The organism is Polyangium fumosum, from assembly GCF_005144585.1.
Lineage (GTDB): Bacteria > Myxococcota_A > Polyangia > Polyangiales > Polyangiaceae > Polyangium > Polyangium fumosum.
The window spans coordinates 1-57,671 of sequence record NZ_SSMQ01000074.1 but is presented as its reverse complement, the minus strand read 5'-3'; the positions used below and the strand labels follow the sequence as shown (position 1 = coordinate 57,671).

At 69.1% G+C, this 57,671-nt stretch carries 40 protein-coding genes (1 of these 40 running past the window's edge); 20 read left to right on the top strand and 20 right to left on the bottom strand.

The annotated features are described in order from the left end of the window. Both E8A74_RS42670 and E8A74_RS42665 read left to right on the top strand, forming a co-directional pair. Nucleotides 1–1,920, top strand: the 3' portion of a protein-coding gene (locus E8A74_RS42670; RefSeq protein WP_170229798.1) for a hypothetical protein. It extends 1,536 nt beyond the left edge of the window; the window shows 1,920 of its 3,456 coding nt (coding positions 1,537–3,456); its start codon lies beyond the left edge, outside the window; the stop codon is at nucleotides 1,918–1,920. After that, nucleotides 1,917–2,717: an alpha/beta hydrolase gene (locus tag E8A74_RS42665; protein WP_136934890.1), complete on the top strand. Its 801-nt coding sequence runs from the start codon at nucleotides 1,917–1,919 to the stop codon at nucleotides 2,715–2,717. The genes E8A74_RS42670 and E8A74_RS42665 overlap by 4 nt, the downstream gene beginning before the upstream one ends. Before the next feature lie 4 nt (nucleotides 2,718–2,721). Here E8A74_RS42665 and E8A74_RS55745 read toward each other — a convergent pair whose 3' ends face one another. After that, complete coding sequence (locus E8A74_RS55745; protein WP_136934889.1) at nucleotides 2,722–6,720, bottom strand: M36 family metallopeptidase; 3,999 nt, start codon at nucleotides 6,718–6,720, stop codon at nucleotides 2,722–2,724. A 268-nt stretch (nucleotides 6,721–6,988) separates the two neighbouring features. Between E8A74_RS55745 and E8A74_RS42655 the strand changes: the two genes are divergently transcribed. The 4 genes from E8A74_RS42655 (at nucleotide 6,989) to E8A74_RS42645 (ending at nucleotide 13,380) form a co-directional block, all read left to right on the top strand. After that, nucleotides 6,989–8,077 carry a phosphodiester glycosidase family protein gene (locus tag E8A74_RS42655; protein WP_136934888.1) on the top strand — a complete coding sequence of 363 codons (1,089 nt, stop codon included), beginning with the start codon at nucleotides 6,989–6,991 and terminating at the stop codon, nucleotides 8,075–8,077. A gap of 296 nt (nucleotides 8,078–8,373) precedes the next feature. After that, nucleotides 8,374–11,364: a DVUA0089 family protein gene (locus tag E8A74_RS42650; RefSeq protein WP_170229797.1), complete on the top strand. Its 2,991-nt coding sequence runs from the start codon at nucleotides 8,374–8,376 to the stop codon at nucleotides 11,362–11,364. A 151-nt stretch (nucleotides 11,365–11,515) separates the two neighbouring features. Then, the gene (locus tag E8A74_RS53365; RefSeq protein WP_170229796.1) at nucleotides 11,516–12,757 is read left to right on the top strand and encodes a hypothetical protein; all 1,242 of its coding nucleotides are present in this window, start codon (nucleotides 11,516–11,518) and stop codon (nucleotides 12,755–12,757) included. Beyond that, a complete protein-coding gene (locus E8A74_RS42645; protein WP_170229795.1) occupies nucleotides 12,754–13,380 on the top strand; it encodes an ABC transporter ATP-binding protein in 627 nt (208 codons plus the stop codon). Before E8A74_RS53365 ends, E8A74_RS42645 begins: the two co-directional genes overlap by 4 nt. On the opposite strand, the gene E8A74_RS42640 is transcribed toward E8A74_RS42645, so the two are convergent. From E8A74_RS42640 to E8A74_RS42625, 4 genes are all read right to left on the bottom strand, one after another. After that, nucleotides 13,381–14,778 carry an RtcB family protein gene (locus tag E8A74_RS42640; protein WP_269749935.1) on the bottom strand — a complete coding sequence of 466 codons (1,398 nt, stop codon included), beginning with the start codon at nucleotides 14,776–14,778 and terminating at the stop codon, nucleotides 13,381–13,383. A 49-nt stretch (nucleotides 14,779–14,827) separates the two neighbouring features. After that, nucleotides 14,828–15,259, bottom strand: a complete 432-nt coding sequence (locus E8A74_RS42635; protein WP_136934884.1) for an archease — start codon at nucleotides 15,257–15,259, stop codon at nucleotides 14,828–14,830. A gap of 31 nt (nucleotides 15,260–15,290) precedes the next feature. After that, the gene (locus tag E8A74_RS42630; protein WP_136934883.1) at nucleotides 15,291–16,592 is read right to left on the bottom strand and encodes a tellurite resistance TerB family protein; all 1,302 of its coding nucleotides are present in this window, start codon (nucleotides 16,590–16,592) and stop codon (nucleotides 15,291–15,293) included. A gap of 724 nt (nucleotides 16,593–17,316) precedes the next feature. Further along, nucleotides 17,317–19,371: a DUF4139 domain-containing protein gene (locus tag E8A74_RS42625; RefSeq protein ID WP_136934882.1), complete on the bottom strand. Its 2,055-nt coding sequence runs from the start codon at nucleotides 19,369–19,371 to the stop codon at nucleotides 17,317–17,319. A 98-nt stretch (nucleotides 19,372–19,469) separates the two neighbouring features. Between E8A74_RS42625 and E8A74_RS42620 the strand changes: the two genes are divergently transcribed. Further along, a complete protein-coding gene (locus E8A74_RS42620; protein WP_170229794.1) occupies nucleotides 19,470–20,051 on the top strand; it encodes a Mut7-C RNAse domain-containing protein in 582 nt (193 codons plus the stop codon). A gap of 10 nt (nucleotides 20,052–20,061) precedes the next feature. Here E8A74_RS42620 and E8A74_RS42615 read toward each other — a convergent pair whose 3' ends face one another. Further along, a complete protein-coding gene (locus E8A74_RS42615; RefSeq protein ID WP_136934880.1) occupies nucleotides 20,062–20,628 on the bottom strand; it encodes a BP74-related protein in 567 nt (188 codons plus the stop codon). A gap of 188 nt (nucleotides 20,629–20,816) precedes the next feature. Between E8A74_RS42615 and E8A74_RS42610 the strand changes: the two genes are divergently transcribed. The 3 genes from E8A74_RS42610 to E8A74_RS42600 all read left to right on the top strand — a co-directional run bounded on the left by E8A74_RS42610 (nucleotide 20,817) and on the right by E8A74_RS42600 (nucleotide 24,542). Continuing rightward, nucleotides 20,817–21,599, top strand: coding sequence for a peptidoglycan-binding protein (locus E8A74_RS42610; RefSeq protein WP_136934879.1), 783 nt, complete (start codon nucleotides 20,817–20,819; stop codon nucleotides 21,597–21,599). A gap of 63 nt (nucleotides 21,600–21,662) precedes the next feature. After that, a complete protein-coding gene (locus E8A74_RS42605) occupies nucleotides 21,663–23,297 on the top strand; it encodes a hypothetical protein (protein ID WP_136934878.1) in 1,635 nt (544 codons plus the stop codon). Nucleotides 23,298–23,600: 303 nt separating this feature from the next. Further along, nucleotides 23,601–24,542: a hypothetical protein gene (locus E8A74_RS42600; RefSeq protein WP_136934877.1), complete on the top strand. Its 942-nt coding sequence runs from the start codon at nucleotides 23,601–23,603 to the stop codon at nucleotides 24,540–24,542. Between the two features lie 25 nt (nucleotides 24,543–24,567). Here the strand turns inward: E8A74_RS42600 and E8A74_RS42595 are convergent, their stop codons facing one another. From E8A74_RS42595 to E8A74_RS42580, 4 genes are all read right to left on the bottom strand, one after another. Then, complete coding sequence (locus E8A74_RS42595; RefSeq protein WP_136934876.1) at nucleotides 24,568–25,554, bottom strand: hypothetical protein; 987 nt, start codon at nucleotides 25,552–25,554, stop codon at nucleotides 24,568–24,570. Nucleotides 25,555–25,677: 123 nt separating this feature from the next. Then, a complete protein-coding gene (locus tag E8A74_RS42590; protein WP_136934875.1) occupies nucleotides 25,678–26,268 on the bottom strand; it encodes a hypothetical protein in 591 nt (196 codons plus the stop codon). Between the two features lie 382 nt (nucleotides 26,269–26,650). Continuing rightward, on the bottom strand, nucleotides 26,651–27,919 hold the full coding sequence (locus E8A74_RS42585; RefSeq protein ID WP_136934874.1) for an acetyl-CoA acetyltransferase: 1,269 nt from the start codon (nucleotides 27,917–27,919) through the stop codon (nucleotides 26,651–26,653). 44 nt (nucleotides 27,920–27,963) lie between these two features. Next, on the bottom strand, nucleotides 27,964–29,451 hold the full coding sequence (locus E8A74_RS42580) for a multicopper oxidase family protein (RefSeq protein WP_136934873.1): 1,488 nt from the start codon (nucleotides 29,449–29,451) through the stop codon (nucleotides 27,964–27,966). Nucleotides 29,452–29,667: 216 nt separating this feature from the next. On the opposite strand from E8A74_RS42580, the gene E8A74_RS42570 reads away from it, so the two are divergent. The 3 genes from E8A74_RS42570 to E8A74_RS42560 are packed head-to-tail and all read left to right on the top strand — an operon-like array spanning nucleotide 29,668 to nucleotide 34,346. After that, the gene (locus E8A74_RS42570) at nucleotides 29,668–31,425 is read left to right on the top strand and encodes a MopE-related protein (RefSeq protein WP_170229793.1); all 1,758 of its coding nucleotides are present in this window, start codon (nucleotides 29,668–29,670) and stop codon (nucleotides 31,423–31,425) included. 30 nt (nucleotides 31,426–31,455) lie between these two features. After that, a complete protein-coding gene (locus E8A74_RS42565; protein ID WP_136934871.1) occupies nucleotides 31,456–33,285 on the top strand; it encodes a hypothetical protein in 1,830 nt (609 codons plus the stop codon). Next, the gene (locus E8A74_RS42560; protein ID WP_136934870.1) at nucleotides 33,282–34,346 is read left to right on the top strand and encodes a multiheme c-type cytochrome; all 1,065 of its coding nucleotides are present in this window, start codon (nucleotides 33,282–33,284) and stop codon (nucleotides 34,344–34,346) included. Before E8A74_RS42565 ends, E8A74_RS42560 begins: the two co-directional genes overlap by 4 nt. 3 nt (nucleotides 34,347–34,349) lie before the next feature. Here the strand turns inward: E8A74_RS42560 and E8A74_RS42555 are convergent, their stop codons facing one another. Further along, entirely contained in the window at nucleotides 34,350–35,783 is a 1,434-nt protein-coding gene (locus E8A74_RS42555; protein WP_211365580.1) for a carotenoid oxygenase family protein, read from the bottom strand. Between the two features lie 160 nt (nucleotides 35,784–35,943). On the opposite strand from E8A74_RS42555, the gene E8A74_RS42550 reads away from it, so the two are divergent. From E8A74_RS42550 to E8A74_RS42540, 3 genes are read left to right on the top strand one after another with little or no spacing between them, the layout of a single operon-like run. Beyond that, entirely contained in the window at nucleotides 35,944–37,263 is a 1,320-nt protein-coding gene (locus E8A74_RS42550; protein WP_136934869.1) for an AAA family ATPase, read from the top strand. A 14-nt stretch (nucleotides 37,264–37,277) separates the two neighbouring features. Continuing rightward, entirely contained in the window at nucleotides 37,278–38,483 is a 1,206-nt protein-coding gene (locus E8A74_RS42545) for a vWA domain-containing protein (protein ID WP_136934868.1), read from the top strand. A gap of 9 nt (nucleotides 38,484–38,492) precedes the next feature. Then, nucleotides 38,493–39,473: a hypothetical protein gene (locus E8A74_RS42540; RefSeq protein ID WP_136934867.1), complete on the top strand. Its 981-nt coding sequence runs from the start codon at nucleotides 38,493–38,495 to the stop codon at nucleotides 39,471–39,473. Nucleotides 39,474–39,540: 67 nt separating this feature from the next. Here E8A74_RS42540 and E8A74_RS42535 read toward each other — a convergent pair whose 3' ends face one another. The 7 genes from E8A74_RS42535 to E8A74_RS42505 form a co-directional block, all read right to left on the bottom strand. Further along, complete coding sequence (locus E8A74_RS42535) at nucleotides 39,541–39,819, bottom strand: DUF5985 family protein (RefSeq protein WP_211365579.1); 279 nt, start codon at nucleotides 39,817–39,819, stop codon at nucleotides 39,541–39,543. Nucleotides 39,820–39,835: 16 nt separating this feature from the next. Next, on the bottom strand, nucleotides 39,836–40,099 hold the full coding sequence (locus tag E8A74_RS42530) for a DUF5985 family protein (protein WP_136934866.1): 264 nt from the start codon (nucleotides 40,097–40,099) through the stop codon (nucleotides 39,836–39,838). A gap of 8 nt (nucleotides 40,100–40,107) precedes the next feature. After that, on the bottom strand, nucleotides 40,108–40,545 hold the full coding sequence (locus tag E8A74_RS42525) for a hypothetical protein (RefSeq protein ID WP_136934865.1): 438 nt from the start codon (nucleotides 40,543–40,545) through the stop codon (nucleotides 40,108–40,110). Between the two features lie 22 nt (nucleotides 40,546–40,567). After that, the gene (locus E8A74_RS42520) at nucleotides 40,568–42,667 is read right to left on the bottom strand and encodes a hybrid sensor histidine kinase/response regulator (protein WP_136934864.1); all 2,100 of its coding nucleotides are present in this window, start codon (nucleotides 42,665–42,667) and stop codon (nucleotides 40,568–40,570) included. A gap of 31 nt (nucleotides 42,668–42,698) precedes the next feature. Beyond that, nucleotides 42,699–49,133 (bottom strand): HAMP domain-containing protein, encoded by a 6,435-nt coding sequence (locus E8A74_RS42515; protein ID WP_136934863.1) that lies wholly within the window; start codon nucleotides 49,131–49,133, stop codon nucleotides 42,699–42,701. Nucleotides 49,134–49,346: 213 nt separating this feature from the next. Further along, on the bottom strand, nucleotides 49,347–50,018 hold the full coding sequence (locus E8A74_RS42510; protein ID WP_269749934.1) for an NAD(P)H-binding protein: 672 nt from the start codon (nucleotides 50,016–50,018) through the stop codon (nucleotides 49,347–49,349). Further along, nucleotides 50,015–51,250 (bottom strand): HEAT repeat domain-containing protein, encoded by a 1,236-nt coding sequence (locus E8A74_RS42505; protein ID WP_170229791.1) that lies wholly within the window; start codon nucleotides 51,248–51,250, stop codon nucleotides 50,015–50,017. The genes E8A74_RS42510 and E8A74_RS42505 overlap by 4 nt, the downstream gene beginning before the upstream one ends. A 165-nt stretch (nucleotides 51,251–51,415) precedes the next feature. Here E8A74_RS42505 and E8A74_RS42500 point away from each other — a divergent pair, with 165 nt between their 5' ends. After that, entirely contained in the window at nucleotides 51,416–52,534 is a 1,119-nt protein-coding gene (locus E8A74_RS42500) for a hypothetical protein (RefSeq protein WP_170229790.1), read from the top strand. On the opposite strand, the gene E8A74_RS42495 is transcribed toward E8A74_RS42500, so the two are convergent. Both E8A74_RS42495 and E8A74_RS55210 read right to left on the bottom strand, forming a co-directional pair. After that, nucleotides 52,531–52,725: a hypothetical protein gene (locus tag E8A74_RS42495; RefSeq protein ID WP_136934859.1), complete on the bottom strand. Its 195-nt coding sequence runs from the start codon at nucleotides 52,723–52,725 to the stop codon at nucleotides 52,531–52,533. The two genes, E8A74_RS42500 and E8A74_RS42495, sit on opposite strands and share 4 nt — an antisense overlap. 33 nt (nucleotides 52,726–52,758) lie before the next feature. Then, nucleotides 52,759–53,370 carry a Spy/CpxP family protein refolding chaperone gene (locus E8A74_RS55210; RefSeq protein WP_232379991.1) on the bottom strand — a complete coding sequence of 204 codons (612 nt, stop codon included), beginning with the start codon at nucleotides 53,368–53,370 and terminating at the stop codon, nucleotides 52,759–52,761. 161 nt (nucleotides 53,371–53,531) lie between these two features. Between E8A74_RS55210 and E8A74_RS42485 the strand changes: the two genes are divergently transcribed. The 3 genes from E8A74_RS42485 (at nucleotide 53,532) to E8A74_RS42475 (ending at nucleotide 57,259) form a co-directional block, all read left to right on the top strand. Further along, on the top strand, nucleotides 53,532–54,770 hold the full coding sequence (locus tag E8A74_RS42485) for a LysM peptidoglycan-binding domain-containing protein (protein WP_136934857.1): 1,239 nt from the start codon (nucleotides 53,532–53,534) through the stop codon (nucleotides 54,768–54,770). Between the two features lie 4 nt (nucleotides 54,771–54,774). After that, complete coding sequence (locus E8A74_RS42480; RefSeq protein ID WP_136934856.1) at nucleotides 54,775–55,464, top strand: hypothetical protein; 690 nt, start codon at nucleotides 54,775–54,777, stop codon at nucleotides 55,462–55,464. Between the two features lie 79 nt (nucleotides 55,465–55,543). Next, complete coding sequence (locus E8A74_RS42475; RefSeq protein ID WP_136934855.1) at nucleotides 55,544–57,259, top strand: M61 metallopeptidase family protein; 1,716 nt, start codon at nucleotides 55,544–55,546, stop codon at nucleotides 57,257–57,259. The last annotated feature ends 412 nt before the right edge of the window (nucleotides 57,260–57,671 follow it).

The following is a 57,671-nucleotide window of genomic DNA, read 5'->3' as shown; positions in this document are numbered from 1 at the left end:
GATCGCGCGCTCGACGTCGCGCTCGACGGCGTCTACCGGCGCGGCGAGGTGTACCTGCGCGCCCTGCAGAAGGTGTCGAGCGTGTTCTTCGGCACGAAGCTCGGTCGGCTCGTCACGCTCTTCGTGATCCTGCCGGCCGGCGGCGCGTTCGTGGTGCTGGAGGGCCTGCAGCACATGGTCGGGCCGGCCGCGAAGGCGCTCGGCTTCGTGCCGCCGCACCTCGTGAGCACGCCGTCCCTGCTCGTGACGACCGCCGTGATCTTCGGGCTCATCCACAGCGAGGCCCTGCGCGCGGGGGTGATGCGGCTCCTGTCGATGCTCGGCCACGCGCTCGCCGCCGTCTTCGTGCGCCTGCCGCGGTGGGTCCTCTCCCTCGGGCCGATCCGGCGCGTGCTGGAGAGCGGCCTCGCGCGGGCGCTCGCGCGGTACGTGCTGATGCCGCTCGTGGTCGCGGCGATCCTCTACATGGCCACGCCGCTGCGCGACGTGCCTGGCGTGATCGGGCCCCTCGGCGCGGCCGGCGTGTTCGTCGCGGCGAGCGTCCTGCTCAACACACGCGCGGGCCTCGTCGCGCAGGAGGTCGTGTTCGATCAGATCGCGCTCGGCTGGGAGGCGCTCAAGGGGCGCGCGCTGCCGGGGCTCTTGCGGCTCGTGATGGGCATCTTCCGCGCGATGCTGGAGCTCTCGGAGCGCACGCTCTACCGGGTCGACGAATTCCTGCGCTTCCGGGAGGGCGACAAGCGCGCCACGATCCCGCTGAAGGCCGCGCTCGGGCTCGTGTGGTTCTTGGTGGCGTACGTGATCCGGCTCTACATCACGCTGCTGATCGAGCCCGAGATCAACCCGGTGAAGCACTTCCCGGTGGTCACGGTCGCGCAGAAGATGCTGATCCAGCAGCTCGCGGAGATGCTGACGGTCATGAACCACGCGCTCGCCCCGCTCGGCCCGGTGATCGGCGGGACGATCGCGGCGACCACGGTCTTCCTCTTCCCGAGCGTGTTCGGCTTCCTCGTGTGGGAGTTCAAGGAGAACTTCCGCCTCTACCGCGAGAACCGCGCGAAGAACCTGGGGCCCGTGCCGATCGGCCACCAGGGCGAGACCGTGGGCACGCTGATGCGGCCCGGCTTTCACTCGGGCACGTTGCCCAAGCTGTACGGAAAACTGAGGCGCGCCGCGCGCCGCGCCGATCTCGACGAGTCCCGCGGCATCGAGCACGGCCACGGCTCGTTGCGCGGCCTGCAGGAGCAGCTCGACGATCTGCGCGAGACCGTGCGGCGCGCCGTCGATCGCGAGGTGAGCGGCCTGCTCGCCGCCTGCCCCCGCTTCCGCGCAGGCGCCATCACCGTGCAGAGCGTCGAGCTCGGATCGAACCGGCTGCGCCTCGAGCTCGCGTGCGACGCGCTCTCCAAGGCGAAGGCCGTGATCGCGTTCGAGGAGCAGAGCGGGCTCGTCGTGGCGAGCGTGACCGAGCCGGGCTTCGTCGACGCGCTCGACGGCGCGGATCGGATCCTGTTCGAGAACGCGATCGCCGGATTTTACCGCATGGCCGGCGTGGATCTCGTGCGCGAGCAGATCCGCGCCGCGCTCGGCGACGACGTGCCGTACGACATCGCCGACGAGGGCCTCGTGCTCTGGCCGGGCGAAGGCTACCGGACCGAGGTGATCTACCCGCTCGACGCCGCCTTCAGCGGGCCGATCGTGCCTCCGACGGTGCGCGGCGATCGCCCGGCGACACCCCCGAAGCCGCTCGATCTACGAAAAATCCTGTTCCGGGATCAGCACATCCCCTGGGCCGAATGGGCCCTGTCGTGGCGCGAGGAGGTCGCGGGCGAGGCGCCGCGGCGCGTGCTCTTCGGCGCGTCGATCCTGCCGCCGCCGCGGCTCGAACGGGAGCGGGCCGCGCGCCTGGCCTCGGCATGATCCACGCCACGGGCCGCGTCCTCCTCGCGCTCGTGTGGCTCGCGCCCGCGTGCGGCCGAGACACGCCGCCGGAGCCCCCGCCGAGCAGCGCGGCCCCGCGGACCGAGGCGAAGCCCGCATCCGGGCCGCCCGAAGCCGCCGGGATCCGCTACCTCGAACGCGTGACGGGAGGCGCCGCCGCGACCGAACGGCTGCCGCTCGTGGTGGCGATCCACGGGCTCGGCGATCGTCCGGAGTCGTTCGTTCGGCTCTTCGATCGGATCGAAGGCCGCATGCGGGTCGTCGTTCCGTACGGGACCTCGCCCTACAGCGACGGCTTCTCGTGGTTCCCGCTCGCGCGGCGCGACCCGGCAAAACTCGCGGAGGGCACGTCGCTCGCGGCCGACGGGCTCGCGGCGATGCTGGAGGAGCTCGAACGAACACGGCCGACACGCGGCCGGCCGATCGTGACGGGGTTTTCCCAGGGAGGCATGCTGAGCTTCACGCTCGTGGTCAAACACCCCGAGCGCGTCGGCGAAGCGCTCCCCCTCGCCGGCTTGCTCGCGCCGCCGCTCTACCCGAGCGCGTGGCCCATGGGGAAAGTCGCCCCGCCCGTCCACGCGTTCCACGGCGACGCGGACACGATGGTGCCGCACGCCGGCGCGACCGAGACCGTACGCGCGCTCGTCGCGGTGGGCTTCTCGGCGGAGCTCACCACCTACCCCGGCGTGGGGCACACGGTGAGCGCATCGATGCGGGGGGACTGGCAGAAGGCGCTGGAGGCAGCGGCGCAGAGGGCCGCCGCCTCCAGCCCGTGACGGGTCAGTTGCGGTTCCGGCGACGCAGCCGCGCGAACACCGCGCCGAGCAGGCCGAGGGCCGCCGCCGCAGGCAGGGCCGGGCTCTTCTGCTCGTCTCCCACGACCGCGCAGCCGCAACCACCGTCGTCGACGATGATCGGACCGGCGCCCGTGTTCCCTCCGACGCCCGCGCTGCTGTCACCGCTCCCCGTGCCCGGCAGAACGGTCACCTTCACGAGGTCGCTCGCCAGGCCCTTGCCGTCGGAGACGGTGAGCTGGAACGTGAGCGACGTCTCGGCCTGAACGTCCGGCGCGACGAACGTCGGCTTCGGCCCGTCGCCGTCCACGAGCGCGACCTCGGGCCCTTCCGACTGCGTCCACTTGAACGTGAGCTTGTCGCCCTCCGGATCGCTGCTCTTCGAACCATCGAGCTCGACCTGATCCCCGCCCGACACCACGAGGTCCGGGCCGGCGTTCGCCACGGGCAGGCCCACGCAGCTCGTGCTGTCCTCCACGATCGACGCGAACGGCTTGTTCACCGCGCCCTGCACGTCGATGTCGTCGATCTCCCAGCCGTGCGCGCCCGCCGCCGGATCGGTGCCGATGCGGAAGCGCAGCTTGAACGACTTGCCGGCGAGCGAGGTGCCAAAGTTCAGCGTCATCGTGTTGAAGCCCGGCCACGCCGCGTTCCGGTTCGTGAAGCCTTGCCGGTTGCCGAGCGGGTTGTCGGAGATGTCCGTGATCGTGCCGGTGTAGGGCACGTTCACGAACTGGCTCGCGTCCTGCCAGCTCTGCCCGCCGTTCGTCGAGATCTCGAGGACCGCGCCGTCGTAGTTGACGTTCCCGCCCCCCTGCGGGGACGGGCCCACCTCGAACTCGTGGCGGTGCTTCATCGTGATCGTGAGCGGCCCCGGGCCCGCGACGATCGGCGGCGACTCGAACGAGGTGTCGCTCATGCTGCCGAGGTCCACGCCGTGGAAGACGTGGTTCGGCGGGCCGTTCTGGATGCGGCTCCAGACCCGATCGGCGCCGTCGCCCGACTTCGTCCACGTCTCGATGTCGCTCTCGGCGCTCTCGATCGTGGCCGATTCCGGCACGTTGTCGTAGTTGATGTACGGCACCTCGACGAGCGTCGACTTGGGCTCGCACGTCTGCGCGCTCGTCACGGCGATGTCGAGCTTCACCGAGCTGATGCCGGCGACCGAGCCGTCGAGGGCCACGTCGATCGTGGCCTTCGCCTTCCCGAAGGGCGGGACCGTGCCGAACTGCACCTGCGTGCCCTTCGGGAACGAGATGCCCGCCTGCTGCGCCGTCACGCTCGCGACCGCGTCCGTGAGCGGCGCGACGCCCGTGTTCTGGAGCTCGATCGTCACGCGGCCCGTCTCCTGGGCGTCGAGGCGCCCGTCGGCGTCGCAGGACTGGACGGCGTCGTCGAGCCCGCTCGCGAGATCGGAGACCGAGGCCTTGACCTCGAAGCTCTCGACCACGCCCACGTTGTCGCCGGAGTCGCGCTCCGGCGAGACCGCGCACGAGCCCGCGCCGCGCTTGGCGAAGGCCTTGGCGAGGACCTCCATGTCCTTCAGGTCGACCGAGGATGCGGCCATGAGGATCGCGTCGCGCTGCTCGAGGTACGTCGCGTCCGGCGGGACCATCTTCAGCGACGTGACGATGTAGTCGGCCATGCGCCGGCGAGCCCCTTCGAAGTCGTAGGGGGCGCCCGGCTCCTGGCTGCGCTTGAGGAGCGCGATCGTCGCCTCGAACATCATCGTCGCCCACACCTCGCCGGCGTTGTGCACCTCGGAGTTCGGCGCGGGGACCACGGCCATCGGGTGGCTCGGCAGCGCCTCGTTGTCCGCGATGTGCCGGTAGGTCAGGCCGTTCTTCGTCATGTCGGTCGAGTACGGGACACGCCGGATGCCGTAGTAGCCGCTGTCGCCGAGCGACGCCGTGGCGTAGACGCTCATGCCGAAGACGCCGTCGAGGTCGTCGCCCTCGCGCAGGGCCATGTGGAGCGCGACCGTGTCGCCCCAGCCCTCGCCCATGCCGCCGCACATGTTGGAGCCGCAGTAGGCGAGCCGGTTGTGCAGGTAGTGGCCCCACTCGTGCGCGACGATGTGGTTGTCGATCGTCCCGTCGCGCTCGACGCCCTCGGCCGCCCGTACCATCGTGGCCGTCACATCGCTGCCCATCATGGCCAGCTTGATCGCCGCGGCCGACGCGAGCGTGGTGGACAGGACCGGGATCGTCACCGCCCCGTTCGGCTGCCCGTTCGGCATGTACGGCGGGGCCGGCTCGTTGATGTTGTTCGCGAGGATCATGCCGATCGCGCCTGCGGCCTGCGCGTTCACGGCCTTCTGCTTGAACGTGCAGGAGCCGCGATCGATGAGGACGATCTTTCCGGCCACGTTGTTCTTGATGGCCTGGCAGCCATCACCAAACGTGCCGGGCGTCTCGTTCGTCGTGGCCGTGGACTCGTCGTTGACGAGCGAGACGGCGCCGGTCGTGTTGAACGTCTGCTGCCCGAACTCGGCCACGTCGGTGCTGTGGTTCTTGCCGCCGGGGTTCGTCGTGAGGCTCCGCGCGCTCGCGCCCGACCAGAGGTACATCTGCATGATCGGCGACGCGCCGTCCGCAGGCGTCTGCATGTTCGCGTTGTTGCGGCTCTGGTTGTTGAACGCGTCGTCCTGCGCCTCGGCGCGGAGCGCATCACCCTCCTCGCCGCCGCGGCCGTAGTTGCTCTTCTGCGCGTTGCCAGCGGCCTCGTCGAAGCCCGAGTCGTACCAGTAATCGTGCAGCCAGTTCGTCACGTAGAAGAGCTGCGTGGCGGCGGCCATGATCTGGTTCGGGTTCGCCGTCGGCGCGAGGTTCACGTCGTACGTCCGATCGAACACGCCGGGCGCCGTCACGCTCGGGCGCGTGTCGCCATTGTTGAAGCCGTCCGGCTGGTTGTGGTCGGCGTATGCGTCGACGTTGTTGCCCGACGTCGAGATCGCCCCGGAGGGCAGCCACGGATCGAAGGTGCCCTGGGGGTTCTTGTTGAATCCATCCATCGACACCAGCACCGGCGCGATGAAGTCGGGCTGGGAGCCGTCGGGGACGCCCGTCGGGTGCGGCGTGTAATCGGCCTGCGGGCCGTCGAGGGGGCGTTTGTCGCCGTTCGCGTCGGCCCATACCCTGTAATTGAAGACCGCGTCGTGAGAAAGGTTCTGCCGAGAGAGGACACGCCCGTCGTCGGCCGCGATCACGTAGGCATAAAGGCCCGCGTCTTTCTGGCCCACCTCGCGCGGGCGGATTTCGAGGTAGTACGCGGGAACGAGGCGATCCGGCAGCGGGAAATACACCTTTTTCACGCGCGCAGGGCCGGCAAACTCGTGCCCCTGCGCGGGCAGGAGATCAAAGGTCTGGTAACGGCCTTTTTCCCCGCGCGGGACGAGGTTCGCCGCGGCGAGGTCGGTCCCGTGGAAATCCCGGAACGCGCTGGCGAGGGCGCCCTGGGGGGTCACGACGAAGGTGCGCGGGACCCGCTTGTTCCCCGCAAACCCGGCCGGGTGGAGGTTGTTCGCGGCCGCCACGAGGCGGTGGCTCCGATCGAGCATGACGTTCGCGCCGCCGCGGAAGACCTCGACGCCGTCGATCTCCTGGCCGAGGCGCACGACGACGCCGCCCGCGCCGCGATCGTGAATTTCACGCACCACCGTGGCCTGGATGGCGGCTTCGGGGACCTTCAGCATCTCGGCCGCGGAGACGAGCGCCCTGCGCGCGGCCAGGTCGGGCTTCGTGGAAGCCACGAGCGCCTGCGCGCCGGCCTGATCCCGCGCGGCCCAAAAGAACGTGGGAGCCCCCGAGTGCGGATGCACCGAGGTGACGTGTCCGCCGATGGGGGACCGCGAGACGCGCGGTGCGCCGGCGGGCGTCGGCTGCGCACGATAATAAGCATCGAAGTTCGGCAGCTCCTTCGCATGCGCGAAGGAAGCCCCGACCAGCGCCGTGAGCATGGTGAGACAACGAACGGAGCGCTTCATCGAATCCTCCACCAACGGAGACGCTCTCGCCCCTCGAAAGGGAAGTGGGCAAGAGACGGGCAAGGGCTAGGCGTACTCGGTTATCGCGAAAGAGGGAAGCACATTTGCGCGGAACGTTATGGCCTCTCCGAGGGCCGCCGCGCGCCTCCACACGTATTCGGACGATGATGCAAGATTCCGTCGACCGCGGCTTGGAAATTCCCACCGCGCTGCTTTTCTTTCGCAGTTCAGGTGCCAGGCGCGCGACTTGTGCTAATGGCGGCCGGGCATGGTACGTCGGTTCTTCCCGTGGTTCCTTTCGATCCTCGCCTGCGGGTGCGGCGGGACGCCCCCTCCCCTCGATCCTGCGGCGCCGCCGCCGCGATCCACGGCGATCCCCGCGGCGCCGCCCGTCATGGCGCCGCCGCCGAAGCCTGCGGAACCGAGCCCTCCGGAGACCGCTGCTGCACCAAAGGTTCCTGCTCCCACGAATTCGGGTCCTCCTTTTCCACCCCCCGCGTTCCCGCCGCCCCACGCACGCACCGCCAAACCCGGCGACGGGGTCTTCACGCGGATCGAGGAGGGCGCCGCGCGCGGGACCGGCGCGCTCGCGCGCGCCACGGTCCACCCCCACCGGATCAAACCCCACCCCTCCGTCGTCCTCGTGGCGATCGATCTACGCCGGGTCGATCTGCGCCTCGTCGCAGGCACGGAAGAGCCCACGTCCACGGGGGTGTCAAAAGATCGACGTCCCGGCCTCGTCCCCGCGGCGGATCTGCCTTCGTTGATTGCGGTGTTCAATGGCGGGTTCATGGCGAAGCACGGCCAATGGGGGATGATGGTCGACGGCGACGTTTTTCTGGCGCCGCGGGAGGACGGCTGCACGGTGGCGCTTCTCGGGGACGGGTCCGTGCGCGTCGCGAGCTTCCCGGCGCTCGCGCCCTTGACCGCGGAGATCCGGTCCTACCGGCAGACGCCGCCCTGCCTGATCGAGGGCGGCGCGCTGCACCCGCGGCTTTCGGCCGAGGACACGGCGCGGCTCTGGGGCGCGGCCGAGGGCGGCGATCGCGAGATTCGCCGCACGGCGATCGGCCTGCACGAGGACGGCACGACGCTGCTCTTCGCGATCGGCGAGTGGGTATGGGCGCGTGACCTCGCGGCGGCGATGAAATCGGCCGGCGCCGCGTCCGCCGCGGAGCTCGACATCAACTGGTCGTATACACGGTTCCTCCTGTACGACCATTCGACCCCGCCCGCGGTCGTCTCGACGCTCATCGAAAAGGTCGAATACACGAAGACCGGATATGTATCGAAGCCCGCACCTCGGGACTTCTTCTACCTGAAGAAGAAACAATCTGGCGCCCCCGCGCGGCCTTGATCCGACGCGCGTGTTCCCCCACCAAGACCGCGGGGTTGCGTAGGGCAGACCGCAGAGTCGACGCGAAGCGGGAGCATGCGCCCGAAGGCGAGGCCGGCCATAGCCCCGAAAACGCCTGTCCGAGGGTGCTTCCGGGCCGATCTACCCCTTGACCGGGTTTTTCGCCTGTGGTGAGGTCTCGGGTTGGCAAACCGGAAAGGCCGGCGTCCCCGGGGGCTGCGGGCCGTGTGGTCCCTCGCGCCGGCATGGCGCCGATCGGGAGAAAGGGCATGTCGCCCATGAGTCGATGGAGAAGCTTGGGAATCAAGAGGTACGCCGCGGCGACCTTCGCGCTCCTCGCGGCGTGCATGAGCGCCTCCGCGGGCTGCGAGATTATCTCGCGGCCTGATCGCTCGGACATCAACCAGTCCACCGGCGGTGCGGGTGGGACGGGTGGGACGGGCGGCATGGGCGCGTGCACGACGCCCGAGGATTGCCCCGGCGCCGACACCGCCTGCCGGACGCGCACCTGCACGGCGGGCGTCTGCGGCGAAGAGCTCGCCCCCATGGGCACCCCGAGCGACGCGCAGACGGCCGGTGACTGCGCCCGGGAAATTTGCGACGGCCAAGGGAAGCTCACGCTCGAGAACGACGACACCGACGTCCTCGACGATCAGAACGATTGCACCGAGGACGTCTGCAATGCGGGGCAACCTGGGAACAATCCGCTCGCGGCCGGCGCCGCCTGCGCCTCGAACGAGGGCAAGCTCTGCGACGGCGCGGGCACGTGCGTGGAGTGCCTCGCGCCCGCCGACTGCCCTGAAAACGTCTGCGCGAACAACATGTGCGTCCCCGCCGAGTGCGGCGACACCGTGAAGAACGGCGCCGAGACGGACGTCGACTGCGGCGGCGGCACCTGCGCCCCCTGCGCCGACGGCCTCGTCTGCGCGGCGGCCTCCGATTGCCAGAGCAGCGTGTGCGACGCCGGTGTCTGCCAGGCGCCCACGTGCACGGATACCGTCGAGAATGGCGAGGAGACGGACGTCGATTGCGGCGGCGCGACGTGCAACGCCTGCGGCCCCGGCCTCGGCTGCGCGCAGGACAGCGACTGCGTGGGCGACTCCTGCTCGGGCTCGATTTGCCTCCCGACCTGCACGGACGAGGTCACGAACCGCAACGAGACGGACGTCGACTGCGGCGGCCCGAACTGCTCGCCCTGCGCCGCCGGCCTCATTTGCGCGGTGAACTCGGATTGCGCGAGCACGGTCTGCACGGCGGGCATCTGCCAGCCCTCGAACTGCACCGACCAGGTCCAGAACGGGACCGAGACCGCCGTCGACTGCGGCGGCGCGGATTGCAGCCCCTGCGGCGACGGCCTCGCCTGCAATCAGCCGACCGATTGCCAGAGCGGCATCTGCACGGGCAACCTCTGCCAGGTGCCGACGTGCACGGATACCGTGAAAAACGGCGCCGAGACGGACGTAGATTGCGGCGGCGGCACCTGCACGACCTGCGACCTCGGCAAGGCGTGCCTCGCGAACGGCGACTGCACGAGCAACATCTGCGCGGGGAACGTCTGCGTCCTCTCGCTCTGCGGCGACGGCATCCTCACGGGCGCCGAGACCTGCGACGACGGCAACGCCGTGGCCGACGACGGCTGCGACGCCGCGTGCGCGCTCGAGGTGGGCTGGCTCTGCGCGGGCACGCCGAACACCTGCACCCCGATCTGCGGCGACGGCCTCCTGAAGGGCGCCGAGACCTGCGACGACGGCAACACGAACCCCGGCGACGGCTGCAACGCCACCTGCAAGGCCGAGCTCGGGTACGTGTGCACCGGCCAGCCGAGCGCCTGCAAGACGGTCTGCGGCGACGGCATCCCGGCCGGCGCCGAGGCGTGCGACGACGGCAACATGAACGACGACGATGCCTGCCTCCCGGGCTGCATCGTGGCGACCTGCGGCGACGGCTACGTGAACGTGGCGACCGAGACCTGCGACGACGGGAACCACACGCCCGGGGACGGCTGCAACGCCACCTGCCAATCCGAGCCGTTCTACGTGTGCTTCGGCACGCCGAGCACCTGCGTCCTCGTCGAGACCGAGCCGAACGCCGCGTGCGCGAGCGCGAGCGGCCCGCTCAAGCCGCCCTTCGCGATCACCGGCAAGATCAGCCCCGCCGGCGACCAGGACTACTACGCGTTCACCGTGCCCGCGGTCGCGGACGTGAGGATCGAGACCTTCGTCCCGTCGGTGGGCACCTGCACGACGGGCAACGACACGGTCATCGAGCTCCGGGCGGCGAACTGCACGACGATCATCATGACGGACGACGACGACGGCCTCAATAGCTGCTCCCTGATCGATCCGACGACGACGACCGACACGGCGGCGCGCAAGCTCGCCCCGGGCACGTACTACGTCCGCGTGGAGGAATATCAAAACAACGCGGCCATCAGCGCCTACCAGCTCCAGGTGACGTTCACCGCGCTCTGCGGCAACGGCGTGATCACGGGCAGCGAGACGTGCGACGACGGCAACACGAACAGCGGCGACGGCTGCTCGTCGAGTTGTGTCATCGAGCAGGGCTACAAGTGCACGGGCACGCCCAGCGTCTGCACGCTGAGCTGCGGCAACGGCGTCGTCGACGGCGTCGACGCGTGCGACGACGGCAACACGGTCGGCGGCGACGGCTGCTCGCCGACCTGCGCCGTGGAGTCCGGGTACAAGTGCACCGGCAGCCCGAGCGTGTGCGTCGCCTTCGAGACGCTCTGCAACGACGGCATCGACAACAACAGCAACGGGTTCATCGACGCCGCGGATCCCAACTGCACGCTGCCGGCCTACTTCCCCGCGTGCGCCGCCGGGCAGAGGCTGCACGTCTACCGGTCGATCGACACCCCGCTCAGCATCCCGGACAACAACACCACGGGCGTCACGAGCATCATCAACGTCGGCGCCACGGGGACGATCGCGCGCGCGGCGATCCTGGTCAACATGGACCACGACTTCATGGCGGACGTGGACCTCTCGTTGATCTCGCCAGGCAACACCACGTTCGACGTGACGAGCGACAACGGCAGCAGCAACGACGACCTCATCAACACGGTCTTCGACTCGACCTGCCCCAACTTGATCACGAACACGAGCTTCACGGCGCCGTACACCGGGTGCTTCGCCCCCGAGGCCTCCTTCGCGTCGCTCGTCGGGACGTCCATGCAGGGCAACTGGAAGCTCAACGCCGTGGACGACGCGGGCGCCATCACCGGCCCGCTCCAGAACTGGGCCCTGATCCTCTGCACGAACCCCTGATCCCACCTCGCCAAGCCGGCCGCGCTCTCCGCGCGGCCGGCGCTCTCCCCCTCGGCATCCTCGGACGAACGGACTCCCGGAGCCTCCGCGCTTCTCCCGCCCGGAGCTCCCCGGTATCCTGCCCCCACGCGCACACGGAAGGGGCGTGCGAATGCGACACCTCGCTCTCGCGAAGATCCTCGTCGTCCTCTCGATGCGCGCGGCCTATCCCCTCGCCGCTCCGCTCCTGCTCGGCATCTTCCTCGTCGCCACCGTCCTCTTCGGGCCGAACGGGATGAGCCCGCCCGAGGCGCTCGCCGTCATGCGCGCCTCCCCCACGCTGATGACCGTCCTCTGGGCCGGGTGGCTCATGCTCGGCCTGCCCGCCGCGCGCGCGGCGCTCGTTCCTTCGTCAGCGACGTATCTCCGATGGTTGCCCGCGCCGCGCCTCGTGTTTCACCTCGCGGGCGGCGTATGCGCGCTCGTCGTCGAGGCGCCGTGGATGCTCCTGTTCGGGCGCGGCGAGGGCCTCCTCTCGGCCTCCACGGCCGGGCTCGCGGCCCTCGCGGGGCACGCGCTCGCCGCCACGCGGCCGTGGGGCGCGCAGGAGGCGCTGGCGGCGGCCGGCGTGGGCCTCGCCGTCTTTGGACACCTCCCGCCGCTCGCGTTCGGGGCGGCCCTCGTCGCGGCGTGCCTGGCCGTCCCGGCCGCTTTCCGCCGCGCGCCCGAGGTGTCGTCCGGGGCGGCCCGCGGGTTTTGGGGCCGATCCCCGCTGGGCGCGCTCGCCTCGACGTACCTGCTCGGCGTCCTGCGCGGCGAACCTGCCGTCCTCGGGCGCGCGCTCGCGCTCGCGGCGCTCGCCGGGCTCATCCTCCCGCTCGCCGCCCGCGGGCACGATCTCGATGCGGACACGTCGATCGGCGCGCTCGCCCTCGGCCTCGCGGCGGTCGCCCTCGCGCCGGGCCTCTCGGGGGCCGTGGCGGCGGTCGTGCGGGCGGAGCGCGCGGCCTCCTGGCTCTGCGACGCGACGGGGACGGCGCCGCGCACCCGCGCGCTCGCCGCGGCGCTCGCGGGTGGCCTCCTCGGGGCCACGAGCGGCCTCGTCCTCGCGACCGTCGGGGCCCTCGGCCTGCATGCGCCGCTCGCGCTCGCGGCGCGCCTCGTCGTGCTCGCGGTCGCCTCCGGGTTCGCCACGGGCGCGGTCCTCGTCGGCGGCGCGCGCGAGGCCGAGGCCTCTCCGCGGCGCGGCGATCGCGGCATGATCGAGGCGCTCGTGTGGGCTGCCTTCGGCGCTGCCATGGCGTCGCTCGCCGGGGAGCTCTCGCTCGGGATGGTCCTCGGTGTCGGAATCGTGCGGATCGGCACGGCCACGCGCCGGGCCGAGGTGCTACGCAGGATCCGAGGTGCGGCGTGACGCTCTCGATCGTGGACCTGGACAAGCGGCTCGGCGGGCGGCTCGTGCTCGACGCGGCGGGCCTCTCGGCTGCGCGGGGCGAGGTCGTGGCGATCTTCGGCGACAATGGCGCGGGCAAGTCCACGCTCTTGCGCATCCTCGCCGGCGTGCTCGACGCGGATCGGGGCCACGCGACCCTCGACGGCGCCTCGATCCTCGGCCCGCGCGCCGCTGCCCGCGCGCGCGTCGGCTACGTGCCCGAGGCCGCCGACGCGCCGGCCCACCTCTCGCCGCGCGAGCTCTCTGCGCTCGTCGCTGCGCTGAAGCGCGTCCCGCCCCCGGACGAAGCGCTCCTCGACCGGCTCGGCCTCCGCGCGTACTGGGATCGTCCTTTCGGCGGCCTCTCCCTCGGCCAGCGGCGCAGGAGCTGCCTGTGCGCGGCGATCCTCGGCGACGTGCGCTTGCTCTTGCTCGACGAGCCGACGAACGGCCTCGACGCGGCCGGCGTCCGCGAGCTCGCGGGGCTCGTGACCGAGCGACGCGCGGCGGGCACGACGGTCCTCGTCGCGACGCACGATCCCGGGTTTGCCGAGGCGATCGGCGCGACGCGGGTCCGGCTCTCGGCCGGCAAGCTCGAGACCTGATTACCCTTTCACCACGCCGAGCGGCCGCAGCCGGGCGACCTTTCGGGCGATGCCCGCCGCGGCCACGACGTCGACCACCCGATCGACGTCCTTGTAGGCGGCGGGCGCCTCCTCGGCGAGCTCGGCGTTCGACGCGCAACGAATGACGATGCCGCGCCCCTCCAGCTCCTTGCGCAGCGCCTGCCCCGTCACCTTTTTCTTGGCGGCGGTGCGGCTCATTTGCCGCCCGGCGCCGTGGCAGGTGCTCCCGAACGAGGCCTCGCTCCCGTGTTCGGTCCCGACACACACGAACGACGAGGTCCCCATGCTGCCAGGAATGAACACGGGCTGCCCGATATCCCGATACGCCGCGGGCACGTCCCGGCTCCCCGGCCCAAAGGCGCGCGTCGCGCCCTTGCGATGCACGCACACCTTCTTTCCCTCGTACTTCTCGATCTTCGCCGTGTTGTGCCCGACGTCGTAGATCAACCGCAAAAAGCCGTCCCGCTCCCCGAACATCCGCCGGAACACGTCCCGCACGAGGTGCGCGATGAGCTGCCGGTTCGCGAACCCGAAATTCGCGGCGGCGCACATGGCCGCAAAATATTGTTGTCCCTCGGGCGACGAGAGCGGCGCGCAGGCGAGCTGCCGGTCCGGCACGTGAATGCCATACCGTTGCATCACGCCGTCCATCAGGCGCACGTGGTCCGTGCACACCTGATGGCCGAGCCCGCGCGATCCCGAATGCACGAGCACCGCCACGCGCCCGACCACGAGCCCGAGCCGCCCGGCCGCCCCCTCGTCGAACACCTCGTCGACGACCTGCACTTCGAGGAAATGGTTGCCGCTCCCCAGCGTGCCGAGCTGATCGGCGCCGCGTTGCCTCGCGCGCTCCGACACCGCCGACGCGTCCGCGCCTTCGAGCGCGCCACCCGATTCGATGGCCTCGAGGTCGGACGCCGTCCCCACCTCGTGCTCCCGGACGAGCGCGCCGGCGCCGCCTTCGAGGATCCTGTCGAGCTTCTTGCCCGCGAACGACCACCGCCCCCCGCGCCCGGCGCCCGAGGGCACGCTGCGCGAGAGCTCGTGCACGAGGCCCTCGACCCGCGCGGCGATGGCCTTGTGTTCGAGGTTCGAGACGAGCAGCCTCACGCCGCAGTTGATGTCGAACCCGATCCCGCCGGGCGAAATCACGCCGTCGGGCAGGGCCGTCGCGGCCACGCCGCCGACGGGAAACCCATACCCCTCGTGCATGTCGGGCATTCCGCAGGCGGCGCCCACGATGCCGGGGAGCGTGGTCACGTTCACGAGCTGCTCGACGGAATGGTCCGCGAGCAAGCCGGGCAAGGTCTCCGGGCTCGCGAAGATCCGCGCCGGCACGCGCATGTCGCTGCGATAGGAGGTCGGAATTTCGTACACGGAGGGAGCGACCTCGACGAAGGGCGGCGGCGGCCTTGTCGATGCGGGTTCAGATGTCGAGGACGACGTGGACCGAGTAGCCATGCGAATCCTCCGTGATGTGGACGTCGTGCAGGGTGGCCGCCTTGACGAGGGGCCGGAGGTCGGGGACGAGCGCGCCGCGCACCCGGGCCACGAGGTGATCGGCGGCGAGCTCGTCGAAATGGAAATCGACATAGACCCGCGCGTCCACCTCGGTCCGGAAGACGAGCTCGTTCATCCAGTCGACGAGCAACGCCTCGCGGTCGACCGAATGCAGCGAGACGGAGACAGGCTCGCCGGAGGCCTCGGGCAGCGGCGCCCCCTCCCCGACGGCGAGCTCGGCGAGGGCGCGGCCTGCCTCGGCGAAGAGCTCGGGCAGCGTGGGCGCGAAGAGGCCGAGCCGAAGCTCGGCCGTGTGGTCCTCGAAGGTGTGGCGTGGGCCATGCGGGCCGGACGTCATGCGGGGGAATATCGTCGCCGGGGGGCGGACGTCACGGGAGGGGCGGAAGGCCGAGGCCCGCATGCAAGCGGGCGACGTCCTCGGGGCGCAGGCCGAGCATGGAGGGCAGGCCTTTGAGGTAGGCGCGCTCGGCCTCGGATTCGGTGCCCGCGGAGAGGAGCGAGACCACGTAAAACTGCTCGGCCATCTGGGGTGATCGGATCTGCCCGATGAGCGCAAAGGGTGGCTGCGGGGCTTCGAGCTCGCGGTTGAGCGCGTCGCGATCCTCGGGCCCGAGGCCGGCACGCGCGAGGCGGTCGAGGATACGCGCGCGCTCCTCGGGATCGATCTGGCCGTCGATGAAGGCGGCGGTGATCATGGCGCGCACGAGGAGCAAGGCGTCGGCCTGGGCGTCGGCTGCGGGAGCGGGAGCGGGAGCGGGAGCGGCTGCGGGAGCGGGAGCGGGAGCGGGAGCGGCTGCGGGCGCGGGAGCGGCGACCGGGTTTGGCGGAGCTCCCCATTGCGCAGGCGGCGCGGCCGGAGCCGGCGGCGCTATGTTCGGCGGAGCGCCCCATTGCGCCGTCGGCGTCGTGCTCGGCTGCGCGTTCCATTGCGAAGGTGCAGGCGGCGCAGGCGGCGCCGCGTGGGGCGGCGCCCCCCATTGCGCCGTCGGCGTCGTGTTCGGCTGCGCGTTCCATTGCGCGGGCGGCTGCGCCGCTTGCGCCGGCGGCGGAGGCCCGCCCCAGCCCGCTTGCGGCCCCGGGTTCGGCGGCGCTCCCCACGGCTGCGCCGGCTGCGGCGGGCCGCCCTGCGGGCCCCCCCAGGGCGCGTGTCCCTGCGCAGGCGCCGCAGGCGCGCTCGTCCCCCACGTCGACGGATCCTTGTGATAAACCGGCACCCCGAAATTCGTCGCGCCGCCCCCCTGCGGCGCACCCGGCGGAATCGGCCCGGACGAAGACCCCATCAATTGCCCCAAAAACCCCTGCTGCTGCTGCGCAGGCGCCCCCGGCATCATCCCCGGCGCCCCCGGCATCCCGTGCATCCCCGGCGCCCCCGGCATCCCGTGCATCCCCGGCGCCCCCGGCATCCCGTGCATCCCCGGCGCCCCCGGCATTCCCGGCGCCGCCGGCTGCTTGAAGTGCTGATACGCCATGTAGGCGAGCCCGCCCGCCGCCGCGACCCCCGCGGCGCCTGCGAGCAGCGTCCCCGCGCCGATACCGCTCTCGTCGTCGCGACGCTCGTACTCCTCGTCGCGGTAACGCCGACGACGGCTGGAATCGCGGAAGCTCCCGCCTTCGACTCCATCCGAGACCAGCGCGCCCAGGATCCTCTGCGCATCAAACATGGACCGCATGTTCGCCAGAAGGCGCCCCGCTTTCAAGACCGGCAGGCCTCCCCACCCCGAGGTCGCAATCCATGCGCGGCGTCGTACATCCGGCCCGAAGGGCCAACGACCCCGGAGCGCAAAGCCTTGACAGGAGCCGCTCCATCGACTGCCCTCGGGGCGGGCTTCAACCCGCCTCCACCTCCTCGCAATGCGCCCGGATCCGCGGCCCGACCGATTCCCCTTTGCCGGAACGCCCCTCGCCTCTGCGCCGAGCTCGATTCCGCGCTCCTGGACCACGCGCGGAGCCGTCTCCCAGATCGTTCCCCTTTGTCGGAACGCCCTCCGCCTCGTTTCCGGGACCCTTCCCCTTTTTCGGAGCGCCGCGCGACGGTGCCCCGAGGTCCTTCCCACATCGTGCAACGCGCTGGGATTCGCTTCCGGGGACGTTCCCGATTCCGGGAACACGTCCCGCCGCGGGGTGGGGCTCGTTCCGACGAAGCGGAACGAGCGTTTCGCCGTTGTCGCGTGCATTGTCCCTCCCGCCAAGCGCGTCCCCACGTCCCGCGCCCCCGTTGCACGGACCGGGCGCCCCCCCGGCTCCTTCATCGACCTGTTTGAAAACCTGCGTACCGCGCAGGTTTTCAACCCTGGGTCCAGCGCCTCGCTGGTCCGGGGTGGAGGGGGCGGACAGCCCCCTCCTGGGGCCTGGGGCGACGCCCCAGCGAGGCGCCCCCAGGCCCCGACATCTCCCTCAGATCGACAGGTTCGCGATGTAGTCCGCGAGTTCTTCCCGTGCGACCCGCACGGCGGCGTCGGCTGTCTCGATGGCCCGATCGAGCTCGCCGATCCGATCCTCGGTGGATGCGAGTGCTGCCAGGTACCGCGTGTGTAGATCGCTGCCTTGGGGTGACGACGCGAGGTTTCGCCGCAGCCGATCCTGATCCGACACCAGCGCCTGCCGCTCGGTCCGCAGGAGCGCGAGCGCTTGCTCCCGCGACGCGAGCGTCTGCTGGAGCGCGGCCACGTGCTCGAGGGCGGCCCGCACCTCGGCAGATATCTCCGTCGACGCGAGCAACACGCCGAGCTCTTGCGCCGTGATCGATCCGATCACGATGCTCTGCTCGATCGGCCGCTCCAGCACCACCTCCAGGTCCACCGTTTGTCCTGCGGGAACCTCCCGCCGGATCCGCACGTGCGTGTCCGTCGTCCCGATCACGCCTTCCGTCGGCGCTTTCAGGGTGAAACCCTGGATGCGCGGGTGCTCCACGACGAGGACACGCGCCTCGTCGGCTGCGCCCTTGATCTTGTACGTCGTCGTCCGCCGCTCTGCGCGATACACCTCCAGCACGCCCCGCGCGATCTTCGCGCCTGTCACGACTTGCGCGAACTTCTCCTCGCGGTTCACGCGCACGTCGAGATCGACGGCGTAGCTCACGAGCCGATCTTCCCCGGCGGGGAGCGCGCCGAGCCGCGCGTCGCCGACAAACGACGGCGGCTCGTTTGCCTGTGTGTTCTCGTAGATCGACAGGATTCCGGGCGGCAGGCCTGTCTCGGTGTCGTTCGTGAGTCGCACCGACGCGAGCGGGTTCCGTGCGTCGACGTCGTAGCGATACCAGGACACCCGCTCGACGGGGAGCGACTCGCTCACGATCGGCACGAGCAGCGATTGGCCGCGCGGCAGGTCCACGGGATCCGGGAAGTGGAAGACCACCTGCGTTGCGCCTTCCGAGGGCTCGGCGATTGGCGACGGCTCCGGCATGGGCGCCTCTCCGGCCGGCTGCGCGTTGAACATCAAGGCGTCCGCGGCGGATGGCACGGCCATGAAGCCACGACGCATCATGACGCGCCCGCCCCCTGCGCCGTCGGCTTCCTCGGCGACCTCGGCCTCTGGCACGGCCCCTACGTCGACCGGCGGCAGCCTGCGCCCGAGCACCTCCACCGGCACCTCCGGTCGATTCACGAAATACGAGTCGTAGACCGCTTGCCGCAACGTCACGGGGTTGCCCGACGCCACCGACAGCTCCACGCGCTTCCAATCTTGCCCGCTCATGTTCTCCAGCAGGGCCCACCCTTCGAGCTTCGCCTCGCCCGAGGTCTTGGGCACCACGAGCCGATACGTCGCCTTCCACAGCGGCGCTGCGACCACGTAGCCCACGCGCACCGTCCGCTCGCCCTGCCCGTGCACGTCGATCGTGATCGTGCGCTGATCTGCCGCGGCGTAGGCCGCGATCGCGGCCAGCGCCTGCTCCACCTGGGCGCGCAGCCGCGTGTCCACGATCTCGATCGCGTCCGCCTCTTCGAGCACGACCTGCCGCATGCCCGTCGGCGTCAGCAGCGACAGCCTGTTGCGCACGATGGTGCCTTGCCCCTCGCCGAGCGAGACCTTCTCCTCCGTCACGGCGACGAGCCGCCCCTCCATCGTCGTGGCGTGCGCCGACACGCGCAGCATCTGACCGCGCAGCGCGCGGAGCAGCGACGCCGTGGAGGACAGGTCCTCCTGGGAGAACGGCAGATCCCGGAAGATCTCGGAGAGCGGCGCGCGCCCCGGCAGGCTCGCTTGTCCGAGCCGACCTTGGGGATCCATCGCGAGCAGGCTCTTCAGCACGTCGCTCACCTGATCGAGCCGCACGTCGAACGTGAGCTCGGCGTCCCCCGACACCTGCGCCTCGTGCTCGAAGTACCCGACGCCGCCCGTCGAGAGCATCACGCGCCTCAGCGCGAGCTCCTCGGCCGACGCCGAGCCCGTGACGAACGACGTGGTGATGAGCCCGAGCGCCCACGCGGCCCCGATCCTCGATGTTCTCATGTGCCCCTCCCCTTTCGCGCCTCTCGGGCTCCGCCTGGCTCGCCCGCGCGGAGCCCGGAGGCCCGCGCCGAGGCGGCAGGCCGCCCGACTGCGCTGCCATGTTCGTCGAGCCCGGGGCGGGGCACGTCAATGCGCCCGCGCCCGCCTCCCCGTTTTCCGTGACCTTTCGCTCGGCCCGGCGCGGCATACAATCCAGCCTCGTGGAGCCGCGGTTCTTTTGCGACGCGATGCTGGGCGGGCTCGCGCGGTGGCTGCGCGCCGCGGGCTACGACGCCGCGTTCGAACAAGGCATCGACGACGCCGTCCTCGTCGCGCGGGCCGGGGAGAGCGGGCGTGTCCTCTTGAGCTCCGATGGAGGCATCTTCGAGCGCACGCCTGTCCGCGAAGGGCGCGTGCGCTCGCTCTTCGTCCCGCGCGCGCTGGGGTTGTCCGGGGAGCTTCGGTTCGTCCTCGGCGCGTTCTCGCTCCCGCTCTTGCCGCCGCGGTGCATGACCTGCGGCGGCGCGCTCCGCGAGCTCACGAAGGACGAGGCGCGCGCCGAGGCGCCGCCGAAGACGCTTTCGAGGGTCGAGACGTTTTACCGCTGCGAGGGCTGCGGCAAGTTGCTCTGGAGGGGCTCGCACTGGGAGCGCATCGCGCGCGTGCTCGCCGAGGCGGAGGTGGCCGCGCGCGTGCGCTGATGCGGCGTGATCAAGGCGTGCCCGGACGCTCCTCCACGTTCGTGACCTTCGCGCTCCACGGGCAGTATTGTTTCACCTGCTCGATCCACTCGGCCGTGTGCTCCTCGACGTACTCGGGCGTCCCGTCGCAGAGCTCGATCGTGGAGTCCGCGAAGGCGACCTTCTCGGGATCCACGTGGAAGGTCCACTTCGGATCGCAGTCCTGCCCGTCGAGGACCACCTCGAAGTTCGGGATGCGGCTCGTGCCCATCTCCTTGAGCAGCTTCGCCTCCTCGATGAAGGCCTGGTTCGTGATCCAGACCGTGAACGGCTGATCGACGACGTCGAACGTCACGAGCGCGCCGCCCGTCCGATCCTCGCAAAGCGCGCTGCCGCCGCCCGCGCCGCCCTGCCCGCCTTCGCCGCCTTGACCACCGGCGCCGCCTTGACCGCCTTGCCCACCGCCGCCGCCCTGCCCTCCTTCGCCGCCTTGACCTCCCTCCCCACCTTCGCCCCCCGCGCCGCAGTCGGCGTCGCAGGTTTGCCCCTTGTCGCAGGCCTGGAGGAACGCAGTCGTCGCCACAAGTGAAAGAACCATTGCAAGTGAGTGAATCCGTTTCATGCCCACCCCTTCCAGCACGCCGCATGCCAGCGGAAAAATCGATTCAGGCCAGACCCACGCCGCGCTGCGTCTGGCCCTGGTGACGTGCCTGGCACAACGTGGGCCGGAACGGCAGCATCTCGACGTCTTGCCGCATGGGCGGGTGTTTCGTTTAGAATGCGCTCATGCACCCCACGCTTCGGCTCTCGGCAGGTTACGCCGACAAATCCCCGCACCTGCGGGACGAGGTGAAGATCCTCCAACGCGCGCTCGCGGGCTGGGGGTTCGACGTGAAGCCCGATGGACAGTTCGGCCCCGGCACCGAGCGGGCCGTGCGCACCTTTCAACGCCGCCAGGGGTTGGTCCCGGACGACGGCATCGTGGGGCCGAGGACGTGGGAGGTCCTGCTGCAGAAGAAGGCCACGCCCGTCGGCACCTCCGTGCGCGACACGCCCATCGTCACGGGCAGCGAGTGCTTCCCGTTCAGCAAGCTCCCGACCGTGAACTGGACGAGCGCGCCGCGCTCGTTCGGCTCACGAAGGAGCGGCGGCACGCGCGCGCATGCGGGCTGCGACCTCTACGCCTCGCTCGGGACGTGGGTCCACGCGATCGCCGACGGCGAGGTGAGCCTCGGGCCGTATCCGTTTTACTGCGAGACGTACGCGCTCGAGGTGAACCACGGATCGTTCGTCATCCGGTACGGCGAGATCCAGCGGTTCACGACCGTGAAGCAAGGCGACAAGGTCAAGGCCGGCGACCGCATCGCCAAGGTCGGTCACCTCGTCGGCATCAAGGTGCCGAGCGACATGCTCCACCTCGAGATGTACAAGGGCAACCTCTCCGGCCCGCTCACGCAGCGCTCGGGCGGGGCGAAGACAGAGAGCGGCGCGTCGTACCAGCGCCGCGCGGACCTCATGGATCCCACCTCGCACCTCCAGCGCTGGGCTGGCAATTTGCCGCACGATTGACGCCGGCGCGCGGGGCGGACGCGCCGCTTGCCAAGTGCGGCGGATTCGCTGTACCAAATTTCCATGCGCCCGCTCCGCCCGTCGTTCGCCCTCCTCGCCGCGTCGCTCCTCGCCCCCACGCTCGCCGGCTGCGGAGGGGAGGAATCGCCGCCTGCGACCCCCGCGCGCACCCCGATCGCCGACGATCAAGGCAAAGCGACGAACCTCTCGTGCCCCGGGGCGGCCGGATGTGAAAAGGCCGAGGGGGCTCTGCGCGTCGGCGCCTCCGCGCAGAAGATCACGCCCACGATCGAGACCTGGACGGACACCGACCCGAATGGCCAGTGGGACGAGGGCGAGGCGTTCGAGGACCAGAACGGCAATGGGAAATGGGACGGCGTCTGGCTCGCGGGCTTCGGCAATGGCCGCGCCGCGACGGGCGTGCACGACGACGTCTGGGCGCGCGCGGTCGTCGTCGAGCAGGGCGACGTCTCCGTGGGCATGGTCTCGCTCGACCTCGTCGGCTATTTCCAGCAATACGTGCTCGACATCCGCAGGGCCGCCGCGGCGGAGGGGCTCGATTTCGATCACATCCTCGTCGCCTCCACGCACGTGCACGAGGCGCGCGACACGATGGGCATGTGGGGCCGCGACCCGAGCCACACGGGCATCGATCCGGCCTACATGGACTTCATCGTCAAGCAAGCCGTCCTCGCGCTGAAGGAGGCGAAGGCGGGCCAGAAGAAGGCCAGCCTCGTGGTCGCGCAGGCCGAGGCGCCGGAGCTCGTGAACGACACGCGCAGGCCCTTCGTCATCGATCAGAACATCACCACGCTCCAGTTCCGGGACGAGAGCGACGCCGTCCTCACGAACGTGGTGTTCTGGGGCAACCACCCCGAGGCGCTCGGATCGGACAACACGCTCCTCACCTCGGACTATCCGCATTTCCTCCGCGAGACGATGGAGGCGAAATGGCCGGGGGCGCCTGCGGTCTTCTTCAATGGCCCGCTCGGCGGCCTCACGACGACGATCGGGATCGTCGGCTGCCCGGATTTCTCCGGCATGGAGACGTGCAAGCAGGGGACGTGGGAGCGCGCGGAGTACGTCGGCAAGGGCGCGGCGGAAGCGGCGATCGCGGCGCTCGAAGGCGCGAAGACGACGAAGGACGCGGCGCCCTCGCTCGCGGTGCACCGCCGGGCGTTCCTGATGCCGGCGACGAACACCTCGCTCGCGATCGCGGTCCTCTCCGAGCTCATGCCGCGCGACGTCTACTGGTCCGACGGCAAGCGCGTGTCGGAGGAGGAGCGGCCGACCCTCGGCGTCGGCCTCTTGCTGAACGGCGACGTGGTCATCGCGACCGAGGTGAACGGCATTCACATCGGCCCGGTGGCGATCGCGACGGTGCCCGGCGAGCTCTACACCGAGCTCTGGCTCCAGAAGCCGGACGGCAGCTCGTACATCGAAAAGCCCGAGGGCGCCGATTACCCGGACGCGGTCCCCGAGACGCCGATCCAGGCGGTGTTGCCGAAGGACGCGATCAAGGTGATGGTGAACAACGCGAACGACGCGATAGGCTACATCATCCCGCTGCCGCAATGGGATGTGCTGCCGCCGTACGATTACGGCGACAACGACAACGAATACGGCGAGGAGAACTCGTCGGGCTACCAGGCAGGGCCGACGATCACGAGCGAATTCGGCAAGATGTACGCGAAGTGAACGGGGGCTCCAGGGCTCCCGCTCGGGAGCGGCTTTCGCGTTGACATTCGTCCTGTCGTGCAGGGCACACGCCTTGACGAATGCACGCGTTCAATGTGAAGACGAGTTATGCACCTCGCTCACGCCCTATACATCTCCGCCGCCGCATGTCTGCTCCTTACCGCTGGATGCGCTCCAGAACCGCGGGAATACTCCGCCGGGGGCGCAGGAGGCAGCGGCGGCACGGGCGGCGCGGGTGGCGCGGGCGGCGCGCCGGCTTCGTCGTCGTCATCTGCGGGCGGCGGCGCCTCGTCGAGCAGCGGCATGCAATGCACCGACGACGGGGAATGCGCCCCCGGGTATTGCGGCGGCGGCGCGTGTGTATTGCCCGAGCTCTTTGCCTCGGGGCAGAACTATCCGAGCTCACTCGTGCTCACGGCGGACGAGGTCCTTTGGACCAACAACACGGGCGGGGACATCATGCGCCAATCCAAGGCCGGCTCCGTGCCCACGCCTTTCGTGAAGGGGCAAAAGGGTCCGAGTGAGCTCGTCGAGCGGGACGGTGTCCTCTTCTGGTGCAACACCGACGGCAACTCGATCTCCACGGCCAAGCTCGGGGATCCGGCCGGCGGCTTCGGGCAAAAGATCGTCGACGTCAACTCGCCGATACGATTGGCCACCGATGGGGCGACACTCTTCATCGCCACCACCCAGATCTTGCTCCGCGCGCCCGTCACGGGAGGAGCGGTCTCGGATCTCGTGACCGACCAGGAGTGGTACGGCAACATTTCGCAAGCGGCAGGCATCACGCATCACGAGGGGATGGTGTATTTCAGCGAGTATCTCGGCGGGCGCGCCGCGCGCGTGCCTGCGGCAGGCGGCGTTCCGCACGTCCTCGCGCCTGGCCCTGGCATGCTCGGGCAAATCGCCGTCGACAAGAGCGGCGTTTCTTGGGTGAGCATCGAGGCGAGCGCCACGAAGGTCTGGGTCTCCGACCACGCGGGCTCCGGCGCGACGAGCATCTTTCAAGGTGGAAAGGTCACGGCGTTCTCCCTTCCGAAGATCGTCACCGACGACGAGGCCATTTATTTCAGCATGGATACGGTGGACACCGGCGGCTCGGCGCTCCGGCGCAAGACGAAGGCAGGCGCCGACGTCGCGCGTGTGCTCGCGAGCGGGCAAGAAGCGGTCGTGGACATCGCGGTGGACGCGACGCACCTTTATTGGATTTCAGGGTCGTCCATCCTGCGGGTCGCGCTCCCCTGATCGGCGGACCTTCCGAACCAACCGCCTACGGCTCCCGTCCCAGGATCGCGTCGACGGTCGCGACGTCGATCTGGGGGTTGAAGCTCGCTCGTGTCACGGTGTCGGGACGTAGAACCACGAAATCGGGGTGATCGGCGCGCGAATTCCCGGTCCACGCGCCTCCGCGCACGACGAGGCGCCGCCCTTCCCACACGCCGTAGAGGTCGTAGGTGTACTCGCGTGTCGTCACCTCCGTACCCACGTAATCATACGTCTTCACGTCGGGGGTCGCCACGAACAGGACGGTACGGACGTGCACGACGTCGCGCGCCCTCGTGTCACGCGTGATCTTCGTGATGGCCTTGTACACCGGCAGGTTCCAGACCTCGTGCCCGGCGTCCCTGTCGATGATGAACGGGCGCCGTTTCATGAAGAGCTCGGCGACGAGGGCCCGATGGAACGTGTGCGGCAAGATGTCCGCGTAATTGTCGTTCCACGCGCCGTCGTTGCGATCGCCGAGGGTGGGCGTGTCGGTCACGGCCTCGTACGTCTTGAGAAGGAGCGCCTTCAAGTCACCCACTTTGAAGCGCAGGGAACCGTGGACCATCGGTTTGTTCGGCTCGGGCTCCATGATCGAGGCGAGCGCCCACGCGAAGCATAGACCCGACCATGAATCGGCCCGCGCGTCGTACAGCTTGTTGCGCTCGTAGGCCGCCGCGTTCGTCGTCTTGTGCTGGATCGTGCTGCTGTAGAGGTCGTACTTCTGGAGAGGCGAGAGCTCTCCGTTCGTCTCCGTGAAGAGGAAATCGTCCACGGTCGGGAACCACCACGAGGACCAGGGCTTGCTCGTCGCTTCTGCGGAGAACTCGCCCTCCGATATCACAAGGTTTTTCCGGGTGCTGCCCCGTCTCTCGGTGACTTCCTCCACGGAAATCTCGACATCGTCGTCTTCTTCCGGTGCGTCATCCCCGCACCCAGCGACCGTAGCGAACAACATCAGCAAGAGGGCAGCAGGATGGACACGAGACGCCATGGTGGAACTCCTCCGTGCAAACGAACGATTTGTCGCGTTTTGGACTCCAACGGCTATCGACGGAAAGCGCCGGAAAGGCCGACCGCCGAGGCGGCCCGCCTTCCCGGCGTGAGACGGCTCCTTCTACTGCTGCGGCGTCTGCTTCGCCTCGCGGCAGGTGTTGACGACGTTGCCGGTCTCCTTCGTGTCCACGAAGGCCCACGCTCCCTGGGCGTCCTTCAGCTTGGCATCGCACAGCTCGGCGACGCTGCTGAACGACAAGAGCTCCTTGCAATCGTGGACGGTGACGTCACGCTTGAACGTGGTTTCCATTTCGGTGTACTCGCGACAAGGCGCCTGGACCACCATGGTCTTCGAGTGCTCTTTGTTGCCCGTGTCGCTGACGCAGGCCTTTTCGCAGCTCAGCTCCGCGTAGGTCGAGCTGCTCACCCCGAGATCGATCGGGACGAGGAACTCCCTCTGCTTCCATGTGAGATCCGTGCGCGTACACGAAATGCTGAACCACTTCGGCCCCCTCTGCCAGCCCATGGATTGCGGGTTTCCGCAGCTATTTTGGAGCTCCTCGAAACCGTACTGCCTGGCACACGTGGCTTCGGGCTCGATGGGCCGAAGGCTCTCCTGCCCGCCCGCAGCCTCCGAGGTCTTCACGTCGACGAATGCGAGAGAACCGAACGAGGCGACAGACAGACCGATGGCGAAAATGCGCTTCAACATGGCTTCCTCCAGTTTGCGTAGAGAAGACGCCCTCCCTTCGAGAGCCATCCCCACGCACTGCGCCCGCAATGCAATCGTTCTGCCGCGGGCAAACCAGGACGAAGATCCCGCCTCGGCAGGCGCTCCTCCGGCCAGGCCAGGGTTTCCTTCGCCTCAAGCGCTATCGTCGGGGCGCAAATTGCTCCGTGGGTAGGCCGCGCGCAGGCGCCTTCGGCGTCCCGGGCATATCGGCGCGCCGCGGACGCCCTTCCCCCCGGCTCGCCCCAGAGAACCCGGCAAATCGAACGAGAGCTCGACCCGACGGAATGCGCAGGCGTCCGTCAGGCGCGCGCTTCCGCCGCGTTCGCGCGTTGCCCTCGGGTCCCCCCCGATGACGATCGAATCACGCCCGCCCGATGACGAGCACCACCGCCGTCGTCGCGCTCCCGCCGATGTTCAGCGTCGCCACGCGTTTCGCGCCCGGCACCTGATTTTCTCCCGCCGCGCCCGTCACCTGCTTTTGCGCGTCGAGCAGCATGCGCACGCCCGTCGCGCCCACGGGGTGGCCAATGCCCATGAGCCCGCCGCCAGGGTTCACCGGAAGCTTCCCGCCGCGGAGGACCGTGCCGTCCTCGATGGCCCGGAACGGCTCGCCCGGCGGCGCGATGCCGAAGTGATCGATCCCCATGTAATGCGAGATCGTGAAGCAATCGTGGGCCTCGACGGCGGAGAGCGCGCTCGGCCCCTCGATCCTCGCCCGCGAGAACGCGTCGAGCACCGCGCCGCGCACGTGCGGGAACACGTACGGCTCCCCCCGGCTCGCCTCGAGTTTGTCCTTCATGCCCATACGCGCTGTCCGATGCCCGTACCCCTCGATGCGCGCGACGCTCTCGATCGGGACGCCGCGCCGCCGCGCCCACGCGGCCGCGTAGTCCGCCGACGCGAGCACCACGCAGGCGGCGCCGTCGGTCACGGGGCTCGCGTCGTAGCGGCGCGTGCGGCCGGCGATCACCGGGTTTTCCTTGTCGTCCTCGGCGAACGCGCCTTCGGAGAGCGTCCAGGTGCGGGTCTGCGCGTTCGGGTTCCTCCGCGCATTCTCGTAGTTGTTCCGCGCCAGCGCCGCGAGGTGCTCGCGCCGGAGCCCATAACGCCGATCGTATTCCTCGGCCACGTGGCTGAAGAGCTCCGGCCAGGGATACGCGACGCCGGCCGTCTCGCGCGGCACCCACGCGGCCGCGCCGAGCTTCTGCTGCGATTCGAAGCCCGACTGCGCGCGCATGAGCTCCACGCCGAGGACGAGCGCGACGTCATAACGCCCGGCTTGCAGATCGGCCATCGCCGCGAGCACCGCCACGCCACCCGAGGCGCAGGCGGCCTCGTGCCGCGTGATGGGGATTCCTGCGAGGTCCGGATGCGCCTCGGCGAGCAGCCCGCCGAGGTGGCTCTGGCCCGTGTAAAGCTCGGGGATGAAGCTGCCCACGTGCCCCACCTCGACCTCGCGGGCCTCGGCGCCCGTGGCTTCGAGCGCGCGCGTCGCCGCCTCGCCGACGAGGTCGAACAGGCCCTTGCCTTCCCGCGTGATGTTTCTGGCGAAATCGGTCTGGTGGCCGCCGAGGACGAAGACCGGGGGGAGCGCGCGATCACGCGGCGCGAGGCGGGGGGAAGCCGTCATGGTGCGACGACTCTACGGCGCGCGTGACCCCGGCGGCAAGGGCGTCAATGTCCGTGCCCGGCGGCCTGCGTGCCGACCTGGACATCGGCCATCATCCCGTTCTCGCTGTGCTCCGAGATGTGGCAGTGCACCATCCAGCGCCCGTGGTTCTCGAAGTACGAGAGAATCGTGGCGGTCTCGTTGCCGCGGACCTCCACGGTGTCGCGCAGCCCGGGCTCGAAGACCGGTTTTCCGCCGCGCTCGAGGATCTGAAAGAACTGGCCGTGGATGTGGAACGGGTGTCGCGGGCTCACGTTGCTCGACAACGTGATCTTCACGGGTACGTTCGGCTCGAACGTCTCGAGCAGCACGTGCTCGTGCCCCTCCCCCACATACGACGGCACGCCATTGATGGTGAATTGCACCTGCCCGTCCACGACCCCGCCCGAGAGCTTCCATTCGTGCCCCGCCGCCTCCACGGACGTCGCGGGCAACGAGACCTTCGGGTACACGGGCTCCGGCGTCACGGTCTCGCCTTCGATCGTCCCGCGCGCGAGCACGAAGGGCGCCTCGACCACGTTGTCGTTTTCGTCGAGCACGAGGACGAGCGCCTCCAGCACGACCTCGGTGGCGTCCGCCTGCGGGCGCACCTCGAAATCGTACCGTTGTCCCGGCGCGATCTCCACGCGCTCCAGCGCAAAGGCCTCGGGCAAGAGCCCGCCGTCGGTGGAAATGACACGCGCGTCCGCGCCCCGGATCCGGAGCCCGTACGAGAGCGCGTTCGTCGCGAGCACGAAGCGCCACCGCTCGATGGCCCCGCGCGGAATCGTGAACGTCACGGGCCCGTCGCCGTCCTCGCCGTTGATGACCCTGCCATTGGAGAGGAGACGATTGCCCACGCGCCCTCCGCCGATGTCGGGTCCGCTCGTCTGGAAGGCCGAGATCTGGTTGTTCGTGGTCCGGAGCCGGATGTCGTCGCCGACGAAGATTCGCTCGGCCGAGAACACGGGGAAATCACGCTCGTGGACGACGAGGGCGCCGTAGAGGCCGTATTCGAGCTGCTGGATCTGGTGGTAATGCGTGTGATACCAGAACGTGCCGGCGTCGGGGACGACGAAATCGTACGTAAACGACGCGCCCGGCTGCACCGGAGTCTGGATCACGGGGGATCCGTCCATTTGATCGGAGATGCGGAGCCCGTGCCAGTGGATGACCGTCTCCTCGGCGAGATCGTTCCTGAAATGGATGATGACCCGATCGCCGACCCGCGCGTGGAGCAGCGGCCCCGGGAATTGATCATTGTAATTGAAGAGCTGTGTGGCCTGGCCCGGGAGGAGTTGCACGGCGTGGGGCCGCGCGACGAGGTCGACCTCCACGATGTGGGGGTCGGGGTTCAGGTCCGGCATGGGCGTGAGCCCCGATACCTCGGGAAGCGGCGGCAATTCGGGGTGTACGACCTCTCCGACGGTCGTGCTCGGCGCGGGGGGCGCCTCGCTCCCGCAGCCCATGAGGAACCCGACAAGGGCAAACGCGCCCATCGTGTAGCGATTCATGGGACATGAAGCTACCAGTCCCCGCCGAACATGAAAATGAAAATCGTTCTCATCTTTGGGCAGTGTAAACCGTTGTGCAAGTCACATCATGCGCGGTGGGGGAGGCCCGCCCGCAGCACGCGCCCTTGGCGCCTTTGCCTCGCGCGACCGTCCTCGTGACCGCGCAAGGCCCGGCTTCCTCTTGACGTTCCGCGCGTGCTCGTGTCCCGTCGGGCCATGCGCACTTCGCTCGTTCTTCCGCTCTGGTTTGGTGTCGTGGTTCTCGGCTGTGGTGACGCCGGCGAGATCGGGGAGACCAGCGCAACCGGCTCCGGCGCGAGCACCGTCGGATCCGGAGGCAATGGCGGCATGGGCGGCGCGATCGTGGGATCCGGCGGAATGGGCGGCAACGGGGGAATGGGCGGCAACGGGGGAATGGGCGGCGCTGGCGGCAACGGTGGCAATGGCGGGAGCGGAAACGGCGGCGGAGGCGGTGCCGGCGGCGGAAGCGGGAGCGGGAGCGGCGGCGGGAGCGGGAGCGGCGGCGCGGGCGGCAGCGGTGGTATCGGCGGCAATGGCGGCGCGGGCGGCAGCGGCGGTGTCGGGGGCGTCGGCGGAATGGGCGGCAATGGCGGCGGCGGCAGCGGCGGCATGGGCGGCAATGGCGGCATGGGCGGCGCCCCTCCGTTCTGCATGCCCGGCTCCATCGAGACCTGCTACACGGGCCCGTGCGGCACACAAAACATCGGCGCTTGCAAGCCCGGTACGATCACCTGCAATCCGGATGGAACGGCCTATGGCCCCTGCACCGGCGAAGTGACCCCGGTCCCCGAGGTCTGCGCGACAGCCGCCGACGACGATTGCGACGGACAAACCAACGAAGAAGGCGCTGATTGCGTCTGCGCCCCCGGCTCGTCCGAGCCCTGCTACACCGGCCCCATGGGAACCGCCGGCCTCGGCATCTGCATGGCGGGCACGCAGGTCTGCAACGACCTCGGCACGGCCTACGGCCCCTGCACCGGCGAAGTCACGCCCGTGGCCGAGACCTGCGCCACCGCGGAGGACGACGATTGCGACGGACAAACCAACGAGGAAGGCGCCGGTTGCGTCTGCCCTCCGAACGCCGTCCTCCCCTGTTATACCGGGCCGGTGGGCACGCTCGGCGTCGGACTCTGCAAGGCCGGAACGGCGATGTGCAACGCGCTCGGCACCGCGCTCGGGGACTGCATGGGACAAACCCTCCCGGCCACCGAGACGTGCGCCACGCCCGGCGACGACGATTGCGACGGCCAGACCAACGAGGGCTGCGTCTGCGCCCCGGGCAGCACGCAGAGCTGCTACACCGGCCCCGCGGGCACGTCGGGCGTCGGCGCCTGCAAGGCCGGCACGCGGGCCTGCAATGCACAGGGGACGGGATACGGGGCCTGCACCGGCGAGATCCATCCGCAACCCGAGAGCTGCATGACGGCCGCCGATGACGATTGCGACGGGCAAACCAACGAAGGGTGCGCCGCTCAGACCTGCGCGGTCTACCAGGAGAACTTCGACGACGGCAACGCGAGCCCCCTCACCGCAGGCGTGTACAAAGTCGACTGGTGCGACGATTACATCCCGCTCGCCTCGAACACGCCTGCCTGCATGACGGGCCGCACCCTCCGCACGAACGAATCCACGATCGATCCCACGATTTGGGTCTACAAGGGCGACGCGAGCTGCACCTCCGTGCGATTGAATTACACCTATTACCAGTACGACCTCGCGAACGTGAATGTCTCCTACCAGCAGAGCAACGATACGATCGAATCCTGCGAGAAATCGGGCCTCTTCACCAGCGTCACGGGCCATAACACGCTCAAGGCGTGCGCGGCGCAGACGCAGATCACGATCCCGTTCGGCAGCTCGAAGGGCGTGTACATCCGCTTCGACCACGGCACGGGCCAGAACGCGCTCTGGCTCGACAACCTCTCCCTGGAGTTCGTCGGCTGCGGCTGTTGAGCCTCCGGGCGAGTCGCGTTATCGTCGGGCATGGTCTCCCGCGCCCGCCGCTCGCCCTCCCCTGCCCTCGCCGCGCTGCTCGCCGCCCTCCCCCTCGGTTGCGGCGCGCCGCAAAGCCCCGCGAACGTCGACGCGACCGCCTCGAAGCCCAACACCCAAGCCCCGCACGCGAGCGCCGCGCCGACGACAACCGACGCGCCCCCCACGAACGAAACGCCGGGCCCCACCGCCTCCGAAAGACCCGCGCGATCGCCGAGCCCCTTCCACCCGCTGATCGTGCACGGACAGCCGAGCTTCCGGATGTTCGTGCTCCCCTCGTTCGTCGCGGCCATCAGCGGGGATTACCTCTCGACGCCCATTCGGATCGACGACACCGGCGCGCGGGTCGACAGCAGCCTCTATGCCGGGCTCAAGGGCCTCGGCGAGCCCAATGCCTTTTACGTCATGTGGATCACGGGCGATCCGCCGAACCATGGCAAGCTCGGGCTCAACCTGCCCGGTGAGCGTGGCGGCGAGGACGTGTTTTATTCCTGGAAAGGCTCGGCCTGGGCGCGCGACCCCGACAAACCCATGCCGCCGGCCGTCTCGAACGCGTATTACGCCGGCGCGATCTATTCAAGCGCGCCCTGGGGCGATAGGACGTTGTACGAGATCAACGACCCCAAGCTCGACGAAGCCAAACCGATCTTCGTGCTCGGCCCCGGCGGGAGCAGCCCGCCCGCGCCCGAAATCACCCGAGGCGCAGGGAGCTGCAAAACGAAGCTGCTCGGGCATGCCGACCTCGCGCTGCTGCCATCGGGGGATCTGATCGGCTTCGGGAAGGTATGCGGCGAGGGAGACAAGCCTTCGTTTTTCGGGCAATCGGGCGCGGGGCCGCTCGCCGTGGAGCGCTGGCCCAAGGGGGCGCGCACGTCGGTGATCGATGTGCTTCCAGGCTCGGAGGCCGTGACCTCGCTCCCGCCCGGCTCGCGCCTTTACGTGCTCGGCCCGAACGACGTCCTCGCCGTGGCCCAGCCCGCCGACCACGGGGCCTACGTGGCGCATTGGAATGGCAAGGCCTGGAGCGACGTCTCGCCCGGCAAAAAGGAGAATGTCAACGATGCCTTCCGCACGAAGGACGGCGCGCTCTGGCTCGTGCGCGAGAGGGGGCTCGATCGATATACATCCGGGAAATGGTCGAGCCTCACGCTCCCCGGCGATGACCGGCCGCTCGAATGGGCCAAACTCGGCCCGAACGGCACGATCTGGGCCGGACGCTCGGAACAGCTCCTGACCTTCGAAAAAGACAGCTTCCACGTGATCCCCCTGCCGGAGCTCGATCCCGCCGAGGAAGGCACGCCGATCGACATCGTCTTCCGCGGCGACGAGACCCTGGTCGCGGCGCGCGCCGGCGGCCAGGTGACGGTGCTCTCCACGAAAAAGCCCACGAAGGAGCTGGATCTCGACGCCCCACAGGAGCCCGGGGAAGGCGCACCGCCACCGCCGCGCCCTGCGCCAAAGTCCGAGCCCCACGCATTCGCCCGCATCACGCCCGGGACGCCGAGCTGCAAGGAGCTCTTCGTCGTGCTCTACAAGCTCGCGAAGGTGGCCCCGCCCGATTACGATTTTCCCCTCACCCGCGCCGCGCTCAAGGGCCACACCGAACTTTCGGGCGTGAAATTCGCCGAGACCGAGGAGACGGGCCGCCGTTATTTCGTGGCCTTCGTCCCGAGTTTTTCCCTGGGCCAGAAGCTCGTGAAGACCGTCCAGGAAGGCGTGAAGGGCTCGACGCCGCAGCTCCTCTGCGGAAAACCTGCCCGGACGAACCGGGACATCCGCATCGACCTGCGCACCGGGGAGATTGTCAAGGCGAACCCATGACCTCCGGAAGGATCATTCTCCTCGCCACACTCGCCTCGGGGCTCCTCGGGTTCGCCGCCGCCGAATCGGCCGAGCCCACGAGAATGCCGGGGCCCGCGCCCGCGGCCCGCACGGCCCACGCGGCCGAGGAGAACGCGCGTTGCGAGGGCTGCCACGCGGACATCGCCGCGGAATGGCGCGCCTCGCTGCACAAAAAGGCCCACGACGATCCGGCCTACCAAAGGGCCCTCGCGATCGAGCCCCTGCCCTTTTGCCGCGGCTGCCATGCGCCGGAGGCCGATCCCATGCGGGATCCGCCGCCCGATCTCGGCGCCCTCGGCGTCGCCTGCACCTCGTGCCACGGCGACAGCTCGCGCGTGCTCGCCGCCCCGCGCGAGACGCAACGAATCGCGCCGCACCCGGTCGTGCGCGCGGCCGCCTTCGCCTCGGCCTCCGCCTGCGCGGCTTGCCACGAGTTTTCCTTTCCCGACCCCGATCGCCGCTTCACACCGCTCTTCATGCAGACGACGGCGAGCGAGCACCGGGCCTCGCCGTTCGCCGGCGCGAGCTGCGCCGAATGCCACATGCCCCTCGTGGGCGAAGGCACGTCGAAGCACCGCAGCCACGTATTCTCGGCCTCGCGGGATCCCGCGCTCCTGCGCGCCGCGGCCCGCATCACGGCCACGCGCGCGGGCGCGGGCACCGTCGAGGTACGTATCGAGCCCCTCGCCCTTGGACACGCCTTCCCCACCGGGGATCTCTTTCGGCGCCTCACCATCCGCGCCGAGGCGGTGGGCCCGGAGCAAAACGTGCTCTCCGAGGATACGCGTTACCTCTCGCGGCGCTTCGGCCGCGGCAAAGGGCGCGACGGCCACTCCATAAAAGTGCTCACCGGCGACGATCGCGTGATGCCCGGCGCGCCGTCCGTCATCACGCTCTCGCTCGGCGAAAAGGCCAAACCTGCGCCGATCCTGTGGCAAGTCACCTACGAGCGCGTGGAGCACCCGATTGAAGAGAGCTCGGATCTCGCCGTGGTGGAGGGCGAGGTCGTGCTCGCGGAAGGCGCGCTCGCCCCGCCCTGAACGTCACGCCGGAAGGTCCGATCCCGGCACCCACCACGCGTGATACCCGGTCGGCACGCGCTGCGGGAGTTTGACCCGCGCGAGAGGGGCCCGGGTGACGTCTTTCGCGTCGAGCACGTATGCCTCGCTCTCGCCGCTCGCCTCGTCGACGACGAACGTCACGAGGTACCCGTCGTCCTCGCCCTTCGAGCCCACGCGTGGCGCGAATACGACCTCGCTGCCGAAGCGGCCCGCCGGATACGAAAATGCCGTGCTCGTCCCCGCCTCGTAATCGTATTTGATCACGCCGTCGAAGAGCAGCGTCGGCGCGGACGCGTGAAGCCGCGGGTTGTAGCTGTACCGCGTCTTCCGGCCGAGCGCGCGGTTATCCATGCGCGGAAACTCCGTGAGCACGTCGTCGAGGCGCGACTCCTTCACGGCGCCCGTCTTCGTATCGAGCTCCCACCGATACAGGTTCGGTTCGAGCCGCAAAAACCCGATCGTCGGTACCTCGCGCGCGGGGTTTTGCGGATCCCCGGCCACGGGCGCGTCGATCTTGCAGCCGACGAGCACGATCCGATCCCCCTCCTCCCACGCATTGATGGTGTGGTACATGTAAAACGGATCGGTCTCGAACCAGCGAATCTCGGAGCCCGGCGCGTGGCGCGGCAGCACGCCGATGCGCGCAGGTTTGTCCCGAAAATATTTCACTTTCGTCTTGCCGACGGCGAGGAGCTGCGGGTCCCATTGCATCGACATGTCGAAGAAGATGGTAAAATGCTCGGTGATCGCGAGATCGTGCTGGAGGCGCGGCCCGGGCAGGTCGATCTCGGTCTTGTGCACGAGCTCGCCCGCGGGCGAGACGACGGCGTACGTGAGGTACGGCGGGAAGGGCTTGTAATCGAAGAGCATGAGCTCGCCCGTGACCGCGTCGACCTTGGGGTGCGCCGAGATCGTGGGCATCTTGCCGCCCCACGTCTCCGTGCCGCACGTGTCGAGCGAAGCCGGATGCACGACGTACGCCGCGCCGCCGAGCCACCAGAGCGAATACAACCGGCCCCCGTGAAACACGAGGTCGGTGTTCGACGTGTCCTTGAAAGGCCCGCGCGGATTCGTGAAATCCGGCCGCTCGGTGACGCCCGTCCAGAGCGACGCGCCCGCCTTCTCCTCCTCCACGAACGCCCACGTGCGCACCCAGCGGTTCGCATAACGCGCGCGACCGTCCTCGAAGCGGAGCGCGTGGATCATGCCGTCGCCGTCGAACCAGTGGTACCGGCCCTTCTGGCGGAATCGCGGGTTCGAGCCGTTGCGCACGAACACGCCCGCGAGGTCTCGCGGAATCTCGCCGATCACGGGCAGATCGTGCGCCGTGATCTCGCGATCGACGGGCGCGTAGTTGCCCGACAGATAAGGCGGCGGCGCGGGGCTCTCGGCGCTCGAAGTCATGGACGTCGTCATGGCTCTCTCCGGCGTGGACGGGGCGGCTCGCGCGCCCCACATGCGCGAGCCGAGAGGATAAGGAAACCGGTATCGAGGCGCAAGGGTCGATGTCTCGCGGCACGACACGCTTGGAAGGGGCGTGGCAGCGGCCCGCGCACGTGCTAGCCGAAAGCATCCCGTGGCAAAACCTTCCTCCGCTCCCGTCCTCGAAAGCCGCCCCGCGCACATCCCCGTCGGCCCCCGGCTCGAAGCCGTGCTCGAGCTCGCCTATCGCGCGCGGCGCCCCGTGCTGCTCGAAGGGCCAACCGGCATCGGCAAGAGCGACATCGTCAAGAAGCTCGCCGATCGCCTCGGGATTTCCCACGTGGTGCTCGACCTGTCGCTGCTCGAACCGCCGGACCTCGTGGGCCTGCCCGTCATTCAGGAGGGCCGTACGCGTTACGCCGTGCCCGACATCCTGCCGCAAGACGGCGCGGGCATCCTGATGCTCGAAGAGCTGAACCGCGCCGAGCGCTACATCCAGCAGCCCGCCCTGCAGCTCCTCAGCGCGCGGCGCCTGCACGGATACGAGCTGCCGCCGGGCTGGGCCTGCTTCGCCGCCGTCAACCCCGAGACCGAGGGCTACCACGTGACGCCGCTCGACAAGGCGCTCCGAGCGCGTTTTTTGAGCCTGCCCGTGCGCGCCGACCGCCCGAACTGGCTCGCGTGGGCGCAGGTGAACGACGTGCACCCGGGCGTCATCGCGATCGCGCAGGCGCACGAGCGCGTGCTCGACGACGTGCCGCCGCGGACGTGGACCTACGTCTCGCACCTGCTCAAGACGCTGCGGCCCGACGAAATCGAGAACGTGGGCCTCCTCCGCGATGCGCTCTCGGGGTATTTGCCGACGTCGTGGATCGAGCTCGTCGTTTCGAGCCGCGGCGTGTGGTCGAGCCGCCTGCCCTTCGACGTGCGCGCGCTGCTCGCCGACTACGATCGCCGCGCCGATCTCTCGCGCGCCGTGCGAGGCTTTGCCGAGGCCGGACAAACCGATCGGCTCGACGAGATCACGACGCGCCTCGTGCGCCTGCTCGAAGGGCCCGAGGCCGGCGTACTCGCGGCCGAGCGGCAAATCACGCTCGCCTCGTTCGAGGCGCTGCTCGCGGATCTGCCCGGCGATCAGCGCGACAAACTCGTCGAGGCGCTCGGACGAAACCCCACGGCGACCTCGCTCCTCGAGGTCCGCCCCGAGGAACTCTGCGAGCGTTATGCGAATAGCCCGGCGCAGCGCAAGCTACATGCGTGGGCCGCCGATCCCTTGAAGCAGCACCGCGTGGGGCTCGCCGTGACGGCGCTCTCGTCGCACCTCGAACGACAAACCAAGCTCGCGGAGGTCAAGCGCAGCAACGTGGTGCGCGCGAGCCTCGGCGTGCTGCTCGCCGAGCTGCCCGAGCGCTGGGCGCTCGATCTCGTGGCGACGTGCAAGCGCCTCGGCATCACCCCCATCCGCCCCGGTTGACGGAAATACTACACATGGTCGATCCCGTCCGCGCCTTCCTCGACGATTTCGTGCAAACGAGCGATTTCGCGCGGCGGTACCCGTATTATGCGGCCGCCCTTGCGAACATGGTGCCGGTCGCCGATCCGTCGGTGAAACGGATGGCCGTCTCGCTCCACGAAGGGCGGTTTTTCCTGCACGTGAACGTCGAGTCGTTCCTGCGCGAGCCGCAATGGCTGCGCGGCGTGCTCCTGCACGAGGTGCACCACGTGGTGCTCGGGCACCTCTCGCACCCCAAATTCGCAGATCCGGCCGAGCCGGAGCTCCTCGAACTGGCGCTCGAAATGAGCGCGAACGAGTTCATCGAGGAGCCCCTGCCCGACCCGATCACGTGGCAAAAATACACGGGCTTCGGCATTCGCGCGGGCCAGAGCAGCCTGGAGCGCTACGAAAGACTGCTCGAAGCGGCGCGGGCTGGCAAACTCACGGCGAAACACGCGCCGGGCGGCGAGAGCGTCGACGAGCACAGATTGCTTCGGCGCGCGGCGGGCGCGCCCGGATCGGTCGAACAAGCCCGGATGCTCGTGGCGCGGGCCATGGAGACCGCGGGCGACGTCGGGCCGGAGGGCCCACCCGAGCGCAAGTTGCTCGCGGGAAAGGAGCCGGGGAGGCTACTCGCGGAGCTCGACGGCGTGCTCGGGCCGCCCGAATGTTTCGTCGATTGGAAAACGGCGCTGCGCATGTTCACGTCGCGGCGGCGCACGCCCGTCGGCACGTTCGCGCGGCCAAGCCGGCGTTTCCCTTCGCGCATCGGCGAAGTGCCGGGGCGCGCGTGGTCGCCGCGGGCGATGGCGCGGCCGCGCGTGCTCGTGACGATTGATACGTCGATGAGCATGACGGATGCCGAGCTCGCCGAGATCGCAAAGCAGCTCACGCTCCTCGCCGAGGAGGCCCGCCTCACGGTCGTCGAATGCGACTGCGAGATCCAGCGCGTCTATCCATTCACGGGCGCGATCGAGGACGTGCAGGGGCGCGGCGGCACGGATCTCCGCAAGGTCTTCGCCGAGCGTTTTTGGCGCCCGCACGCGCCCGACGGAATCGTGTATTTCACGGACGGCGAGGGCCCCTTCCCCGAGGAGCCGCCGCCCGTGCCGACGCTCTGGATCCTCACGAAGCCGCAGAATTTCGCGTGCCCGTGGGGCGAACGTGCGATCCTGGAGCGCCGCCGCGCGCGCGGATAGGGTGCCGAGATGGGAGCCTTCGACGAAGTCCTCGCAAAGGTGTCTTGTCCCGCGTGCGGCGCGCAGCACGATCGCGGCTTTCAAACGAAGCTGTTCGAGCCCGACTACGACGAGCGCCCCGGCGGGACATTCGAGATCGGAGGCGCGCCGATCCGGGCGCACCTCTCGGTCGAGCACTTCGAAAAACGCGCAGGCCGTGAGGGCTGGGACGACGATTGGATCGCGCTCGCGCCGTGGCAGCGTGGTACGCCGCTCGTGGCCCTCCTCGAAGATCAGTCGTTTTATTGCTCCTGTGCCGCGTTCGTCGCGCCGGAGCTCCGCTTCGACCTCTGCGCGGACGGCGACCACGCCGACGTCCGCCTCATCGGCGTCGAAGCGGAGCTCCTCTCACGCGAGGACGCGCTCGTCGGCGTTCATTTCTCCGAGCTGATTCCGCCGGGTCTCGTCCCGCTCTCGGAGCACGCGCAAGGGTCGAAGGCCCTGAAGGACGGAACGCCCGAGGAGCGCCGGCGGATCCTCGCTGCCGCATATCGAGAACACGCGTTCCTACCGCTCGTCTCCACGCCGCGAACGCCCTCGCCCGGGGGGTCGGACTTCCTCTCGGCGCCCATGCGCTGCCGGGCATGTGGTGACCGCCGGACGCGATTTTGCCATACGTCACTCTTTCAAGATCTGGAGGCGCCGTCCTACGCGGAGTCGGTCGCGGGCGAGGAGATCCCCGTCCCGATCCCGCCCGGCAGCACGCACCTTTACCATGCGAAACGCCCCGTCGTCCTGGGGGAGCGATTCGGCGTCCTCGAAGCCTCGCACCCCTGGTTTTGCGCCTGCGGCGCCGGGCCGATCCTCCCGCTCCTCTGGTTTATCGCCGGTCGAGGGTCCGCGACAATCATTGAAATGGAGGCGCTCGATCACCTGGACGACGAGACGCTCGCGCGGGTCCACTTCGTCCATGTCGAGCACGTCTCGCCTCTGCGCCGAGGCACATCTTGAAGGCGTGAAGCAAAGAAGAGCACGCGCTTTCGCCGCCCGTGGATCTCGGAGTGAATCGCTCTCGTCTTCAGGGAATCGGTCGAGGCGTCGCCTTGTGCGCGCGGTTCTTGTCGATCACGGCGTAAATGATGAGGGCGTTCGCGACGAGCCGCACGAGGTACACGTAAGGGTAATCGTCCTCGGGCAGCTTCACGATGGCCAGGATCAGCCGGTTCACGGCCATGAGCGAGAACGAGAGCGCAAAAATGGCGAAAAGCCGATCCCGCGTGCTGCGCCAGAAGCGCAAAAAAAACAGCGCGATCACCAGGAATCCGAGAATCAGGGCTCCGCTGATCAGATCGTTCATCGCCTCACCCGTCGCCTCAATCGCGCAAATCGTACACGAGACCATACAGGAGAAACGAAACGCCCATCACGGCGGGAATTTGCCGCACCGTCGAGAGATCGTGCTCCGGAATCATGATCAGATCGACGAACAGGAGCACGTTGTTCAAGGCGAGCCCGGCGAAGCAGAGGCCGCTCCATAACAACAGGCGCACCTTGCGCGCGGCATAGGCACGCAGGAGCAGCGTCATCGCGACGAGGCTCGTGAGCGTGCAGAGAATGTACACGACGGCCGGTATCATGCTTGCCCTCACTTCTTCTTCAGCATGAACGCGTCCGAAAACGCGCGCAAATCACTCTCGGGACGCCCATAGACGAGATCGATCACCGCGAGCCGCCTCTCCTTGTAGAGCTTCGCCGCCGCGTCGATCAGCGCCGCGATCTCTTCGGATTCGGGGCCGTGCTGGTACACGGGCCCGCGCTCGGTAGGGCGAACCTTGACGAAACGCGCCTCCGCGAGGTGCTCGAGGCGGCGCCCAATCGACATCAAGCTCGATCCGAGCTCGCGGCTCACCTCCTCGGCGCGCCATTCCCGCGCCGCCGTGTCCCGCAAAAGAAACATTACCTCGAGCTGTTCGAGCGACGAGACGTGCTCCTGGATGAACTGCACGAGCTCCGTCGGAATGGGCCCCGAGGACGTCCTGAGGCCTCCATCCGGCTTCGAACCGCGATCCTGCTGGTCCCCCATCGCCATTCATCCGGGCTCGCCGTCAGGGGACCTCGCGGAGGGCCACGGCCTCCACGGGCTCCAGACGCGAGCAAGGCGCGCCGACGAGCCCCGCAATGGCGCGGACGAGCTCGGCAGGATCGATGGGTTTGGCCGCGTGGCGCTGGAAGCCCGCCGCGAGCGCGCGCGCTTGGTCCTCCGCGCGCGCATGCGCCGTGAGCGCGAGTGCAGGCACCGCGCCCCCGCGCTCGGGCGTGCGGCGACGAACGAAATCGATGAAGTCGTAGCCGTCCTCGCCCGGCATCGCGATGTCGCTGACGAGCACGTGCGGGCGCGCGGCGTCGAGCTCCGCGATCGCCTCGCGCACCGTGGCCGCGATCCGGACGTCGGCGCGATGCGCGGCGAGGACCTGGCGCAGGATCTCGCGCGTGTCCTGATCGTCGTCGACCACGAGGACACGCAGGCCGCTCAGATCGGGCAACGGGAGGCGCGGTTTGCCGTAGGGCGGAGGCGTCGGTCCCTCGGCTTCGCGCGGCAGGAACGCCGAGGGGAGGCGCACGGTGAATGTCGAGCCGAGGCGTGGACCTTCGCTGTGCGCGCTGACCGTGCCGCCATGCGAGACCACGATGTGCCGCACGACCGCGAGGCCGATGCCGAGGCCGCCGTGCATGCGGCGGCTCGAGCTGTCGCCTTGGCGAAACCGATCGAAGACGTACGGGAGGAAGTCCGGGCGGATGCCCTCGCCGTTGTCCGCGATGGCGAGCTCGAGCTCGTCGCCTACGCGGCGCAGGCGCACCTCGATGCGACCGCCGCGCGGCGTGAACTTGATGGCGTTCGAGAGCAGGTTCGTCGCGACCTGCCGCAGTCGCTCCGGATCCCCAAGGGCCGAGTCCTTGCCCGCGGAGCACACGACAACGAGCGTGATGTCCTTGGCCTGCGCGGCGGGCCGGAGCGCGTCGACGGAGGCCTCGACGAGCGGCGCGAGGCGCACCTGCCGCTGCTCCATGCTCATCTTGCCCGTGACGATCCGCGAGACGTCGAGCAGGTCCTCGATGAGCTTGTTCTGCGCCCCCGCGTTGCGATCGATCACCTCGAGCCCGCGCGCGAGCTTGGCCGCGTCGGGCTGGGTCTCGCGCAGGATCCGCGTCCAGCCGATGATCGCCGTGAGCGGCGTGCGCAGCTCGTGCGAGAGCGTCGCGAGGAACTCGTCCTTGAGGCGGCTCACCTCGCGCTCCTCGGCGTGGAGGAGGTTCTGCAGCGCGACCGAGGCGAGCTGCGCGGAGAGCAAGAGCAACGACTCGTCGTCCTCGCGGAAGCCGTCGGCCTCGCCGTTCGTGACCTCGATCCACCCGACGCGCGTGCCGTCCGATCCGACGAGCGGCACCGCCATGAGCGGGCCGGGTTCGTCCGCGCGCTCGGGATCCCGCTGCGCGCGCTCCGATGCGGAGAGCGTGACCACGCTCCCCGCGGTGGCAACACGCGTGAAGATCCAGTCGTTCGCGGGATCCACAGGGACGGTCCGCGGCGCGGCGACTGCGCCCGCCGAGGACGCGGCCGTCCCGAGCTTCGATCCGCTGACGAGCGCGACGAACGACGACCTCGCCCCGAGCGCGGCGCGCGCGCCCGAGGCGATGGCGTCGAGCATCGCTTCGAGGGATCGCGCCCCGTTGATCGAGAGCGACGCGCGCGCGAGCGCCGCGAGCTGACCGGCCTTTTTCGCGATCGCCTGCGTCGCGAGGTTCGCCTCCTCCGTCTTGCGGTAGAGCTCGACGAACACCGAGACCTTCGCGCGCAGGATGTCCGAATCGACCGGCACGAGCATGTAGTCGACGGCGCCGAGCGCGTAGCCTTGCTCGGCCTGGATCGCGTCGCCGAACGCCGTGAGGAAGATGATCGGCGTCTGCCGGGAGCGCTTGCGTTGTCGGATGAGCCGCGCCGTCTCGAAGCCGTCCATGATCGGCATGTCGACGTCGAGCAGGATGACCGCGAAGTCCTCCTGCAACAGAAACCGAAGCGCATCCCGCCCGCTCTGCGCGAGGACGACCCGCTCCCCGAGCTCGGCGAGCATGGTCTCGACCGCGAGGAGCCTGTCCCTGCGATCGTCCACGACGAGAATCCCGACCTTGTCGCGAGCGTGCTTCATGCCGCTCTCTCCTCCGCGTGATGGACGCGGCTCATCGGTGCAGCCAGAAACGCAGCCGCGCGAAGAGCTGCTCGGGATCGACGGGCTTCGCGATGTAGTCGGTCGCTCCCGCCTCGAAGCACTTCTCGCGATCGCCCTTCATGGCCTTCGCGGTCACGGCGACAATCGGAAGTGCACGCCACTCCTCGCGCCCGCGGATCGTCCGGATCGTGTCGTATCCGTCCATCTCGGGCATCATGATGTCCATGAGGACGACATCGACCTCGGAGCTCTCTTCCAGCACCTTGATCGCGTCCCGCCCCGTCTCCGCCGCCTGCGTGATCATCCCCTGCTCTTCGAGGATGGTCGTCATCGCGAAGATGTTGCGGATGTCATCGTCCACGATGAGCACGCGCTTGCCGGCAAGCACCTGCTGCGAGCTGTGAAGCCGCTCGAGCGCCTGCTGTTGCGGCGGCGTGAGCTTGTCGATCGGCAGGTGCAGGAAGAGCGCGACCTCGTCGATCAAGCGTTCGTCCGATCGGCTGTGCTTGAGGACCCCGCTGTGGCCGAGCCGCTCGATGCGCTCCTCGTCGGCCAAGGACGTGCTTCCGGCCGCGTGCACGATGAAGGGCACGTTCGAGAGCATCGTGATCCCCGAGGCGCGGCGCACGAGATCGAGCCCATGCCCGTCGGGCAGATCCACGGCCGTCACGACGGCGTCCGGGCGCTCCACGGCGAGCAGGTCCATCGCCTCGTCGACCGTGCTCGCGACGCGGACGTCGACCAGGTCGTGCTGGAGCAGGTTCAACTTGGCCGCGCGCTCCGGGCCCTCGGGCTCGACGACGAGGAGCGAGCGCCGCGGCGCGTCGAGGAACTCGATGATCCGTTCGATCGCGTGGGTGAGCGCGTCCCGCGTGCGCACGGGCTTCGAGAGCACGTCCCGCGCGCCCATCCGCAGCGCGCGCTCGCGCTCGTCGACGTCCGTCGTGATCACCTGCACCGGCACGTGCCGCATGCCGAGGTCGTGCTTCAGCCGATCGAGGACCCGCAGGCCGTCGATGTCGGGCAGGTGCAGATCGAGCGAGACCGCGGCGGGCTTGAGCTCACGCGCCATGGAGAGCGCGTCAGCCCCGCGGTGCGCGACCACGGCCTTGAGCCCGTGCTCGCGCGCGACCTCCACGATGAGCCGCGCGAACGCGAGATCGTTCTCGACGACGAGCAGCGAGCGTTCGCCCGGCCGGAGGGCCGTGCGATCGTCCTCGATCGACACCGGCAAGAGCGGCGGCGTGTCGATGATCAGGGGCTCGGGCACCTCGTAGGCCGCGAGCGCGCTCGTGGCCTCCTGCATCGTGACCACGCGCCCGCGGGACACGCGCTGCGGCGTCGCGTACACGTGCGGCACGTAGAGCGTGAAGGTGCTGCCGCGCCCCGGCTGGCTCGACAGACGCAGCTCGCCGCCGAGCAGGTTCGCGATGCCGCGGCTGATGGCGAGGCCGAGGCCCGTGCCGCCGTACTTGCGGCTCGTCGAGCCGTCCGCCTGCTGGAAGGCCTCGAAGATGATCTGCTGCTTGTCGGTCGAGATGCCGATGCCGGTGTCGTGCACGCTGAACGCGATCGCCCAGCCCGCGCGGCCGATGTGCTCGTTCTCGGGGCTGTAGCCGTCCGAAACGGTGCGGACCTCGAGGCGCACCTTGCCGCGCTCGGTGAACTTGAAGGCGTTCGAGAGCAGGTTCTTCAAGACCTGCTGCAAGCGCTTGGCGTCGGTGTGGATCGAGCGCGGCAGCATGGACGCGAAGTCGAGCTCGAACTCGAGCTTCTTCGCGTCCGCGACGTGCCGGAACGTGCGCTCCACGTAGTCGGCGAGGTCGCGGAACCAGACCTCCCCGACATCGACGACGACCGTGCCCGACTCGATCTTCGACAGATCGAGGATGTCGTTGATGAGGCCGAGCAGCTCGTTGCCGGACGAGTGGATCGTCTTGGCGAAATCGACCTGTTTGGCGAAGAGGTTGCCTTCCGTGTTCTTCGAGAGCTGCTCGGACAAGATCAGGAGGCTGTTCAGCGGCGTCCTTAGCTCGTGCGACATGTTCGCGAGGAACTCGGACTTGTACTTCGAGGTCAGCGCGAGCTGCTTGGCCTTCTCTTCGAGGGCCTGACGGGCCTGCTCGACCTCGCGGTTCTTGCGCTCGACCTCCACGTTCTGCTGGGCGAGCAGGCGCGCCTTCTCGCCGAGCTCCGCGTTCGTCTGACGCAGCTCCTCCTGCTGGCTCTGCAGCTCGCGGGCGAGGGACTGCGACTGCTTCAGCAGATCCTCGGTGCGCATGTTCGCCTCGATCGTGTTGAGCACGATGCCGATCGACTCCGTGAGCTGATCGAGGAACGCGAGGTGCGTCGGGCTGTACCGCTCGAACGAGGCGAGCTCCAGGATGGCCTTGACCTGGCCCTCGAAGAGCACGGGCAGGACCACGATGTTCACGGGCGCCGCCTCGCCGAGGCCGCTCGTGATCGTGATGTAGTCGGGCGGTGCGTTGACGAGCAGGATGCGCTCCTTCTCGAGCGCGCACTGGCCCACGAGCCCCTCGCCGAGGCGGAACTGGTTGTCCGAGTGCTTGCGTTGCTTGTACGCGTAGCTCGCGAGGAGCTTCAGGATCGGCTCCTCCTTCGAGACGTCCATCGTGTAGAAGACGCCTTGCTGCGCGGAGACGACGGGCGCGAGCTCCGAGAGGATCAGACGCCCGACCGTGAGCAGGTCCTTCTGGCCCTGGAGCATGCGCGAGAACTTGGCGAGGTTCGTCTTCAGCCAGTCCTGCTCGCTGTTCTTCAGCGTGGTGTCGCGCAGGTTCCGGATCATCTCGTTGATCGTGTCCTTGAGCGCCGCGAGCTCGCCCTGGGCTTCGACCTTGATGCTCCGCGTGAGGTCACCCTTCGTGACGGCCGTCGCGACCTCGGCGATCGCGCGGACCTGCGTCGTCAGGTTCGCCGCGAGCTGGTTGACGTTGACCGTCAGATCCCGCCACGTCCCCGCGGCGCCCGGAACGCTCGCCTGGCCGCCGAGCTTGCCCTCGACGCCGACCTCGCGGGCGACGGTCGTCACCTGATCGGCGAACGTCGCGAGCGTGTCGATCATGCCGTTGATGGTGTCCGCGAGCTCGGCGATCTCGCCCTTCGCGTCGACGGAGAGCTTGCGCTTGAGGTCCCCGTTCGCGACCGCGGTCACGACCTTCGCGATGCCGCGGACCTGGTTCGTCAGGTTGCCGGCCATCGAGTTGACGTTGTCGGTGAGGTCCTTCCACGTGCCCGCGACGCCCTTCACCTCGGCCTGACCGCCGAGCTTGCCCTCCGTGCCGACCTCGCGCGCCACGCGCGTCACTTCCGACGCGAACGAGTTCAACTGATCCACCATCGTGTTGATGGTGTTCTTCAGCTCCAGGATCTCGCCCTTCACGTCGACCGTGATCTTCTTCGAGAGATCCCCATTCGCGACCGCCGTCGTCACCGCCGCGATGTTCCGGACCTGCGCCGTCAGGTTGCCGGCCATCGAGTTCACGGAGTCCGTCAGGTCCTTCCACGTCCCCGCGACGCCCTTCACGTCCGCCTGACCGCCGAGCTTGCCTTCCGTGCCGACCTCGCGCGCCACGCGCGTCACTTCCGACGCAAACGATCGGAGCTGATCGACCATCGTGTTGATGGTGTTCTTCAGCTCCAGGATCTCGCCGCGCACATCAACGGTGATCTTCTTCGAAAGATCACCGTTCGCGACCGCCGTCGTCACCGCCGCGATGTTCCGGACCTGCGCTGTCAGGTTGCCGGCCATCGAGTTCACGGAATCCGTCAGGTCCTTCCACGTCCCCGCGACGCCCTTCACCTCGGCCTGACCGCCGAGCTTGCCCTCCGTGCCGACCTCCCGCGCCACGCGCGTCACTTCGGAGGCGAACCCCGAGAGCTGATCGACCATCGTGTTGATGGTGTTCTTCAGCTCCAGGATCTCGCCCTTCACGTCGACCGTGATCTTCTTCGAGAGATCCCCGTTCGCGACCGCCGTCGTCACCGCCGCGATGTTCCGGACCTGCGCCGTCAGGTTGCCGGCCATCGAGTTCACGGAGTCCGTCAGGTCCTTCCACGTCCCCGCGACGCCCTTCACGTCCGCCTGACCGCCGAGCTTGCCCTCCGTGCCGACCTCGCGCGCCACGCGCGTCACTTCCGACGCAAACGAATTGAGCTGATCGACCATCGTGTTGATGGTGTTCTTCAGCTCCAGGATCTCGCCCTTCACGTCGACCGTGATCTTCTTCGACAGGTCGCCGTTCGCGACCGCCGTCGTCACCGCCGCGATGTTGCGGACCTGCGCCGTCAGGTTGCCGGCCATCGAGTTCACGGAGTCCGTCAGGTCTTTCCACGTCCCCGCGACGCCCTTCACGTCCGCCTGACCGCCGAGCTTGCCCTCCGTGCCGACCTCGCGCGCCACGCGCGTCACTTCGGCCGCGAACGAGCTCAACTGATCCACCATCGTATTCGTGACGTTCTTGATCTGGAGGATCTCGCCACGCGCATCGACGGTGATCTTCTGGGTCAAATCACCATTCGCAATGGCCGTCGCGACCTTCGAAACGTCGCGGAGCTGGACCGTCAGATTGCCGGCCATCGAGTTCACGGAGTCCGTCAGGTCCTTCCACGTCCCCGCGACGCCCTTCACGTCCGCCTGACCGCCGAGCTTGCCTTCCGTGCCGACCTCGCGCGCCACGCGCGTCACTTCGGCGGCGAACGAGCTCAACTGATCCACCATCGTGTTGATGACGTTCTTGATCTGGAGGATCTCGCCGCGCGCATCGACGGTGATCTTCTGGGTCAAATCACCATTCGCAATGGCCGTCGCGACCTTCGACACGTCGCGGAGCTGGACCGTCAGATTGCCGGCCATCGAATTGACGTTGTCCGTCAGATCCTTCCACGTGCCGGCGACGCCCTTCACCTCGGCCTGGCCGCCGAGCTTGCCCTCCGTGCCGACCTCGCGCGCCACGCGCGTCACTTCCGACGCAAACGAGTTGAGCTGATCGACCATCGTATTGATGGTGTTCTTCAGCTCCAGGATCTCGCCCTTCACGTCGACGGTGATCTTCTTCGAGAGATCCCCATTCGCGACCGCCGTCGTCACCGCCGCGATGTTACGCACCTGGCTCGTCAGGTTACCGGCCATCGAATTGACGGAGTCCGTCAAATCCTTCCACGTGCCCGCGACGCCCTTCACCTCGGCCTGGCCGCCGAGCTTGCCTTCCGTGCCGACCTCGCGCGCCACGCGCGTCACTTCCGACGCAAACGAGTTCAACTGATCCACCATCGTGTTGATGGTGTTCTTCAGCTCCAGGATCTCGCCGCGCACGTCGACGGTGATCTTCTTCGAGAGATCCCCATTCGCGACGGCCGTCGTCACCGCCGCGATGTTACGCACCTGGCTCGTCAGGTTACCGGCCATCGAATTGACGGAGTCCGTCAAATCCTTCCACGTGCCCGCGACGCCCTTCACGTCCGCCTGACCGCCGAGCTTGCCTTCCGTACCGACTTCGCGCGCCACGCGCGTCACTTCGGACGCGAACGAGCGGAGCTGATCCACCATCGTGTTGATGGTGTTCTTCAGCTCCAGGATCTCGCCGCGCACGTCGACGGTGATCTTCTTCGAAAGGTCGCCGTTCGCGACGGCCGTCGTCACGGCTGCGATGTTGCGGACCTGCGCCGTCAGATTGCCGGCCATGAAATTGACGGAATCGGTCAGGTCCTTCCAGGTGCCGGCGACGCCTTGCACCTCGGCCTGACCGCCGAGCTTGCCTTCCGTGCCGACTTCGCGCGCCACGCGCGTCACTTCGGACGCGAACGAGCCGAGCTGATCGACCATCGTGTTCACCGTCTTCGCGGTGCGCAGAAACTCGCCTTCGAGCGGGCGGCCGTCGACTTCGAGCGCCATGGCCTGCGAGAGATCGCCCTTGGCCACGGCGCCGATGACGCGCGCCATCTCGCTCGTCGGGTGCACGAGATCGCTGATCAGCGCATTGACGCTGCCGACCTTCTGCGCCCACGCGCCGGAGAGCCCCGCGACCGCCGCGCGATCGCCGATGCGGCCCTCCTTGCCGACGACGCGGCTCACGCGCTCGAGCTCGCTCGTCACCCGGCTGTTCAGCTCGACGACGTCGTTGAAGGTATCGGCGATCTTCCCATCGAGGCCCTCCCAATCGATGGGCAGGCGCACCGAAAAATTGCCCTTCTTGAGCGCCGTCAGCGCTTCGAGCATCAGCTTGCGATCGAGGACCCCTCCGACCGCCGCGGCCTCGCGCGCCGCCGGTCGCTCGGCGACGGTCGCGCCGCGCGTCTTCTTTTTCACGTCGGCCGAGGCGTTCTTGGACTTGGCCCCGATGGGCTTGGAGCCGGGGACCCTTTTTTCACGAGCGGTCGCTGCGCGCGAGGCGCGGGTCGATCCATCCAGCGTACGTTTCGGCATGGCATCCCCTGGGACGACGACGCGCCGCCCGCAACAGATTGCATCCTACCGAGGGCCCCCTTTGGCGAAATCCGGCGCTCACCGGTTCCGGCGTAGGGCACACCCTTATGCCCCTGTGGAATTCGTGCTTGTCGATCGTGTGCGGTCCAACGACCGGGAAAAACCCGTTCGAGCGCCCATGGTTGGCCCGGACAACCAGGCTGTTTTTTGCTGCTACGACGCGAGTTGGCGAATGTCGTCGAACGTGCGGATACGCACGCCTGCCGTGGCATCGGACACCAAGCCTGCCACCATCGCCGCCGCGACGTCGCGCGCCTCAATCGGGCGATACACACGCAAAGGACCGATCATGGCCCCGCTCACGCCGCGCAGGATGGGGGTAGCGAACGCCTCCCCCGCCCTGTGCTCGGTGCGATCGCCCAGGAGCATGCTCGGGCGCAGGATATCGACGCATTCGTATCCGAGATCGCTGATGTCGCGCTCAGCCTCGCCTTTGACACGCAGATAAAAATTCATCGAGGTGCGATCCGCTCCGATGCTGGACACGAGCGAAAGCCGGCGGGCTCCCGCACGTTTTCCGAGCTTCGCGACAGAGACCACATAATCGTGATCGACCTTGGCAAATGCCGGTCGTGATCCTGCCGCCTTGATGGTCGTACCAAGCGTGATGAATACGTCATCCACGGCGGGCAACGACGAGACGCCTTCAAGCGCGTCGAAATCAGCGCGGATCTCCTGCAGTTTGTCGTGGTTGATTCCGGTCGGCCTGCGCACGAGCACGATGACACGCGCATACGCCGGGTGTTCGAGCAAGCGCTCGAGGCAGCTCCGGCCAACGAGGCCCGTCGCGCCCGCGAGGAGCGCGGTTCGTCCTTGCAAACTCATTCCGACTTTCCTTTCCCTTTGCGAAGAAAAACCACAAGGCATGCGAGCATCACGGCGACGATCCCCGCTGTGATGCCCTTCCAGCCGAGCCCCGTGCCCGACGACGGCGAAGGCGCGCTCGTCCCGGCGGGCGCGGGCGCGGGCGGAGGCGCAGCGGCGCGGGCGTCGAGGAGGTTCTGCTCGGTCGTGGCCACGCGCCGGGTCTCGGGATCGGCGTGCGATTTCGCCACGCGGGCGAGGATCTCCCGCGCGGCCGGCGAGCCTACGCGGCGCAGGCTGCCGAGCGCGGCGAAGCGCAGCTCCTCCGGCTCCCGATCCACGGCGCGCCCGAGCGGCTCGACAGCGGCCTCATTCCCCTCGGCGCCAAGCGCCCGCGCCGCCGCGATGGCCGCGTCGCGCTCGCCTTTCTCCAGAATGGAGGCGAGCTCCGCCGTCACGGCCGGGACGAAGGCGCGCGCCGCGGCCGCGCGGATGACCTGCACACGATCGTTCGGAGGCGCCGCGCGGAGGAGCGGAATCCAGCTCGGCCCCACGGGCACGAGCTTGCGGCGTTCGAGCTCCATGAGCAGGCCGACACGCAAGGTGGCGGGCCGCGCGCCGTCGTCGAGGAGCGCGGTGAGCGCAGGGACGTCGGCCTCGCCGATCAAGGGCGCCGCGCCGGCGAGCGTGAGATCCCGGAGCGCGAAGGTCACGATCCGAGGCTCCGCGGAGCCGAGCATGGAGACGGTGACGCGCCCGAGCGCAGCGGGATCGTCGCTCGCCCGCGCGCCCTTGCCGAGCGCGGCATACGCGCGCGTGGCGTCGATCCACGTCGCGCGGGTCGCGGGCACGAGCACGATCCGATCGGCGATGGCCTCGACGGATTGATAAGGCACGGCCGCGGCGTCCTTTGCATCGGGTCGCCTGCGTTCGAGGAAGAGGAGGATCTCCTCGCCGACGACATACCTCTCATCGGCATGGCGGTGCGGCACGAAACGAATATTTTCCACCTTCGTGTCGCCCTCTCGCAACCATTCGAGGATCCGGACCTCGACGGGCGGCAAGGGGCCGGCGCCGTGGGGCTCGGCGCCGACATGCTCGATGCGCGCGGCCGCGATGACGTCGGCCGCGCTCGCCATCTGGTGCAACGTGAGCCCGCCCGGAATCGTATGGGCCTCCACGAGGGCCGGCGCGAGCGCCAGGAACACGACGCTCGTGGCGGAGACGCAAAGTGATGCGCGGGCACGGGGCACGGCGCGGATGCTACTCGAAATCGGCTCCACGTGGCGGCGGCGCGCCCTAGCAGGATCGAGGCCCGGGGCAAGCCGCGAATCCTTGCTCGGCGCTGGGAAACACGTCAGGATCGGGCCCAACGTCGGGGGCGAATGACCCGGGGCGGGGAATTCCGGAGAAAAACCATGACGGATCACGAGGACCTTCAAGAGATCGTCGATCGGCTCGAGGAGCAGCTCGATCTCCCGGTCCATCCCACCTATCCCCTCAGGGACCGGGAAATCGTGGGCATCTGGCGCAAACGGAGCGTCGAAGCGCTCCGCGAGCTCGGGAGCCGCGGCCTGCTCACGCGCAAGGACGCGCTCGGAAAACCGCTGCACGAGAGCCTTTGGGCCGTGGCCGACGCGCCGATGGTGGCGTCGTTCGAGGACGCGCCGGGACGAACCATCCTGCTCGGCGAGCTCATCCGCAACATCGTTCATCCGGGCCGCATCACGCAGGGCCTCAAGGGCACGTGCGCCGCGACGTGCGTGGAGATCTACGTGGCCGAGCGAGATCCGGCGGAGTACGCGCGAATCATCGCGGGGCTCGTGAGCCCCACGGGCCAGGTGGCGGTCCGGAGCGGCGGGGAGCTCGTGCGCGACGAGGACGTCCTCGAACCGGACGAACACGAATTCCGCAGGAGCCCGGTGAGCCGGTTGTTCCAGGTCGCCTGCATGGAGTTTGCCTACCCCGAGCTCGACTACCACAACACGGAGGATGGGCAGTTCGAGGGCGTGAAGAACACCGGGACGGGGCTGAGCCTCGGCGCCTTCGATCGGCTGCTCGTCGGGATCACGGGGCACCGCTGGGAGACGCTCTCCGATGGACACGCGCAATTCGCGGCGCTGTTCAAGCGGCTCGGCCTGGACACGAGCGGCGTCGCCGATCTGCACCGCGACGCGCTCTCGATCATCGAGCGTGTGACCGCCGCGGGCGAGGCGGTCTTCGCCACGCTGGAGCTGCCGAAGGTGCGCAGCCCCGTGCGGAGGGCCGCGGGCAGCGCCGATCACGCGGCGCACAAGATCCGGGTGCTGAAGCTCGATCGTCCGAACGGAACCGTGTTGTACGACGATCCGATGGACCCCCAACAAACCTGGTTCGAGGGGATCCGGACGCACATCGTCGACCGCTACGGCCGCTGCACGATGCCCATCGCGGATTTCGAGAAGCTGCTCGTGGAGCTGAGTTACCCGCCCGAGCTCTGGCCCGGGCCGGAGCAGGCGCGGCCTGCCCCGACCGAGACCCAGCCGGAATCACGTTAACGCGGCGGCGCGGGCGGGGGCGGCGGCGCGGGCGGCTCGGCCCTCCGCGCGGCGTCCACGCACACCTTCGCGACGTGGTTCTCGAAGTGCTGCCTTCGCTGCCAGCTATGACAACGCAGGCTCGCGAAGCCGGCGGCATACCCGCCGATGGTCCCCAGGGTCAAAAGCACGATCGCAAGTCTCCGCTTCATGGTCTCACCTCTCGATTCAACGCGCACCGCGCCTCAAATCTCCACGCCTCGCCCGCCGAAACCGCCCCAGAACCCCGGGGATTGCTCGATCAAGTCCGCGAGGCGCGCCCGCTGCCGCTCGTCGAGCACCTCGTGCACCCTCGCCATCGAGCCCACCGTCGCCTTGCGCATCGCCTCGAGCGCCGCGTCGTGCCGCGCGAAGAGCTCGCCCATCACGGTCTCGTCGAAGCTCGGGCTGCGCATCGCCTTCGCCAGGTCCTCGCGGCTCTTGCGCAGCTCGCCGCGGTGCTTGGTCATCACCTCGCGCATCTCCTCGAACGCCGCCGCGATGGCCTTCTCCTGGCCCGGCGTCGTGTCGAGCGCCTCGAACAGCCGCCGCAGGACGAAGTGCGTCATGCCGTACCCGCCGGGCCGGAAGCCCGCCCGCCCGTGCGTCCGGAAGGGCCCGCCGTGCTCGCGGTCGTACCCGCCGCCCTCCCAGCCTCCAGGGCCGTAGCCGCGCCCGCCCCACCCGCCGCCGCCGTACGAGCCACAAGCGCCGCCGTACCCGAAGCTGCGGTAGCCGTAGCCGCGGTGGCACCCGCCGTGGCGCAGCACCTTGACGAGGCCGATGAGGCAAGCGGTTCCGATCAGAAATCCGAGCATGTTCCCTCTCTTCCGCGGCTTTTCGCGCGCCGCGTCGTTCACGCAGAGGAACATCCCTCGCGCGTGTGAAGGGCGCGCCCCGCTCGGTGTGAAGAAGCGCAAAGACCTACGCGACCCAAGAGAGTGGCCAGGTCCAGCCAGCCTCGGGTAGAGTCGTCTCGATGCGGCGGTGGTTCTTCGGGCTCGTTTTCCTCGTCTTCCCCGGCTGCGCGGCCACCGCGCCCGCGGAAGCAGGGCCGAAGACGAGCGGGCGCGCGCCGATGCTGGTGCAGCCCGTGCAAGCCACGGCACGCAAGCCCGCGCCGATCGCCACGCCCGTCGCGACGAACGAGCCCGCCGCGGACCCCGACGACGACGACGAGGAAGGGCCCGACGACGACGAAGCCGAAGCCGCCGAAGCGGAAGGCTCCGACGCCGAAGCCCCCGTCGCGGCCCCGCCGCCGCCCAAGCCGCCGTCGCCCTTGCTGGCGCTCAGCGTGACCCAGCTCGAAGCGCGTTACCGCAGCGATCCCGCCTCCGTGGGTCCGCTCTCGCTCGGCGCGACGAACGCGGGCGCGCTCGTGAACGGCGTGCAGATGCCGAAGAGCGAGAAGTGGATCGTGCAGGATCCCTCGTGCGCCTGGGGCACGCAGGAGACCGTGGACGCGATCGCGCGCAGCATCGAGAAGGTCGCGGCCGAGCACCCGGGCGCCCCGCCCCTCGCCATCGGGCACATCAGCAGCAAGAAGGGCGGCCACCTCTCGCCCCACAGGAGCCACCAGTCGGGCCGCGACGTGGACCTCGGCTACTACCACAACCCGCCGAAGACCACGTTCGTCCGGGCGACCGAGTCGAACCTCGACCTCGAACGCACGTTTGCCTTCGTGAAGACGATCGTGAGCGAGTCCGACGTGGAGCTCGTGCTCATCGACACGGCCGTGCAGCGCCTGCTCGTGGCGCACGCCCTCCGCAAGGGCGAGGACGAGGCCTGGCTGGATCAGGTCTTCCAGGTCCGCGGAAAACACCCCCGGCCCGTCGTGCGGCACGCGCGCGGGCACGGCAACCACCTGCACGTGCGCTACGTGAGCCCCGTCGCGCAGGAGCTCGGGCGCCGCGCGGGGGCGTTCCTCAAGCGGGAAAAGGTCGCGCCGCCGCACGTGGCCGACGCCGTCGTGATGCACAAGGCCCGGAGCGGCGACACGCTGCAGATCCTGGCCCGCCGGTACGGGACGACCGTCGAGGCGATCCAGGGCGCGAACGGGCTCAAGACCATCGACATCAAGATGGGCCGGACGTACCGGATTCCGGTGCCCAAGCCGCAGGCGCCTCCGAAGGCGCCGCCCGTCCCGAAGCGGCGCGTGGCCCCGCCGCCGCGCGCTGCCGCGGGCGCGACGCGCGGGCCATCAGCGCACGGGCGTTAACGCCATGGAGTACCGGGACAACCTCGACGCCGCGCAGATGCGCATCGAGACGCTCGAAGCGAAGCTCGCCGAGCGCGCGGCGTCGCTCCGGGTGCGGGAGGCGGAGCTCGCCGAGCAAATCACCGAGAACACGCGGCTGCGACAAACCGCCGCCGGCAAGCCCCCGCAATCCCGCGGCGTCTGGATCACGCTCCTCGTGTTCACCCACGTCGCCGTCGCGGGCCTCGGCGGCCTGATCTTCCTCGGCGCGTTCGGACGGTCGCCCTCGTACGTCAACTGCCCCGAGTGCCCTCCCCCGCCCCCCGCGCTGGCCCTCGCGGACGACCCCGCCGCCCACCCCCCGACCCCGAGCGTCGAGGGCAAGGCGACGGACGGCGAAAGCGAGGAGAGCGCGATCACGCAGTCGAACGACCGCATGCGCCCCGAGGTGCGGGCCTGTCACGTCGAGGAGCGAAAGAAACAGCCCGACGCGAAGGGGTTTCTCTCGGTCGTCTTCGAGGTCGAGCCCGAGGGCAAGGTCGGTCGGGTGAGCTTGAGCCCCATGTCGGTCGGCCTGAAACCCTGGTGGAGCGCGGACTTCGAGCGCTGCGTCGCCAAGGCCTACCGGAGCCTCGCGTTCCGCCCCTTCGACGGGGCGAAGACCACCGCGAAGCACACCTACTTCCTCTCGACGAACGACCCGCTCGGCTTCTGAATCCGCGTGCAAGCGCGCGCGCCGAGGCAGTATCCTCGCGCGCACCGTGCGTCTCCCCCGCCCCTCCTCCTCGGCACAAATGCTCGTCGCGCTCGCCCTGGCCTCGTGCCTCGCCGCTTGCGCGTCCGAGCCGCTCATCGCAGAAAGCCCCTGTCCGCCGCCCGCGAAGAGCACAGCTCCGGCGGCCACGACGCCGCCGAAGGCCGAGAACGCGCCGCGCACACTCGAAGTGCGGCTCGCGCCGACGCGCGACGGAGGGAACGAGGTCGTCGCGATCGACGTGTCGATGCGCTTCTCCGTACCGCCCGTGGATTTCGGCGAGGCGCGGCCGCTCGTGTTCCGGCTCGACGACGCGCGTGTCGAGGACATCGACGAGCTCGCCGCGCGTGACGCCGAAGGCTCCCTCGGGCTCGTGCGAGACGAAGGCGAAAGCAACGACGGAGCCGTCGCGCCCGCCGCCTGGCGCGCCGAGCGTCGCGCGCGTGGCCCCGTGACCGTGAGCTACACACGAAAGCTCGCGGCCGGCGGCGCCGCGCCGCTCTCCGCATCCGCGGGTGGTTTCCTCGGAGTCGGGCGCGCATTCTTGCTCGTGCCGGAGACGACCGAGCCGCACGTCATGCGCGTGCGCTGGGACATGGCGGGGCTCGGAGACGGCGTGAGCGGCGCGTCATCGCTCGGCGCGGGCGACGTCGAAGTCAGCGGCTCGCCGACAGCGCTCGCAGGCGCGACGTGGGCCGCGGGGCCCCTGCATCGCGTGACGATCGAAAGGCCAGCGACGCGCGAAGGCGAGGGCGCCTCGTTCGCGGTGACCTCACTCGGGCGCGGCGTGTTCGACGTGCTCGACGCAGGCGCCTGGGCAAGCCGGGCCTGGGCCTCGGTGCGACCCCTCGCCGACACGCCGCCCGGCCATTTCGAGCTTTTCCTACGATCGAGCGGGAGCGCCGGGCGCCGCTTCGACGCTTCGGTCGCAGGGCGGAGCGCAATCGCGGTCGGCGACGAGGGGCTCACGTTTGGTTGGCCAGAAAAACGCGTGCTGGCGAAGGCGATGGCGCGGGCAAGCCTCGGGTATTCGGTGGCCGGCTGGTTCGACGAGGGGTTCGTCTCGTATTTCGCGGTCGACGCGTTGCGCCGGGCGGAACTCGTCCCAGCGCGCGACGTGCTCGCCGAGGTGGACGCGCGGGCGACGCGGTATTTTTCGTCGGCGGAGGTGCGCGCGGAGGATCGCGGCATGTGGTTCGCAGCCGAGCTCGACGCGCGCATTCGGGCAAAGAGCGGCGGGAAGCGCTCGCTCGCGGACGTGGCGCGCGAAGTCGCGCCGAAAGCAGGCGAAGGCGAGGCCCAAGCAGCTCTGCCGCGCCGCGTGCCCGAAGCTGCGCTGCGCGAGGCGCTCGGCAAGGAGCTCGGGCCCGAGGGGGAGGCCCGTTTTGCAGCAGTCATCGGCAAAGGAGGCGCCGCCGAGGTGCCGGACGGCGCGTTCGGCCCCTGCTTCGTGAAGGTGAAGAAAAAGGTGCCGCGGTACGAGCTCGGCTTCGATGCAGCATCCGCGACCGAAAAGAAGGTGCGTGGTCTGTCGCCAAAATCAGCAGCGGCAAAGGCAGGACTCGCAGAGGGAGATCGCATCACGGCAGCGGATCTCGGGGACGGGACGGTCGATCGTCCCGTCGAGATCGAGGTCGACCGCAGCGGCAAGCTCACGAAGGTGCGGTGGCTCCCGCGGGGCGAAAACGTGGATGGCTTCTCGTTCGCGTTTGGCCCGAAGGCCCCCACGAGCTGCGACGCGCCGAAGGCACGCTAAGGCAGGAGCGGGAGCTGGGGCTTTGCCCCAGACCCCACCGGGGCTATCCGCCCCTGGACCTGGACCAGCGAGGCGCTGGACCCGGGGTCGAGGAACTGCGCTCCGCGCAGTTCCTCGAACAGCCAGTGGCAAGACCACAGGCGACCCTGCCAACCAAGGCCGTAGCGCTGCGGGTTCAACCAGCAGCGTGCACGTCGCCGGCTCGACATGCACGTCCGTGGTCTTGCCACCGGCTCGTGGGAAGAACTGCGCATCGCGCAGTTCTTCCCCCTCGGTCCAGGCCGTGCCCTGAGCACTGGTCTCATCTTACGAGCCCATTCTCCCTGAGGACGCGCAGCATCTCTGCTGCGGGAGCTAGGCGTTCCAGGCCGCGACTGATGGTGACGGAGCCGGGGGGACCTCCCGAAGACTT

Coding starts and splice junctions, on each gene's coding strand:
- E8A74_RS42500 (WP_170229790.1), top strand. CDS start 51,416: ATGACGGATCACGAGGACCTTCAAGAGATCGTCGATCGGCTCGAGGAG.
- E8A74_RS42630 (WP_136934883.1), bottom strand. CDS start 16,592: ATGCGGTCCATGTTTGATGCGCAGAGGATCCTGGGCGCGCTGGTCTCG.
- E8A74_RS42545 (WP_136934868.1), top strand. CDS start 37,278: ATGGTCGATCCCGTCCGCGCCTTCCTCGACGATTTCGTGCAAACGAGC.
- E8A74_RS55210 (WP_232379991.1), bottom strand. CDS start 53,370: ATGCTCGGATTTCTGATCGGAACCGCTTGCCTCATCGGCCTCGTCAAG.
- E8A74_RS53365 (WP_170229796.1), top strand. CDS start 11,516: ATGCGACACCTCGCTCTCGCGAAGATCCTCGTCGTCCTCTCGATGCGC.
- E8A74_RS42555 (WP_211365580.1), bottom strand. CDS start 35,783: ATGACGACGTCCATGACTTCGAGCGCCGAGAGCCCCGCGCCGCCGCCT.
- E8A74_RS42510 (WP_269749934.1), bottom strand. CDS start 50,018: ATGAGTTTGCAAGGACGAACCGCGCTCCTCGCGGGCGCGACGGGCCTC.
- E8A74_RS42520 (WP_136934864.1), bottom strand. CDS start 42,667: ATGAAGCACGCTCGCGACAAGGTCGGGATTCTCGTCGTGGACGATCGC.
- E8A74_RS42595 (WP_136934876.1), bottom strand. CDS start 25,554: ATGGCGTCTCGTGTCCATCCTGCTGCCCTCTTGCTGATGTTGTTCGCT.
- E8A74_RS42535 (WP_211365579.1), bottom strand. CDS start 39,819: ATGAACGATCTGATCAGCGGAGCCCTGATTCTCGGATTCCTGGTGATC.
- E8A74_RS42480 (WP_136934856.1), top strand. CDS start 54,775: ATGGAGTACCGGGACAACCTCGACGCCGCGCAGATGCGCATCGAGACG.
- E8A74_RS42475 (WP_136934855.1), top strand. CDS start 55,544: ATGCTCGTCGCGCTCGCCCTGGCCTCGTGCCTCGCCGCTTGCGCGTCC.
- E8A74_RS42570 (WP_170229793.1), top strand. CDS start 29,668: ATGCGCACTTCGCTCGTTCTTCCGCTCTGGTTTGGTGTCGTGGTTCTC.
- E8A74_RS42585 (WP_136934874.1), bottom strand. CDS start 27,919: ATGACGGCTTCCCCCCGCCTCGCGCCGCGTGATCGCGCGCTCCCCCCG.
- E8A74_RS42560 (WP_136934870.1), top strand. CDS start 33,282: ATGACCTCCGGAAGGATCATTCTCCTCGCCACACTCGCCTCGGGGCTC.
- E8A74_RS55745 (WP_136934889.1), bottom strand. CDS start 6,720: ATGAAGCGCTCCGTTCGTTGTCTCACCATGCTCACGGCGCTGGTCGGG.
- E8A74_RS42625 (WP_136934882.1), bottom strand. CDS start 19,371: ATGAGAACATCGAGGATCGGGGCCGCGTGGGCGCTCGGGCTCATCACC.
- E8A74_RS42635 (WP_136934884.1), bottom strand. CDS start 15,259: ATGACGTCCGGCCCGCATGGCCCACGCCACACCTTCGAGGACCACACG.
- E8A74_RS42485 (WP_136934857.1), top strand. CDS start 53,532: ATGCGGCGGTGGTTCTTCGGGCTCGTTTTCCTCGTCTTCCCCGGCTGC.
- E8A74_RS42655 (WP_136934888.1), top strand. CDS start 6,989: ATGGTACGTCGGTTCTTCCCGTGGTTCCTTTCGATCCTCGCCTGCGGG.
- E8A74_RS42615 (WP_136934880.1), bottom strand. CDS start 20,628: ATGGTTCTTTCACTTGTGGCGACGACTGCGTTCCTCCAGGCCTGCGAC.
- E8A74_RS42605 (WP_136934878.1), top strand. CDS start 21,663: ATGCGCCCGCTCCGCCCGTCGTTCGCCCTCCTCGCCGCGTCGCTCCTC.
- E8A74_RS42540 (WP_136934867.1), top strand. CDS start 38,493: ATGGGAGCCTTCGACGAAGTCCTCGCAAAGGTGTCTTGTCCCGCGTGC.
- E8A74_RS42495 (WP_136934859.1), bottom strand. CDS start 52,725: ATGAAGCGGAGACTTGCGATCGTGCTTTTGACCCTGGGGACCATCGGC.
- E8A74_RS42565 (WP_136934871.1), top strand. CDS start 31,456: ATGGTCTCCCGCGCCCGCCGCTCGCCCTCCCCTGCCCTCGCCGCGCTG.
- E8A74_RS42665 (WP_136934890.1), top strand. CDS start 1,917: ATGATCCACGCCACGGGCCGCGTCCTCCTCGCGCTCGTGTGGCTCGCG.
- E8A74_RS42590 (WP_136934875.1), bottom strand. CDS start 26,268: ATGTTGAAGCGCATTTTCGCCATCGGTCTGTCTGTCGCCTCGTTCGGT.
- E8A74_RS42600 (WP_136934877.1), top strand. CDS start 23,601: ATGCAATGCACCGACGACGGGGAATGCGCCCCCGGGTATTGCGGCGGC.
- E8A74_RS42530 (WP_136934866.1), bottom strand. CDS start 40,099: ATGATACCGGCCGTCGTGTACATTCTCTGCACGCTCACGAGCCTCGTC.
- E8A74_RS42610 (WP_136934879.1), top strand. CDS start 20,817: ATGCACCCCACGCTTCGGCTCTCGGCAGGTTACGCCGACAAATCCCCG.
- E8A74_RS42580 (WP_136934873.1), bottom strand. CDS start 29,451: ATGAATCGCTACACGATGGGCGCGTTTGCCCTTGTCGGGTTCCTCATG.
- E8A74_RS42515 (WP_136934863.1), bottom strand. CDS start 49,133: ATGCCGAAACGTACGCTGGATGGATCGACCCGCGCCTCGCGCGCAGCG.
- E8A74_RS42620 (WP_170229794.1), top strand. CDS start 19,470: ATGTTCGTCGAGCCCGGGGCGGGGCACGTCAATGCGCCCGCGCCCGCC.
- E8A74_RS42525 (WP_136934865.1), bottom strand. CDS start 40,545: ATGGGGGACCAGCAGGATCGCGGTTCGAAGCCGGATGGAGGCCTCAGG.